This window comes from Pseudomonas sp. GQ91 (genome assembly GCF_059758795.1).
In genome coordinates this window covers 171,363-229,033 of the sequence record NZ_JCAXED010000005.1, presented here as the reverse complement: position 1 = coordinate 229,033, position 57,671 = coordinate 171,363, and the positions used below count along the sequence as shown (strand labels likewise).

At 60.9% G+C, this 57,671-nt stretch carries 46 protein-coding genes and 1 riboswitch (2 of these 47 cut by a window edge); of the genes, 31 read left to right on the top strand and 15 right to left on the bottom strand.

Annotated features, from left to right (window positions below):
- The 3 genes from AC6CIA_RS09585 to aceE all read right to left on the bottom strand — a co-directional run.
- On the bottom strand, positions 1-449 hold the start of the coding sequence (locus AC6CIA_RS09585) for a putative bifunctional diguanylate cyclase/phosphodiesterase (RefSeq protein WP_498311664.1). It extends 2,245 nt beyond the left edge of the window; 449 of the gene's 2,694 nt are visible here — the first part of the coding sequence; its start codon is at positions 447-449; its stop codon lies off the left edge, out of view.
- 345 nt (positions 450-794) lie between these two features.
- Positions 795-2,441 (bottom strand): dihydrolipoyllysine-residue acetyltransferase, encoded by a 1,647-nt coding sequence (aceF, locus tag AC6CIA_RS09580; protein WP_498311663.1) that lies wholly within the window; start codon positions 2,439-2,441, stop codon positions 795-797.
- A gap of 11 nt (positions 2,442-2,452) precedes the next feature.
- Complete coding sequence (gene aceE, locus AC6CIA_RS09575) at positions 2,453-5,098, bottom strand: pyruvate dehydrogenase (acetyl-transferring), homodimeric type (RefSeq protein ID WP_498311662.1); 2,646 nt, start codon at positions 5,096-5,098, stop codon at positions 2,453-2,455.
- A 383-nt stretch (positions 5,099-5,481) separates the two neighbouring features.
- Between aceE and glnE the strand changes: the two genes are divergently transcribed.
- The 14 genes from glnE (at position 5,482) to AC6CIA_RS09505 (ending at position 22,621) form a co-directional block, all read left to right on the top strand.
- Positions 5,482-8,421 (top strand): bifunctional [glutamate--ammonia ligase]-adenylyl-L-tyrosine phosphorylase/[glutamate--ammonia-ligase] adenylyltransferase, encoded by a 2,940-nt coding sequence (gene glnE / locus AC6CIA_RS09570; RefSeq protein ID WP_498311661.1) that lies wholly within the window; start codon positions 5,482-5,484, stop codon positions 8,419-8,421.
- Positions 8,422-8,625: 204 nt separating this feature from the next.
- Entirely contained in the window at positions 8,626-9,660 is a 1,035-nt protein-coding gene (gene waaF / locus AC6CIA_RS09565) for a lipopolysaccharide heptosyltransferase II (RefSeq protein ID WP_498311660.1), read from the top strand.
- A gap of 1 nt (position 9,661) precedes the next feature.
- Positions 9,662-10,723, top strand: a complete 1,062-nt coding sequence (waaC, locus tag AC6CIA_RS09560) for a lipopolysaccharide heptosyltransferase I (RefSeq protein ID WP_498311659.1) — start codon at positions 9,662-9,664, stop codon at positions 10,721-10,723.
- On the top strand, positions 10,723-11,847 hold the full coding sequence (locus tag AC6CIA_RS09555; protein ID WP_498311658.1) for a glycosyltransferase family 4 protein: 1,125 nt from the start codon (positions 10,723-10,725) through the stop codon (positions 11,845-11,847). The genes waaC and AC6CIA_RS09555 overlap by 1 nt, the downstream gene beginning before the upstream one ends.
- Entirely contained in the window at positions 11,844-12,650 is an 807-nt protein-coding gene (gene rfaP, locus AC6CIA_RS09550; RefSeq protein ID WP_339532231.1) for a lipopolysaccharide core heptose(I) kinase RfaP, read from the top strand. Before AC6CIA_RS09555 ends, rfaP begins: the two co-directional genes overlap by 4 nt.
- Positions 12,650-13,384 carry a lipopolysaccharide kinase InaA family protein gene (locus AC6CIA_RS09545; protein WP_339532232.1) on the top strand — a complete coding sequence of 245 codons (735 nt, stop codon included), beginning with the start codon at positions 12,650-12,652 and terminating at the stop codon, positions 13,382-13,384. The genes rfaP and AC6CIA_RS09545 overlap by 1 nt, the downstream gene beginning before the upstream one ends.
- Entirely contained in the window at positions 13,381-14,133 is a 753-nt protein-coding gene (locus AC6CIA_RS09540) for a lipopolysaccharide kinase InaA family protein (protein ID WP_339532233.1), read from the top strand. Before AC6CIA_RS09545 ends, AC6CIA_RS09540 begins: the two co-directional genes overlap by 4 nt.
- A complete protein-coding gene (locus tag AC6CIA_RS09535) occupies positions 14,133-15,587 on the top strand; it encodes a lipopolysaccharide kinase InaA family protein (protein ID WP_339532234.1) in 1,455 nt (484 codons plus the stop codon). Before AC6CIA_RS09540 ends, AC6CIA_RS09535 begins: the two co-directional genes overlap by 1 nt.
- A gap of 362 nt (positions 15,588-15,949) precedes the next feature.
- A complete protein-coding gene (locus AC6CIA_RS09530; protein ID WP_498311657.1) occupies positions 15,950-16,291 on the top strand; it encodes a YceK/YidQ family lipoprotein in 342 nt (113 codons plus the stop codon).
- A 151-nt stretch (positions 16,292-16,442) separates the two neighbouring features.
- Entirely contained in the window at positions 16,443-18,200 is a 1,758-nt protein-coding gene (locus AC6CIA_RS09525) for a carbamoyltransferase family protein (protein WP_084379691.1), read from the top strand.
- Positions 18,201-19,097, top strand: coding sequence for a GNAT family N-acetyltransferase (locus tag AC6CIA_RS09520; protein WP_498311656.1), 897 nt, complete (start codon positions 18,201-18,203; stop codon positions 19,095-19,097). It begins immediately after the preceding gene.
- Positions 19,094-20,506: a PIG-L family deacetylase gene (locus AC6CIA_RS09515; protein WP_498311655.1), complete on the top strand. Its 1,413-nt coding sequence runs from the start codon at positions 19,094-19,096 to the stop codon at positions 20,504-20,506. The genes AC6CIA_RS09520 and AC6CIA_RS09515 overlap by 4 nt, the downstream gene beginning before the upstream one ends.
- Positions 20,507-20,594: 88 nt before the next feature.
- The gene (locus AC6CIA_RS09510; RefSeq protein ID WP_498311654.1) at positions 20,595-21,743 is read left to right on the top strand and encodes a glycosyltransferase family 4 protein; all 1,149 of its coding nucleotides are present in this window, start codon (positions 20,595-20,597) and stop codon (positions 21,741-21,743) included.
- The gene (locus tag AC6CIA_RS09505; RefSeq protein WP_339532239.1) at positions 21,740-22,621 is read left to right on the top strand and encodes a glycosyltransferase; all 882 of its coding nucleotides are present in this window, start codon (positions 21,740-21,742) and stop codon (positions 22,619-22,621) included. Before AC6CIA_RS09510 ends, AC6CIA_RS09505 begins: the two co-directional genes overlap by 4 nt.
- 63 nt (positions 22,622-22,684) lie before the next feature.
- Here the strand turns inward: AC6CIA_RS09505 and AC6CIA_RS09500 are convergent, their stop codons facing one another.
- Positions 22,685-24,541 (bottom strand): O-antigen ligase family protein, encoded by a 1,857-nt coding sequence (locus AC6CIA_RS09500; RefSeq protein ID WP_498311653.1) that lies wholly within the window; start codon positions 24,539-24,541, stop codon positions 22,685-22,687.
- Positions 24,542-24,703: 162 nt separating this feature from the next.
- Between AC6CIA_RS09500 and msbA the strand changes: the two genes are divergently transcribed.
- Positions 24,704-26,509 carry a lipid A export permease/ATP-binding protein MsbA gene (gene msbA, locus AC6CIA_RS09495; protein WP_498311652.1) on the top strand — a complete coding sequence of 602 codons (1,806 nt, stop codon included), beginning with the start codon at positions 24,704-24,706 and terminating at the stop codon, positions 26,507-26,509.
- 258 nt (positions 26,510-26,767) lie between these two features.
- Entirely contained in the window at positions 26,768-28,189 is a 1,422-nt protein-coding gene (gene hldE, locus AC6CIA_RS09490; RefSeq protein WP_498311651.1) for a bifunctional D-glycero-beta-D-manno-heptose-7-phosphate kinase/D-glycero-beta-D-manno-heptose 1-phosphate adenylyltransferase HldE, read from the top strand.
- Positions 28,190-28,227: 38 nt separating this feature from the next.
- Here the strand turns inward: hldE and AC6CIA_RS09485 are convergent, their stop codons facing one another.
- The 4 genes from AC6CIA_RS09485 to AC6CIA_RS09470 all read right to left on the bottom strand — a co-directional run bounded on the left by AC6CIA_RS09485 (position 28,228) and on the right by AC6CIA_RS09470 (position 31,683).
- A complete protein-coding gene (locus AC6CIA_RS09485) occupies positions 28,228-29,196 on the bottom strand; it encodes a metal ABC transporter ATPase (RefSeq protein WP_498311650.1) in 969 nt (322 codons plus the stop codon).
- Between the two features lie 41 nt (positions 29,197-29,237).
- Complete coding sequence (locus AC6CIA_RS09480; RefSeq protein WP_498311649.1) at positions 29,238-30,050, bottom strand: aldo/keto reductase; 813 nt, start codon at positions 30,048-30,050, stop codon at positions 29,238-29,240.
- Complete coding sequence (locus tag AC6CIA_RS09475; protein ID WP_339532245.1) at positions 30,047-31,222, bottom strand: NAD(P)/FAD-dependent oxidoreductase; 1,176 nt, start codon at positions 31,220-31,222, stop codon at positions 30,047-30,049. The genes AC6CIA_RS09480 and AC6CIA_RS09475 overlap by 4 nt, the downstream gene beginning before the upstream one ends.
- Positions 31,223-31,347: 125 nt before the next feature.
- Positions 31,348-31,683: a DMT family transporter gene (locus AC6CIA_RS09470; protein ID WP_003188013.1), complete on the bottom strand. Its 336-nt coding sequence runs from the start codon at positions 31,681-31,683 to the stop codon at positions 31,348-31,350.
- Positions 31,684-31,783: 100 nt separating this feature from the next.
- On the opposite strand from AC6CIA_RS09470, the gene AC6CIA_RS09465 reads away from it, so the two are divergent.
- Both AC6CIA_RS09465 and waaA read left to right on the top strand, forming a co-directional pair.
- Positions 31,784-32,674, top strand: coding sequence for a LysR family transcriptional regulator (locus AC6CIA_RS09465; RefSeq protein ID WP_498311648.1), 891 nt, complete (start codon positions 31,784-31,786; stop codon positions 32,672-32,674).
- Between the two features lie 23 nt (positions 32,675-32,697).
- Positions 32,698-33,975 (top strand): lipid IV(A) 3-deoxy-D-manno-octulosonic acid transferase, encoded by a 1,278-nt coding sequence (waaA, locus tag AC6CIA_RS09460; RefSeq protein WP_498311647.1) that lies wholly within the window; start codon positions 32,698-32,700, stop codon positions 33,973-33,975.
- Positions 33,976-34,035: 60 nt separating this feature from the next.
- Here the strand turns inward: waaA and AC6CIA_RS09455 are convergent, their stop codons facing one another.
- Complete coding sequence (locus AC6CIA_RS09455) at positions 34,036-35,475, bottom strand: TolC family outer membrane protein (RefSeq protein ID WP_498311646.1); 1,440 nt, start codon at positions 35,473-35,475, stop codon at positions 34,036-34,038.
- Between the two features lie 196 nt (positions 35,476-35,671).
- A riboswitch (TPP riboswitch) is annotated at positions 35,672-35,777 on the top strand.
- Positions 35,778-35,927: 150 nt separating this feature from the next.
- On the opposite strand from AC6CIA_RS09455, the gene thiC reads away from it, so the two are divergent.
- Positions 35,928-37,817: a phosphomethylpyrimidine synthase ThiC gene (thiC, locus tag AC6CIA_RS09450; RefSeq protein ID WP_498311645.1), complete on the top strand. Its 1,890-nt coding sequence runs from the start codon at positions 35,928-35,930 to the stop codon at positions 37,815-37,817.
- A gap of 419 nt (positions 37,818-38,236) precedes the next feature.
- On the opposite strand, the gene AC6CIA_RS09445 is transcribed toward thiC, so the two are convergent.
- Positions 38,237-38,983: an RsiV family protein gene (locus tag AC6CIA_RS09445; RefSeq protein WP_498311644.1), complete on the bottom strand. Its 747-nt coding sequence runs from the start codon at positions 38,981-38,983 to the stop codon at positions 38,237-38,239.
- Positions 38,984-39,196: 213 nt separating this feature from the next.
- Between AC6CIA_RS09445 and AC6CIA_RS09440 the strand changes: the two genes are divergently transcribed.
- The 9 genes from AC6CIA_RS09440 to AC6CIA_RS09400 all read left to right on the top strand — a co-directional run bounded on the left by AC6CIA_RS09440 (position 39,197) and on the right by AC6CIA_RS09400 (position 48,465).
- Positions 39,197-39,814: an NUDIX domain-containing protein gene (locus AC6CIA_RS09440; RefSeq protein WP_498311643.1), complete on the top strand. Its 618-nt coding sequence runs from the start codon at positions 39,197-39,199 to the stop codon at positions 39,812-39,814.
- Entirely contained in the window at positions 39,805-40,254 is a 450-nt protein-coding gene (locus AC6CIA_RS09435; RefSeq protein WP_084379674.1) for a DUF1249 domain-containing protein, read from the top strand. Before AC6CIA_RS09440 ends, AC6CIA_RS09435 begins: the two co-directional genes overlap by 10 nt.
- Before the next feature lie 103 nt (positions 40,255-40,357).
- Complete coding sequence (gene cpdA / locus AC6CIA_RS09430; RefSeq protein WP_498311642.1) at positions 40,358-41,173, top strand: 3',5'-cyclic-AMP phosphodiesterase; 816 nt, start codon at positions 40,358-40,360, stop codon at positions 41,171-41,173.
- 48 nt (positions 41,174-41,221) lie between these two features.
- Positions 41,222-41,830 carry a YqiA/YcfP family alpha/beta fold hydrolase gene (locus tag AC6CIA_RS09425; protein ID WP_498311641.1) on the top strand — a complete coding sequence of 203 codons (609 nt, stop codon included), beginning with the start codon at positions 41,222-41,224 and terminating at the stop codon, positions 41,828-41,830.
- Between the two features lie 57 nt (positions 41,831-41,887).
- Entirely contained in the window at positions 41,888-43,792 is a 1,905-nt protein-coding gene (gene parE / locus AC6CIA_RS09420) for a DNA topoisomerase IV subunit B (RefSeq protein WP_339532255.1), read from the top strand.
- Positions 43,792-44,787, top strand: a complete 996-nt coding sequence (locus AC6CIA_RS09415) for an esterase-like activity of phytase family protein (RefSeq protein WP_498311640.1) — start codon at positions 43,792-43,794, stop codon at positions 44,785-44,787. The genes parE and AC6CIA_RS09415 overlap by 1 nt, the downstream gene beginning before the upstream one ends.
- Entirely contained in the window at positions 44,784-45,305 is a 522-nt protein-coding gene (locus AC6CIA_RS09410) for a retropepsin-like aspartic protease family protein (protein ID WP_498311639.1), read from the top strand. Before AC6CIA_RS09415 ends, AC6CIA_RS09410 begins: the two co-directional genes overlap by 4 nt.
- Positions 45,306-45,315: 10 nt before the next feature.
- Positions 45,316-47,580 (top strand): DNA topoisomerase IV subunit A, encoded by a 2,265-nt coding sequence (parC, locus tag AC6CIA_RS09405; RefSeq protein WP_498311638.1) that lies wholly within the window; start codon positions 45,316-45,318, stop codon positions 47,578-47,580.
- 177 nt (positions 47,581-47,757) lie between these two features.
- Positions 47,758-48,465, top strand: a complete 708-nt coding sequence (locus AC6CIA_RS09400) for a PqiC family protein (RefSeq protein WP_498311637.1) — start codon at positions 47,758-47,760, stop codon at positions 48,463-48,465.
- Between the two features lie 221 nt (positions 48,466-48,686).
- Here AC6CIA_RS09400 and AC6CIA_RS09395 read toward each other — a convergent pair whose 3' ends face one another.
- A complete protein-coding gene (locus tag AC6CIA_RS09395; protein WP_498311636.1) occupies positions 48,687-50,219 on the bottom strand; it encodes a histidine kinase in 1,533 nt (510 codons plus the stop codon).
- A 134-nt stretch (positions 50,220-50,353) separates the two neighbouring features.
- Between AC6CIA_RS09395 and serB the strand changes: the two genes are divergently transcribed.
- Positions 50,354-51,568, top strand: a complete 1,215-nt coding sequence (gene serB, locus AC6CIA_RS09390) for a phosphoserine phosphatase SerB (protein ID WP_498311635.1) — start codon at positions 50,354-50,356, stop codon at positions 51,566-51,568.
- A 138-nt stretch (positions 51,569-51,706) separates the two neighbouring features.
- Here serB and asd read toward each other — a convergent pair whose 3' ends face one another.
- From asd to AC6CIA_RS09375, 3 genes are read right to left on the bottom strand one after another with little or no spacing between them, the layout of a single operon-like run.
- Positions 51,707-52,567 carry an archaetidylserine decarboxylase gene (gene asd / locus AC6CIA_RS09385; RefSeq protein WP_498311634.1) on the bottom strand — a complete coding sequence of 287 codons (861 nt, stop codon included), beginning with the start codon at positions 52,565-52,567 and terminating at the stop codon, positions 51,707-51,709.
- A gap of 16 nt (positions 52,568-52,583) precedes the next feature.
- On the bottom strand, positions 52,584-53,399 hold the full coding sequence (locus AC6CIA_RS09380) for a rhodanese-like domain-containing protein (protein ID WP_498311633.1): 816 nt from the start codon (positions 53,397-53,399) through the stop codon (positions 52,584-52,586).
- A 57-nt stretch (positions 53,400-53,456) separates the two neighbouring features.
- Positions 53,457-54,992, bottom strand: coding sequence for an HDOD domain-containing protein (locus AC6CIA_RS09375; protein WP_498311632.1), 1,536 nt, complete (start codon positions 54,990-54,992; stop codon positions 53,457-53,459).
- Between the two features lie 166 nt (positions 54,993-55,158).
- Between AC6CIA_RS09375 and motA the strand changes: the two genes are divergently transcribed.
- The gene (gene motA, locus AC6CIA_RS09370) at positions 55,159-56,010 is read left to right on the top strand and encodes a flagellar motor stator protein MotA (protein ID WP_498311631.1); all 852 of its coding nucleotides are present in this window, start codon (positions 55,159-55,161) and stop codon (positions 56,008-56,010) included.
- 3 nt (positions 56,011-56,013) lie between these two features.
- Complete coding sequence (gene motB, locus AC6CIA_RS09365; protein WP_498311630.1) at positions 56,014-57,039, top strand: flagellar motor protein MotB; 1,026 nt, start codon at positions 56,014-56,016, stop codon at positions 57,037-57,039.
- A gap of 96 nt (positions 57,040-57,135) precedes the next feature.
- Here the strand turns inward: motB and rsgA are convergent, their stop codons facing one another.
- Positions 57,136-57,671 carry the 3' portion of a small ribosomal subunit biogenesis GTPase RsgA gene (gene rsgA / locus AC6CIA_RS09360; RefSeq protein ID WP_498311629.1) on the bottom strand. It continues 496 nt past the right edge of the window, so only the last 536 of its 1,032 coding nucleotides appear in the window; its start codon lies beyond the right edge, outside the window — the gene reads right to left on this strand; it ends in the stop codon at positions 57,136-57,138.

Sequence of the window (57,671 nt, the reverse complement as noted above, 5' to 3'; positions counted from 1 at the left end):
CGGCTGTTCTGGTCTTCGAGGTCGATCGCGGGCATCGGCGCCGCGCCGCCGTTGAACAGGCCTTCCACCACCATCAGGTAACCGCGCAGCAAATGGCGATTGTGCTGTTTGTAGGCTTCCCCCAGCTCCAGCACGTTCAGTGGTCCGCCCTGGGTGTGCAGGGTATAGCGCACCAGGTAATGCGGGCTGGCGCTCAGTTGCTGTTGAATGGTGTCATGCAGCTGGTAGCGGACTTGTGGCTCCATCAGGCTGGCATACGGCGAAGCGATCAGCGAACACAGTTCCACTGCGGGTAAACCGAACTGGCGTTCACAATTGGGATCAAGGTACAGCAGGGCCCAGCTTGCCTCATTCAGCCGCTCGAAACGCAGCATACCGAGGCGCGAAGGCACCGGTAATTGCGTCACGACCTCGGACGCCGTTCGGGCGACATCGGGTTGGCTTTTCATGGGGAGACTCGCTTGGAAAAATGCGCTTCGAGCTGGGCTATCGCCCTCTTTACTGCTGTCTGCGGCAAGGTTGCATCATGCAGCACAGACTGACAAGTGAGGATGAAGGCTAAGTGCTATATGGGCTGTATCGGCCGGACATCGGTTTTCTACAATTGGAGTGATGGAAGGTGTCTCTCCGAGCCCGTATGTGTGCCATCGCCCCAGTAGCGGGAGTGCACAGGTTCTGATCATTGAGCAGCAGGCAAAAAAAGCCCCGCCAAATTGACGGGGTTGAGGTACGAGCGTGGCGCTCGGAAAACCTTGAAACCGGGCCCTTCACGTGGGTGAAAGGCCCGTTGGGGCTTAAAGCAGGATGGTGCGGATGTCGTTCAGCAGGCTGCTCAGACGCTGGGTGAAGCGTGCGGCGGCCGCGCCATTGATCACGCGGTGATCGTAGGACAGCGACAGCGGCAGCATCAGCTTTGGCTGGAAGGCCTTGCCGTCCCACACCGGCTGGATAGTGGCCTTGGAAACACCGAGGATCGCCACTTCCGGCGCGTTGACGATTGGCGTGAAGCCAGTCCCGCCAATGTGCCCGAGGCTGGAAATGGTGAAGCAAGCGCCCTGCATGTCGTCTGCGGTGAGCTTCTTGTCGCGGGCCTTGGCGGCCAGCGCAGCGGCTTCCGCAGCCAGTTGCAACAGGCTCTTCTGATCAACGTTCTTGATCACTGGCACCAGCAGACCGTCCGGGGTATCGACCGCAAAGCCGATGTGCACGTATTTCTTGCGAATGATCGCCTTGCCGCTTGGCGCCAGCGAACTGTTGAAGTCCGGCAGTTCCTTGAGCAGGTGCGCGCAGGCCTTGAGCAGCAGTGGCAACACGGTCAGCTTGACGCCAGCTTTCTCGGCCACGGCTTTTTGCGCGACGCGGAAGGCTTCCAGGTCGGTGATATCGGCCTGGTCGAACTGAGTCACGTGCGGAATGTTCAGCCAGCTGCGGTGCAGGCTCGACGCGCCGATTTGCATCAGGCGGGTCATCGGCACTTCTTCGGTTTCGCCGAAACGGCTGAAGTCCACGACCGGGATCGGCGGAATGCCCGCTCCGCCGGTAGCGCCACCGGCAGCCGGGGCGTCCTTGGCTTTCTGCATCATGGATTTGACGTAAACCTGCACGTCTTCCTTGAGCACGCGACCGTGAGGGCCGGAGGCCGATACGGCGCTCAGTTCGACGCCGAATTCACGGGCCAGTTGGCGCACGGCCGGACCGGCGTGAACCTTGGCACCGCTTGGCGCAGGTGCGGCAGCAGGGGCTGGTGCGGCCTCGGCTTTTGCAGCAGGCGCAGGCGCGGGCGCGGCGGCAGTTGCGGCTTCAGCCTTGGCGGCAGGCGCCGCAGCGGCTGGAGCTTTTGCCGCGGCAGGCGCAGCGCCTTGTACCTTCAACTTGAGGATGAAATCGCCAGTGCCGACTTCGTCTTCCAGCTTGACCGCGATGCTTTCCACCACGCCGGCAGCCGGCGATGGGATTTCCATGGAGGCCTTGTCGGATTCCAGGGTGATCAGCGACTGGTCGGCCTCGACGGTATCGCCGACCTTGACCAGCAATTCGATGATCTTGGCCTTGCCCGACGAGCCGATGTCCGGAACGTGAATGTCCTGCACAGTCGCTTCAGCCGGCGCAGCGGCCGCTGGGGCCTCTGCGGCAGCCGGTGTCTCGGCGGCGGCAGGTGCAGGCTCGGCAGCGGCAGGCGCGGCCGCCGCAGGGGCCGCATCAGCGGCACCTTCGATTTCCAGTTCGAGCAGTTCGTCGCCTTCTTTCAGGCGATCGCCCAGCTTCACTTTCAGGCTCTTGACCACGCCGGCCTTGGGAGCAGGAATTTCCATGCTCGCCTTGTCCGACTCCAGGGTCAGGATGCTCTGGTCGGCTTCGACAGTGTCGCCGACCTTCACAAACAGCTCGATTACTTCACCTTCACCGCTGCCGATGTCAGGTACGCGAATGAGTTCGCTCACAAAAAATCTCCTCAGCAGTCCAGTGGGTTGCGTTTTTCCGGGTTGATCCCGAACTTGACGATAGCGTCAGCCACCACCTTGGGTTCGATCTCACCACGGTCAGCCAAGGCTTCCAAGGCTGCCAACACCACGAAGTGACGGTCGACTTCGAAGAAGTGACGCAGCTTCTTGCGGCTGTCACTGCGGCCGAAACCGTCGGTGCCCAGGACTTTGAATTCCTTGGACGGGACCCACTGGCGAATTTGTTCAGCAAACAGTTTCATGTAGTCGGTGGACGCAATCACCGGACCTTTACGGCCAGTCAGGCATTCCTCGACGTAGCTCAGTGCTGGCTTCTGACCTGGGTGCAGGCGGTTGTTGCGCTCTACCGCCAGGCCGTCGCGACGCAGTTCGTTGAAGCTGGTGACACTCCATACGTCAGCACCGACGTTGAACTCTTCACGCAGGATCTTCGCCGCTTCACGGACTTCACGCAGGATGGTGCCGGAGCCCATCAACTGCACGTGGTGCGCCGCTTCCTTGGTGTCTTCCTCGAGCAGGTACATGCCCTTGATGATGCCTTCCTCCACGCCGGCCGGCATGGCTGGCTGCTGGTAGGACTCGTTCATCACGGTGATGTAGTAGAAAACGTCCTGCTGCTCTTCGGTCATCTTCTTCATGCCGTCCTGGATGATCACCGCCAGCTCGTAGCCGTAGGTTGGATCAAAGGTGCGGCAGTTCGGAATGGTGGCAGCCAGGATGTGGCTGTGACCGTCTTCGTGTTGCAGGCCTTCGCCGTTCAGCGTGGTACGACCGGCGGTGCCGCCGATCAGGAAGCCGCGGGTACGGCTGTCGCCGGCAGCCCAGGCCAGGTCGCCAATACGCTGGAAGCCGAACATCGAGTAGAAGATGTAGAACGGCAGCATGGGCTGGTTGTGGCTGGAGTACGAAGTACCGGCAGCGATGAAGGAACTCATGGCGCCCGCTTCGTTGATGCCTTCTTCGAGGATCTGGCCCTTCTTGTCTTCCTTGTAGAACATCACCTGGTCTTTATCGACTGGCTCGTAGAGCTGGCCGACGGAGGAGTAGATGCCCAACTGACGGAACATACCTTCCATGCCGAAGGTACGGGCTTCGTCCGGGATGATCGGGACGATGCGCGAACCGATTTCCTTGTCCTTGACCAACTGCGCGAGGATCCGCACGAAGGCCATGGTGGTGGAAATTTCACGGTCGCCCGAACCGTCCAGGATGGCCTTGAGGGTATCCAGTGGCGGGGTCGGGATGTTGAAGCTCTGGGCGCGGCGCTGTGGCACGAAACCGCCCAGTGCAGTGCGACGCTCGCTGAGGTAGCGGGCTTCGGCGCTGTTTGGCTCTGGCTTGAAGAACGGCAGGTTTTCCAGCTCTTCATCCTTGACCGGGATGTCGAAGCGATCACGGAACAACTTCAGGCTGTCGACATCGACTTTCTTGGTGTTGTGCGCAGTGTTTTTCGCTTCGCCGGCACCGGTGCCATAACCCTTGATGGTCTTGGCGAGGATGACGGTCGGTTGTTCTTTGTGGTTGACCGCTTCGTGGTACGCCGCGTAGACCTTGTACGGGTCGTGGCCGCCACGGTTGAGTTTCCAGATTTCCTCGTCGGACAAATCAGCAACCATCGCCTTGAGTTCAGGCGTGTTGAAGAAGTGTTCACGCACGAATGCGCCGTCTTTGGCTTTGTAGTTCTGGTACTCGCCGTCGATGACTTCGTCCATGCGACGTTGCAGGATGCCGTCGACGTCCTTGGCCAGCAGTGGGTCCCAGAAACGGCCCCAGATGACTTTGGTCACGTTCCACTGAGCGCCGCGGAACACGCCTTCGAGTTCCTGGATGATCTTGCCGTTGCCGCGAACCGGGCCGTCGAGGCGCTGCAGGTTGCAGTTGATGACGAAGATCAGGTTGTCCAGCTTCTCGCGGCCAGCCAGGGAAATCGCGCCCAGGGATTCGGGTTCGTCGCACTCGCCGTCGCCCAGGAAGCACCAGACTTTCTGCTTGCCTTCCGGAATGAAGCCACGGGCTTCCAGGTACTTCATGAAGCGTGCCTGGTAGATCGCCTGGATCGGGCCCAGACCCATGGATACGGTCGGGAATTGCCAGAAGTCCGGCATCAGCCAAGGGTGCGGGTAGGACGACAGGCCCTGACCGTCGACTTCCTGGCGGAAGTTGTTCATTTGCTCTTCAGAGATGCGGCCTTCCATGAACGCACGGGCGTAAACGCCGGGAGATGTGTGGCCCTGGAAGTAGATCAGGTCGCCGCCATGTTCCTCGGTCGGGGCCTGGAAGAAGTAGTTGAAGCCGATGTCATACAGGGTTGCGCTGGAGGCGAAGCTGGAGATGTGACCGCCCAGGTCAGAATCTTTCAAGTTCGTGCGCATTACCATGGCCATCGCGTTCCAGCGTACCAGCGAGCGAATGCGGCGTTCCATGAACAGGTCGCCAGGCATGCGTGCTTCGTGGGTAACTGGGATGGTGTTGCGGTATGGCGTGGTGATGGCGTAAGGCAATTGCGAGCCGCTGCGGGTCGCGAGTTCACCCATACGGGTCATCAGATAGTGAGCACGGTCTTCGCCTTCTTTGTCGAGAACCGATTCCAGGGCGTCCAGCCATTCCTGGGTTTCGACGGGATCGAGGTCTTGCATGGCTTGCTCCAGGGCGGAAAGGCTACCAGAATCGGTTGCCTGAAGTTTGCGACTGGCCTTGTGGGCAGACGACATAAATTCTTGGATGACCGGAGGTTGTTCCGGCGTCCTGTAGTTTTACTACAAATCGTCGACCATTTCAGCCTTTCGAATGTATATACGAGTAGTAAAACTACACAAGACCGAGGTGATTGCTCGGTCTGGCTGGTGAGCATAATCGTTATTGTTGATCTTTTGCGAACAAGAAAAGGTAGAGAGTTAATGTTGCCTGCCAAAAAATATAAATTTTCAGCTATTTCTAACTTTTGTTCGACAGTCCTCCATCGAGCGCACTTCTTGCGTTCACCGCCGCAAGCCATTTACGCGCCGAACAAGGATAGACCATGAGCCTTCCCATGCTCGCCGAACTACCGGCCATTCTCAATCCATTTGTCAGCCGGGCCGAACAGTCGTTCCGCGCCGCCGTGGCGCAATTGGATGATGATCATGGCCTCTGCGACTGGACTGCACAACGCTGGGCTGACTTCGCCCGGGTGTGCGCCGCCAGTGACTTCGTCATTGAACAGAGTGTTCGTGACCCTTTGATGTTGCTCGAGCTGGTCGCCGGGGGCGAGCTGGACCGCGGCTTCGCGCCCGGAGAGCTGTGCGGGCAGCTCGCCACCGCCGTGCAGCAAGCCGAAACGGAAGATGAGTTGGGGCGTGTCCTGCGTCGTCAGCGCACACGCCAGCAAGTGCGCATCATCTGGCGCGACCTGACCCGGCAGGCGGACCTGATCCAGACGTGCCGCGATCTGTCGGACATGGCCGACGCCAGCATCGACCAGGCGTATCACTGGCTGTACCAGCGTCACTGTGTGCAGTTCGGCACGCCCACCGGTCGACGCAGCGGCGAGCCGCAACATATGGTCATTCTCGGCATGGGCAAGCTCGGCGCGGTGGAGCTGAACCTGTCGTCCGACATCGACCTGATCTTCGCCTACCCCGAAGGCGGCGAAACCGTGGGCGTCAAGCGCGCCCTGGATAACCAGGAGTTTTTTATCCGCCTGGGCCAGAAGCTGATCAAGGCCCTGGACCCAATGACCGTCGACGGTTTTGTGTTTCGTGTCGACATGCGTCTGCGGCCTTACGGCTCGGCCGGGGCGCTGGTGCTCAGCTTCAATGCGCTGGAGCAGTACTACCAGGATCAGGGGCGCGATTGGGAACGCTACGCCATGATCAAGGGGCGGGTAGTCGCCGGTGACCAGGTGGCCGGGGCGCAGTTGCTCGAGCTGCTGCGACCTTTTGTTTATCGGCGCTATCTGGATTTTTCCGCGATTGAAGCGCTACGCACCATGAAGCAGCTGATCCAGCAGGAAGTGCGGCGCAAGGGCATGGCCGACAACATCAAGCTGGGCTCCGGTGGGATTCGCGAGGTCGAGTTTATCGCCCAGGCGTTTCAATTGATTCACGGCGGGCGCGACCTCAGCCTGCAGCAGCGTCCCTTGTTGAAGGTGCTGAGCACGCTTGAAGGTCAGGGCTATTTGCCCCCGACGGTGATTGCCGAGTTACGCAGCGGCTATGAATTCCTGCGTTACACCGAACACGCGATCCAGGCCATCGCCGATCGCCAGACACAAATGCTTCCCGACGGCGCTGAAGATCAGGCGCGCATTGCCTTCATGATGGGCTTTGCGGACTGGAGCGCGTTCCATGAACAGTTGATGTACTGGCGCGGCCGAGTCGACTGGCACTTCCGTCAGGTGATCGCCGACCCTGATGAAGAGGAAGGTGAAGAAAGCGAACTGGTGGTGGGCGGTGAGTGGTTGCCGTTGTGGGAAGAGTCCCAGGACGAAGAGGCCGCGTGCCGACAGCTGCAGGAAGGCGGATTCAAGGATGCGCCTAAAGCCCTGAAAACCCTGGCTGGATTGCGCGGCAGCTCTCAACTGCGTTCGATGCAGCGCCTCGGGCGTGAGCGCCTGGATGCGTTTATCCCACGGTTATTGGCCCAGGCGGTCGAGCACGCCGACCCGGATCTGGTGCTGGAGCGCGTGCTGCCGCTGGTGGAAGCGGTCGCTCGACGTTCCGCTTATCTGGTGTTGTTGACGGAAAACCCTGACGCCCTGCGTCGGCTGTTGACCCTGTGTGCCGCGAGTCCGTGGATCGCTGAGCAGATCACGCGCTTTCCACTGTTGCTGGACGAATTGCTCAACGAAGGCCGCCTGTTCAAGCCGCCCCAGGCGCCGGAGCTGGCCGCCGAACTGCGCGAGCGCCTGACGCGGATTCCCGAGGACGATCTCGAGCAGCAGATGGAAGCCCTGCGCCATTTCAAGCTGGCTCACCGTTTGCGCGTGGCGGCTTCGGAAATCGCTGGCAGCCTGCCGTTGATGAAGGTCAGTGACTACCTGACCTGGCTCGCCGAAGCCATTCTCGAACAAGTGCTGGCGCTGGCGTGGCGCCAGACCGTCACCCGCCATGGCGCGCCGCAGCGGGTGGATGGGACCTTGTGCGATCCTGGATTCATCATTGTCGGTTATGGGAAAGTCGGTGGCATCGAGCTGGGGCATGGTTCGGACCTGGACTTGGTGTTTATTCACGACGGTGATCCACAGGCGGAAACCGACGGCGCCAAGCCCATTGACGGTGCACAGTTTTTCACCCGGTTGGGGCAGCGGATCATTCACTTGCTGACGACCCAGACCAACTCCGGGCAACTGTACGAAGTGGATATGCGTCTGCGACCGTCCGGCGCATCAGGGCTTCTGGTCAGTTCTTTGGGGGCGTTTGCCCGCTACCAGGAGAACGAGGCCTGGACCTGGGAACATCAGGCCCTGGTCCGGGCGCGGGTGTTGGTGGGCAGCCAGGATGTTGGCCGGGCGTTTGAACAGGTGCGGGCGCGGGTGCTGGGACGTACGCTGGACCTGGCGAAGCTGCGCCAGGAGGTCAGCGAGATGCGCGCGAAGATGCGCGGCAGCCTGGGGACCAAGTCCACGGCGGCGGGAACGGCGGCGAATGCCTTCGAGCCGACGGTGTCGTTCGACCTCAAGCAGGACGCCGGAGGTATCGTCGATATTGAATTTATGGTGCAATACGCGGCTTTGGCGTGGTCTGCGCAACATCCAACGTTGCTGCGCTACACCGACAACATTCGCATTCTGGAAGGCCTGGAGCAGGTCGGGCTGATGCCCGCCGCCGATGCCCACCTGCTGCGCGAGGTGTATAAGTCTTACCGCTCGGCGGCCCATCGCCAGGCCTTGCAAAACGAGGCTGGGGTGGTTGCCGGTGACCAGTTCGCGGACGAACGGCGCCAAGTGAAGCGAATTTGGCATGCGTTGGGTTTAAGCTGAAGTTCGATTAATTGAGCGACGCCAATCTAATGTGGAAATCGGCTTTATGTGGGAGCGGGCTTGCTCGCGATGCAGGCGTTGCGGTCTCTCTGTTAGACCGAGGTGATGCTATCGCGAGCAAGCCCGCTCCCACAAAAAGCGCGATCCACAGTAATTATCGAGGCGGGGAGGCATGAGCCTCCCCGCATCGTTTGTGGAAACTACATGAATATTCTGATCGTTGGGCCCAGTTGGGTCGGTGACATGGTGATGGCGCAGACACTGTTTCAGTGCCTGAAACAACGTCATCCCGACTGCCAGATCGACGTGCTCGCCCCCGAGTGGAGCCGTCCGATCCTGGAGCGCATGCCGCAAGTGCGTCAGGCCTTGAGCTTTCCGCTGGGCCATGGCGCCCTGGAACTGGCGACCCGTCGACGCATCGGCAAATCCCTGGGCGGCCAGTACGATCAAGCGATCCTGCTGCCCAACTCGATGAAATCAGCGTTGGTGCCGTTTTTCGCCGGCATCCCCAAGCGTACCGGCTGGCGTGGCGAGTTTCGTTATGGCCTGCTCAACGATGTGCGCAAGCTCGACAAGGCCCGTTACCCGCTGATGATCGAGCGCTTCATGGCCCTGGCCTACGCGCCGGGCGCCGAACTGCCTGCGGCGTACCCGCGCCCCAGCCTGCAAATTGATCCGGCTTGCCGCGACACGGCCTTGGCCAAGTTCGGCCTGAGCCTCGATCGGCCGGTGCTGGCGCTGTGTCCGGGGGCCGAGTTTGGTGAGTCCAAGCGCTGGCCGTCGGAGCATTACGCCAAAGTCGCCGAGATGAAAATCCGCGAGGGCTGGCAGGTCTGGTTGTTCGGTTCGAAAAACGACCATTCGGTGGGTGAAGATATCCGCCAGCGCCTGATCCCCGGTTTGCGCGAAGAGGCCGTCAACCTCAGCGGCGATACGTCGCTGGCCGAGGCCATCGACCTGATGTCCTGCGCGGATTCGGTGGTGTCCAACGATTCCGGCTTGATGCACGTGGCTGCCGCGCTGAACCGTCCGCTGGTGGCGGTCTATGGCTCCACGTCTCCCGGTTTCACGCCGCCGTTGGCCGACAAGGTCGAAGTGGTACGCCTGGGCCTGGAATGCAGTCCGTGCTTTGACCGCACCTGCCGCTTTGGTCACTACAACTGCCTGCGCCAGTTGCTGCCACAGTCTGTGGTTGATGCCTTGCAGCGGTTGCAAGGCTCCGTGGTCGAGGTTCACTGAGTTGCGGGTACTGGTAATCAAGACCTCATCCCTGGGCGATGTGATTCATGCCCTGCCGGCGCTGACTGATGCGGCGCGGGCGATTCCGGGGATTCGTTTCGACTGGGTGGTGGAAGAAGGCTTCGCCGAGATCCCGACCTGGCATCCCGCGGTGGACAAGGTGATCCCGGTGGCGATTCGCCGCTGGCGCAAGAACCTCTGGCAAACCATCAAGAGCGGCGAATGGCGGCGTTTCAAACAGCAGGTCCAATCGACTAAGTACGACCTGGTGATCGACGCCCAAGGCCTGTTGAAAAGCGCCTGGCTGACGCGCTACGTACGCGCGCCGGTGGCCGGCTTCGATAAGCTGTCGGCCCGCGAGCCGATTGCCGCGCGCTTCTATTCCCGGCGTCTGGCCGTGGCACGTGGGCAGCATGCGGTCGAACGCTTGCGCCAGTTGTTCGCGGTGGCTCTGGGCTACGACTTGCCCAAAGGCTTGGGTGACTACGGTCTGAGCGTCGAGAAATTGCTCGGCCTGCCGCCGAAAAAGCCATTCGTGTTGCTGCTGCATGGCACCACCTGGGACACCAAGCATTGGCCTGAAGCCTATTGGCGTGACTTGGCCGAGCGCATGGGTCGCCTGGGGGTGGACGTGAAGTTGCCGTGGGGCAACCCCGCCGAAAAAGCCCGCGCCGAACGCCTGGCCCAAGGCCTGGAGAATGCCGAAGTGTTGCCCCGGCTCAACCTCGCCGGTGTGGCGCGGGTCCTGGCGGGTGCCAGGGCCTGCGTTGCGGTGGACACCGGTCTCGGCCATTTGGCGGCTGCCCTGGATGTGCCGACGATTTCCCTGTTCGGCCCGACCAATCCGGGCCTGACCGGCGCCTATGGCAAGGCGCAGATCCATCTGGCCAGCGATTTTCCATGCGCGCCGTGCCTGCAAAAGAAATGTACGTATCAACCGACGGCCGAAGATCAACGTCGGTTTGATCTCAAGCGTGAATCGCCGCTGTGTTTCACGCGCCTGAATCCTGAGCGTGTGGCAAGCCGCCTGAGCACGTTGTTACTGGCTGAGGAGCAGCACTGATGCAACTGGCCTTTGTACTGTACAAATATTTTCCATTCGGTGGCCTGCAGCGCGATTTCATGCGCATTGCCCTGGAATGCCAGCAGCGCGGGCACCGGATTCGCGTCTATACCCTGATCTGGGAAGGCGAGGTGCCGCCCGGTTTTGAAGTGCTGGTAGCACCGGTCAAGGCACTGTTCAATCATCGGCGTAACGAAAAACTCTTCGCCTGGATCCAGGCCGACCTGGCCAAGCGTCCGGTCGACCGGATAGTGGGCTTCAACAAGATGCCGGGGCTGGATGTGTACTTCGCCGCCGACGGCGTGTTTGAGGACAAGGCGCAAACCCTGCGCAACCCGATGTACCGCTGGTTCGGCCGCTATAAACACTTCGCTGAATACGAACGCGCGGTGTTCGACAAAAACGCCCACACCCAGATCATGGTGTTGTCCGAGCAGCAGCAGGCGTTGTTCAGCAAGTATTACGGCACGCCCGCCGAACGTTTCCACTTTCTGCCGCCGGGCATCAGTCGTGATCGTCGCGCACCGCCCAACGCTGGCGCGATTCGCGGCGAATTCCGTGGTGAATTCGGCCTGGCCGAGGATGATCTGCTGCTGGTGCAAATTGGCTCGGGCTTCAAGACCAAGGGCGTCGACCGCAGCCTCAAGGCCGTGGCTGCATTGCCTGCATCGCTGAAGAAACGCACCCGGCTGTTTGTAATCGGGCAAGACGACCCCAAGGTATTCCAATTGCAGAGTGCCGCGCTGGGCTTGGGCGAGCAGGTGCAGTTTTTCAAGGGCCGCAGCGACATCCCGCGCTTCCTGCTGGGCGCCGACTTGCTGATCCACCCGGCCTACAACGAGGCGGCCGGCATGGTGCTGATCGAAGCGGTGGTCGCCGGCCTCCCGGTTCTGGTGAGCAAGGTCTGCGGTTACGCGTTCTACATCGACAAGGCCCAAAGCGGCCGGGTGTTGGACGAGCCGTTCGAGCAGGACCAGCTCAACCAGTATTTGGTGGACATGCTCGACGATCCACACGCGCGTGCGGCCTGGAGCCGCAATGGTCTGGCCTTCGCCGAGACGGCCGACCTCTATAGCATGCCGCAGTACGCTGCGGACCTGATTCTGGCGGAGCCAAACCGATGAAGTTGATTCTTGCCGAACCGTTCAAGACCTTATGGGCCGGACGCGATGCGTTTGCCGAGGTCGAGAAGCTGGACGGCCAGGTGTACCGTGAACTGGATGCCCGCCGTACCTTGCGTACGGAGGTGGACGGCCACGGCTTTTTCGTGAAGATCCATCGTGGGATCGGCTGGGCCGAGATCCTCAAGAACCTCATCACCGCCAAGTTGCCGGTACTCGGTGCGGGCCAGGAATGGCTGGCGATTCAACGCTTGCAAGCCGCCGGGGTGCCCACCATGACCGCCGTGGCGTATGGCGAGAAGGGCAGCAATCCGGCCGACCAGCACTCGTTTATCGTCACCGAAGAGCTGGCGCCGACTGTCAGCCTCGAAGACTTGAGCATGGACTGGGCCAAGCAACCGCCCAACCCTGTGATCAAGCGCGCGCTGATTGCCGAAGTGGCACGCATGACCGGCATGATGCACCGCGCCGGGGTCAACCATCGCGACTGCTACATCTGCCACTTCCTGCTGCACACCGACAAACCCTTGGTGGCGGACGACTTCAAGCTCTCGGTGATTGACCTGCACCGTGCCCAGGTGCGTCCGAACATTCCGTTGCGCTGGCGCAACAAGGACCTGGCGGGACTGTATTTCTCGGCGTTGGACATTGGCCTGACCCAGCGCGACAAACTGCGCTTTCTCAAAGGCTACTTCCAGCAACCGCTGCGCCAGATCCTGGCCGACGAAGCGGCGCTGCTGGCCTTGCTGGAACGCAAGGCGGCCAAGCTCTACGAGCGCAAACAACGTTACGGGGATGCACTCTGATGGCGGGTTGGATTCTGGAGCCCGCCTACGCCCAACTGGCGCATGACTTTGGTAGCCTCGACGCGGTGTTCGCCCTGCAAGGCGAGCGGCTGACCCGAGATCCGCTATCCGAGGTCATTCGCGTGGAGCGTGCTGGCGTCAACTATTACGTCAAACGCTACGTCGGCGCAGGCAAAGGGTTGCGTCGTTACCTGGGGCGGCCGCGAGTCAAATCCGAATGGCAGAACCTCAAGCGCTTCGCCAAGTGGGGGATTCCGACGGCCGAAGTGGTCGCGTGGGGCCTGGAGCGCAAGGGCCTGGCCTATGACCGCGGGGCGATGATCACGCGCGAGTTGCCGAGGACCGAGGATCTGTCGGCGTTGGCCGAGCGCAACGACCCGCAATTGGCGGACCCGGTCTGGGTCGGCAAGGTCAGCCGCCAGCTCGCCGAATACACGCGGACCATGCACGAGCACCGCTTCACCCATAACGACCTGAAGTGGCGCAACCTGCTGATCGACGACCAGCAAACCCTGTACCTGATCGATTGTCCCAACGGCGATTTCTGGCGCGGGTTCTGGCTCAAGTACCGGATTACCAAGGATCTGGCGTGCCTGGACAAGGTCGCCAAATATCACCTGTCGGCCACCCAGCGCATGCGCTTCTATAAGCAATATCGCCAGTGCAAACACCTGAGCGCATCGGATAAACGGCGAATCCGCCACGTGGTGAAGTTTTTCGAGGGACGTGAATGAGTGATTTCCTGGCCGCCGCCGATCGCGCTCTGCTTGAGCGCAACGGTTTGGCAACGTTCGACGAACTGTGGGCCAAGCAATTGGACGCAGTGGACGAGCCCAACACCAGCCGTGGCGGCTGGAGCAGTGTGTTTCGCCTGGAGCTTGAAGGCCATGGCTATTACCTCAAGCGCCAGAGCAACTACTTGACGCGCACGTTGTACCGGCCCTTTGGCGAGCCGAGTTTTGCCCGCGAGTTTCGCAACATCAGTCGCTATCGGCAGATGGCGATTCCGGCATTGCAGGCGGTGTTCTTTGGTGAGCGCAAAGTCGGCGGCGAGCATCGCGCCATGTTGCTGACGCGTGCCCTGGATGGCTGGAATGACCTGGATACGTTGCTGGAGCAATGGTCAGCCTTGAGCGATGCCCAGCACCGCGCCATTCTGTTGGCGTGTGGTCAATTGGCGCGGCAACTGCACAGCGCCGGACAGGTGCATGGCTGTTTTTACCCCAAGCACATTTTCCTGCAGGCCACCGGCGACGGTTATGCCGCGCAGTTGATCGACCTGGAGAAAACCCGACCATTGCTGTTTGGCTGGCGCGACCGGGTCAAGGATCTGGAGCCGTTGCTGCGACGTGCGCCGCAATGGTCACCCGATCAGGTGCGCTGCTTATTGGCGGCTTACCTCGATCAACCCGCGGACAGCTCGCTGGTCGATAGCTGGGCCGAGCGCCTGGCTGCCCGCCGCAACCACAAGGAGACGCGCTGATGCGTTTGTCCGAGCTCAAGAATGCCGGTCGTACCCCCAGCCTGCCGCTGAGCATTGAGCTGGCTGATGCTGCCGGTCCGGGCCAGTTGCAACTGCTGAGCCTGTTGCGGGTATTGCCGGGCCAGCGTTACGTGGGCGCGGCCATCTGGCGCGGTCGTCCGGTGTTGGCCAAGTTGCTGGTGGGCAACAAGGCGGCGCGGCATTTCCAGCGTGAGCTCAAAGGCGTGCGCCTGTTGGCGGAACAGGGGCTGACCACGCCATTGCTGCTGGTCGACGGGCTGCAAGAGGGCGAGGGCGGCTGGCTGCTGTTCGAGTTTCTGGATGGCGCCGAGAGCCTGGCGGACGCCTGGCGCGCCGTTGAAGCCTTGCCGCCCCTGGCGGACGAACAGCAAGTGGTGTTGGCCGAAGCGCTGGGCGCGATTGCGCAGATGCATGCCAAGGGCCTGTGGCAGGAAGACCTGCATCTGGACAATCTGCTGCGCCAGGACGGCAAGCTGTATTTGATTGATGGTGCCGGGATTTGCGTCGAGCAGGCGGGAAAACCGCTATCGCGCAACCGGGTGTTGGAAAACCTCGGGGTGTTTTTCGCGCAATTGCCGAAAAGTCTTGAGCCGTTTACCGAAGAGCTGCTGGTGCATTATTTGCTGAGCAACGGCGAGCATGCATTGCCGTTGGAGGCCTTGCAAAAGCAGGTGGATAAAGTCAGCGCCTGGCGTCTGAAAGACTTCCTGGACAAGGTTGGGCGCGAATGCACGCTGTTCAGCGTGGTGCGCGGAGCCTTCGCGTTGCGCGCGATCCGACGCGAGGAAGAGGCGGCGATGTTGCCGGTGCTGGCTCAGGCGGATGCGTTGCTCGATCAGGGGCTCCTGTACAAGACCGGGGGCGCGGCCAGCGTCGCCAAGGTTGAAGTTGGCGGACGGCCGCTGGTCATCAAGCGCTACAACATCAAAGGCTTCGCCCATTGGCTCAAGCGTTTCTGGCGACCGAGCCGAGCCTGGCACTCCTGGCGCGAAGGCAATCGCCTGGCCTTCCTCGGCATCGCCACGCCCAAGCCGCTGGCCTTGCTGGAGCGGCGGTTTTTCTGGCTGCGCAGCCGCGCCTATCTGATCACCGAGTACTTGCCCGGCCCGGACATCATTGAGCGTTTTGCGCCGTATGTTGAAAACGGCGAAGCGCCCGAAGCGGAACTGCGGGCGCTGGATGCGCTGTTTGGCGCGCTGATAGGTGAACGTATCAGTCATGGAGATCTCAAGGGGCACAACCTGTTCTGGGATCATGACCGTTGGGCGCTGATTGACTTGGACTCCATGTGTCAGCATGGCTCCTTGAGCAGCTTCGCACCGGCCTATGCCAAGGATCGTGCGCGGTTTATGCGCAATTGGCCGCAAGACAGCGCGTTGTATCGAGTGATCGATCAGCGCTTGCCCCGGGAGGTTTCGCCCATCGTCGTTTAACGGCGCGCCGCTCTCTAATCGCGCCGCGCTCTAACGACGCACTATTCTTTAACGCGCCGCTCTCTAACGGCGTACCGCTTCTCTGTAGGAGCGAGCTTGCTCGCGAAAAAACCGAGGACGCCGCAGGCGTGGCAGAATTCCCGCGTCATCGTTAACGATTTTCGCGAGCAAGCTCGCTCCTACAGGAGGGCGGCGTTTAACCACTGTCAGCGCTACAACTATGAACGTGCCTCAGGTCAAGCAAAACCGGCCTTCTAACGATTCAGCCGGTGTTTGCCGATCTACTTCCTACATATAGACGGGATACCCGTCCTACGCAGTCTCAGGCTAGGGTGCCTGTTTCAGGCGCAAGGGTATTTCCGATGAATCTCACAAACGTTGTGCTGCTCACCGCCATTGTTCTATCGACCACAGCCTGCGGCACAATCGATACGCTGGCGCGTGAAGACGCGGTCACCCGCCAGAAGCTCAAGGCGCTGGGTAGCTACTGTGAAAGCGTGCCGCGTATCTACAGTGGCGTGGCCTACGATTTTTGTTCACTGAATGGCGAGCCCAACCGCGACAAGAGCCTGGAAACCCAACCGGCCGGTGCGGTGCCATGGATTGCGCTTGATTTCGCACTGTCCGGCATTCTCGATACTTTAGTGCTGCCCTACACGATCTATCGGCAAAGTCGCGATGGTAGTATCGAAATCTCCCGCTAACCCCCCGCGTCAACCTTGCCGCTTGCAGCTAGAGGCTTGCCGCTGCTTTTAAGCTATAATCCCGCCCTTTAGCTGTTTCTCGCCCAGGCGGGAGGCACACTTTTTTCAGGCGCCACGCGCCTGCATGCAGACTAAAAGAGGCTAGACCCCAGTGGCATTGACGATTCTTGGCCTGTCCGGCGCCCTTAGCCATGATCCTTCCGCAGCCCTGTATATCGACGGCAAGCTGATTGCGGCCGCCGAAGAAGAGCGCTTCGTACGCGACAAACATGCAAAGAACCGCATGCCCTATGAGTCGGCGAAGTTCTGCCTGGAACAAGCCGGTATCAAGCCTTCCGACGTTGATGTGGTAGCGATTCCGTTCGCGCCGATCAGCCTGTTCGGTGAAGCGCGCTGGCACTACGCCAAGCGTTACTGGTACGCCCCGGATCGCGCCCTCGACGCAATCCTGATGGGCAACCGTCGCTACAAGCGCTATCGCAACAAGATTGTCTGGTGCCTGGAGCAATTGGGCTTTGATCCGAAGAAGATCAAGATCGAACCGGTCGAGCACCATTTGGCCCACGCCTCCAGCGCTTATCACTGCTCCGGCTTCCAGGAGAAGACCGCGATCCTCGGGATCGATGGCAAGGGTGAATACGCCACGACTTTCTTCGGCTACGGCGAAAACGGCAAGATCCACAAGATCAAGGAATTCTACGATCCGGACTCCCTCGGCGGCCTGTACGGCGCGATCACCGAGTTCCTCGGTTTCGAGATGCTCGACGGTGAGTTCAAGGTCATGGGCATGGCGCCGTACGGCGATGCCAGCAAGTACGATTTTTCGCGCCTGGCGTCCTTTGAAAACGGCGAGCTGGTGATCAATACCGATTACGCCAACGTCATTGGCCTGCGTCGCTACAAAGAGAAGGGCAAGGGCTTCTACTTCTCGCCCAAGCTGATCGAATGGTTGGGTCCCAAGCGCGAAGGCGACATCGCCGACGAACCGTACATCCACTACGCGGCCAGCATGCAGGCGCTGTTCGAGAAGCTGGCATTGCAGATGATCGACCATTACCTGGGCGACATTCTCAAGGACACCGGCAAGTTGGCCTTCGCCGGTGGCTGCGCGCTGAACGTCAAGCTGAACCAGAAAATCATTGCGCGTGACGACGTCAAGGAGCTGTTCGTGCAGCCGGCTTCCGGCGACGCCGGTACCGCTGTCGGTGCCGCGGCCTATGTGTCCCACGCCCGTGGCGTACCGGTAGAGAAGATGGAACACGTCTATCTCGGCCCGTCCTACAGCAACGAAGACGTCATCGCGGCGTGCGCCAAGCACCCGAGCAAGCCGGCCTGGCGCCAGATCGAAAACATGCCCAAGCGTATCGCCAAGATCATGGTCGACGGCAACCCGGTGGCCTGGTTCCAGGGCCGCATGGAGTTTGGCCCGCGTGCCTTGGGCGGTCGTTCGATCATCGGTTGCCCGAGCGCGACTGGCGTGGCTGACCGTATCAACCACCAGATCAAGTTCCGCGAGCGCTGGAGGCCTTTCTGCCCGTCGATGCTCGACACCGTGGCACCGCAGATGATCAAGGTCGATCACCCCGCGCCCTTCATGACCTTCACCTTTGAAGTGTCGGAAGAATGGAAGACCCGCGTGCCGGAAGTGGTGCATGAAGATGGCACCTCCCGCGCCCAGGTGCTCAAGCGCGAATACAACCCGCGCTACTACGACATGATGAAAGAGCTGGAAGTGCTGACCGGTAACGGTGTGTCGCTGAACACCTCGCTCAACCGTCGTGGCGAAGCGATGATCTGCTCGCCGACCGATGCGCTGAACATGTTCTTCGGTTCCGACCTGCAGTACCTGATCATGGAAGACATCCTCGTGGTCAAGGACGGCGTGGACCCTTATGACGCCGTGGTCTAAATGCTGAACCACTTCCAGGGCTGGCGTGAACGGGGCTGGACGCCTGTCGAACCCGAGGTTTACGCCCAGGCCTGGCAGCGTTTTGGTGGCAGCGTGGCGACGCATCCGCAGATCGTCGAGCGGCTGGCGCACCTGGCGCAGATTCCGGTGCGTTATCTGGGCTGGGAGCAGGACGGCGAACTCAAGGGTGCGATTGCCACGTGGGGGCGCGACCTGGCCTTGTCCAAGGAGGTGCTCAAGCGCAAGGGCAAGAAAGGTCTGTTTGACCTCGGTAATGCCGAGATCATCCTGCCGATTGCCGCCGATGCGCGGTTGCCGTTGCGCCATCGCGCGCGGTACCTGTCGGTCCTGAATGAAGGCCGTGTCAGTACCCTCAAGCCCCAGGCCGAGCAATTGGCCATGGCGCGTACGCCTGAAGAACTGTCGAAAAAGTTTCGCTACAACCAGCGCCGTGAATTGCGCTTGCTGGAAGAGGCGGGCGGCGTGGTGCGAGCGGTGAGCGAGTTTTCCAGTGTCGAGCTGGCGGCGATCTACTGCGACCTGTTTCAGCGCCGCTGGGGCTTTGCGGCAGCGGGCGCCGAGCGTCTGGCTGAAGTATTGGAGCTGCTCAAGGAGTTTCTTTTCGGTTCAGTGCTGTTTCTCAATGACGCTCCGATCGCCGTGCAACTGGTGTATCAGGTGCAGGCGCCGGAATGGGTCAGCGCCGAATACGTCAACGGTGGCGTTGATCCCGAGACCCGAGCGTTCAGCCCCGGCAGCGTACTGAGCTTTCTCAATACCCAAAGTGCCTGGGAACAGGCGCGGGCCAGCGACAAGCCATTGCGTTTCTCCTTCGGTCGCGCCGATCGCGAATATAAAGAACGTTGGTGCAACCCGGTGCCGGTGTTCAGCGTATGAGTCGCAAGCAGCAATTGCTCAAGCGCCATCGGCGCAACAAACGCGTTGCGTTGCTGGTCGGCCTGTTGGTGCTGATGGCTGCAGGCGTACTGGTGGCCTGGTGGCTGCCGCTGATTCTGGCGGTGCTGTTGTGGGTCGCCCATGAAGCCTGGTTTGCCGATCACCTGTTCTACTCCCCCAGTGATGACTATCAATACGCCTTTCCTGCCGATAGCGAGCAGCCGGGCGTGCGTCTGGAGGCGGGTCGAGTGTTGCTGGATGCACCCTTGACGCTGGCGGGCGATGAAACACTGATCCTCGGTATCGAACTCAAAAGCTCGTGGCTCGGGCGCTTGCTCGACCCAGCAGTGGAAGTGCTCGGTGTGGAAGCGCCGGATCAACAAGTCTTCGAGCGGGGTGTTGCAGGGCGCCGCTATCTCAACCTGACGGGCGCCGCTCAGGTGCTGGCCGCTGGCGAGCTGCGCTTGCGTGGTCGTTTTTGTCGAATCAAAGGCCAGCCGAGGTTGTGGCTGTTTCGCCAGCCGGATTACCGTCAGCAGCGGGTCATGGTGATTGCGCCCCATGCCGACGATGCTGAGCTGGCTGCCTTCAGCCTGTACAGCCAGGCCGTGGAAAGCTGGGTGGTTACCCTGACCGCTGGCGAAATCGAAGCCGAGCACTATCAGCGGATGGGCCTGCCCAAGGCGGATGCCGCGCGTCTCAAGGGTCGCCTGCGTTCCTGGGACAGCGTGGTCGTGCCGCGTTGGGCTGGTGTGCCCGAGGCGCAGTGCGTGCAACTGGGCTACTTCTGCATGCAGCTGCCAGCGATGCAGAACGCGCCGCAGCAGCCTCAGGTCTCCCGCGAAGCGCAACTGGACGACACGCGACTGTTCCGTCAATTCAACACGCTGGTGCTGCCGGGCGATGCCGATGGCGCACCGACCTGGAGCAACCTGATTGCCGACCTGCGGGCCTTGCTGCTCAAGGCACGCCCGCAGGTCGTGGTGTTGCCGACGCCGCTGCTCGATCCGCACCCGGATCACATCTGCGCCCACGCGGCGCTCCTTGAAGCCTTGCAGGGTTTGGCGTGGCAGCCGGACACGTTGCTCGGCTACGCCAATCACCTGCATGATAACGACCGCTGGCCCATGGGCGATTCAGGCAACGGGGTCGCGCTGCCGCCACGCTTTGATGCGACGCTTGAGCTCGTGCCCTGCAGTCTTCAGCTGTCGCGGAGCCAGCAGCAGGACAAGGCCATGGCCCTCGGTATGATGCATGATCTGCAGCCGCGCGCGCCGTTCAAGCGCCGAATGCGCCGCCGGTTGCAGCAATGGCTGGCGGGCCGTGGTCCATCGCCTTACGGAGAGAATGAGTTCTTCCGCAAGGCTGTGCGTCGTCATGAATTGCTGTGGGTCCTGAAGCAGGACTGAGACCTTTTCGAGGGCGAGTGCCGCGGTGCTTGCCGAACCCTTTTTCGCCGGGCCGCGTGCCCGCAGCCCGATTGCAGCATGGAGAGTTATGAAGCCGCGTTTCAAGGTTTTGCAGTTACAGCCGGACTACAACGTCAAGAAACACGACTTCGCCGACTTGGGCGAGCAGATCGTCAAGTCGTTGCCGGTGGAGCGTTTCGAGGTGACATCGGGCTTCCTCAGTGGCCGTCCGCTGCCTGGCCAGCCGTTGAGCGTGGCTGAACACTCGCACTATTTCGAGCTGCCAGAGAAGTCGCTCAAGGGCATCCGCTTCGGCGCGATGTGGCAGATCTACAAGTATTGCCGCGAGCAGAAATTCGATGTGGTCATCTGTAACCGCTTCAAGTCGGTGAATATGCTGCTGTCCCTTAACCGCTGGCTGAAGATCCCGCTGTGCGTGGGCATCTCCCATGGTTTTGGCGAGTATGCCCGTGGCTATCGCCGGCGTCAGACCCAGCGTTGGGTCAGCCCGGCGTGGCGGTTTGTCGGGGTCTCGGAGGCGGTCAAGGACTACCTGGTGGACCTCAATTGCGGATTCACCCGTGACAACACCACCTACGTCACCAACGCGATCGACATCCCGCAGGCCGAAGCGTTGCAGTTGCCGCGCGATGAAGCACGCCAGGCGCTGGGCCTGCCGCTGGATGCGCGGATGATCGGGGCGCTGGGGCGCCTGGTACCGATCAAGGGGCATACGCATTTGCTGCAAGCCTTTGCCACCCTCAAGGACAAATACCCCGAAGCCCAGGTGGGCATCATCGGGTCCGGCCGTGCCGAGGCTGACCTGCGTGCCGACATCGAGCGCCTCGGCCTGACCGGCCGCGCGCACCTGCTGGGGTTTCGTGAAGACGGCATGCAGTATGTGCGCGGCTTCGATATCTGGACCATGCCTTCGCTGTTCGAAGGCCTGGGCCTGGCGCTACTGGAAGGCATGAGCGGGCATTTGCCGGTGATCGCGTCCAACGGCCCGGCCATGTTGCCGTTGGTGGAGGGGGCTGGCGGCCTGTCCCATGATCCGGGCAATGTCGAGCAACTGGCGGCGGCCTTGGACACTTATCTGGCCATGAGCGACGAGCAGTTGCGAACCAAGGGCGAGCAAGTGTTCCGCTATCTGGAAGAAAACCACACCCTGGACGAGTTTCGGAAAAAGTACCTGGACCTGATTGAAACCGGTCTGCGTGAAGTAGGTAGAGCATGAGTCAGCCACAACCCCTGGTCACGGTGATCATCGCGTCCTATAACCACGGCCCGTATATCGAGCAAAGCATCCTCAGTGTGCTGGAGCAGACGTATCCGAACATCGAGCTACTGGTGATCGACGATGGCTCCAAGGACGACAGTGTCGAGCGCATCCAGCGTTTGCAGGCCGAGCACGGTTTTGATTTCCAGGTGCAGCAGAATCAGGGCCTGACCAACACCCTTAACGGGGCGATTGCCCGGGCCAAGGGCCGTTTGATCGCGCCCTTCGGCTCCGACGACATCATGCTGCCCGAGCGCATTGCGACTCAGGTTGCCTATCTGGAAGACAAGCCGAAGGTCGGTATCTGCGCCGGCAACATCGAGCTGATCGATGGTGACGGCCAGCCTTATCCAGAAAAGAAACAGCGTCGCGACCTGCCGTTCCGCAGTCTGGATTTTGATGACCTGTTCCTGGACCGCAAGCCGTTTCCGCCGGCACCGACCCTGATGATCCGCCGTGAGGCGCTGGAGGAAGTCGGTGGCTTCGACCCGCAGATCCCGCTGGAAGACCTGCTGATCGAACTGAAGATCACCCACGCCGGCTACACCATCGACGTGTTGAATGTGGTGATGGCGCGCTATCGCCAGCACGCGACCAACACGTACAAGAACCATCGCTACATGATCCAGAACATTCTCAAGACGTATGCGCTGTTCAGCGATCATCCGTCCTATGACGCGGTGCGCTACAACTTCCTCAACTCGATGTTCCTCAAGACCGCCGACCGCGACCGGGCGCTGGCGCGGGAGATCCTCAAGCAGATCCCGTTGAAGTTCTGGGGGCGCAAGACCTTGCGCGGGTTGCAGCGCTTATACCTGGCGCCGCTCAGAAGCTGAGTCCGCAGGCTGGGGAAAGTGATGAAAAAGGCGACTGTCACGCGGTGATAGTCGCCTTTTTTATCAGGTGGCCGGCCGTGCGAAGGTCAGCACCTGCTCACGGATCTTCGCCGTGGCACGTGGGCTGGCGACCGACGCGTAGCCCTTGGCCAGTTGCTCGAAATGCGCTTCGAACAACCAATTGCGGTCTTGCGGGTAGCGTTGCATGTGCCGCAGGTTGCGTTGGCGCAGGCTATTGCTCAGGGCGGACGGCAGAATACGCATGTCGGCCAGGTCAATCAGGCCGAACTCGCCGTCGTCCATCAACAGCACGTTGCCCAGGTGCAGGGAGCGGAAGTACACGCCGCGTTCGTGCAGCTGCGCCATGAACCGTCCGAAACGCTCGATCAGCGATTCGCGCAGGCTGCTGTCCAGGCTTTGCAAGGCCTGGCGCAAAGTCAGGCCCGGCAGCGGCTGATAAGTGACCACGCTGCTGCCGTCTTTCAGGCGATACAGGTTGAGGATCTCCGGGCTGGGAATTCCCAACGTCCGCAGTCGCTCGCTATTGCTGGCAAAACGTTCGGAGTACGGGTTGAAGCTACCGGAGGTGTACCAGCGCCGTGGGCGGAAAATCTTCAGAAAACTGCCGTCTTCCAGGCGCAGGACTTTTGGGCCCAGGCCATCGGCTTCAATCACATGCGCGTTGCTGCACAGCTGTTCGAAGGACTCGGGCTTGAGGGTGTGCACCGGCATGCGCAACAGGCTGCGACGGCGCTGGGCGATGTTCAGGCCGGCGATCAGCGCCAAGGGGATCCACAGCAGGAACCAGTGCTCCTTGGGCCGCGAAAGAATGCCGCCGCCTTCGGTCAGGCCCGCGCCGATGCCATAAGCCAGCAGGCTCGAGGCCAGGATGAACAGGGGTTGGGCGCGCTGCTTGAAGCTTGTATAGAGGCCCCAGCCGAGCATGAAAATCCACGGAATGAAGCCGATGATGCCGACGTAATAAAGTGCACCCAGGGCGAAACTGTGGGGTTCGCGCAGCTGTTTGCCATTAGCGAGCTTCAGGTACAGCTCGGAATCATAGCTGTGACCAATCCAGGGGTGCTCCGCAATCCGCTGCAGGGTCATGCTCCACAATTCAAAACGGAAAGAAGAGCCGCGCTGGGTGATTTGTTCAGGCGCGATCAACACAATGCTCAGTGTGCCCAGAACCAATCCGCCAATCATCAGGGCCGATCGCCGATTACGAGCGACAAAGCTGAGCCAGAGCACGGCCAGCACCAGGGCCACCAACGGTGTTCTGGAACCGGTGGCCAACACCGCGGCAACCATGATTGCCAGCGCCGGGCCGGCGAGCCACAGCACTTGCAGGCGTTTGCTGGTGGCGCAGATATACAGCCAGTAGACACTGAAAAAACCAAACAGGTGCGAGCTGAGCAACGGGTTGTCCAGCGCGCCATGGCCGCCGATCATGCGCATGCCGGGCCTGAAACCCTTCATGAACGCTATCAGATTGAATGCACTGACAATCAACGCGATCAACGCCGCGCTGAAGAAGATCGGTTTGAACAGCTCATTGCGGTAATGCAGCAACAAGCCACAGCCGGCGAACAACATAAAGGTGTGCAGCGGCCGCTTGAACAGGTCGGTGTCCGGATGTTGCTCCGGGCTCCAGAACAGGCTGAACAGCGCCCATACCGAAAACAGCGCGAAGGCTATCGCCAGGGGTTCACGGAAAACCTGCTTGAGCTCGGGCGGGCGCAGGCACAGCAAGAGCAGCGTGGGGATGCTGAACAAACCGTAGTAGAACTTGTGCAGGATGTTTCGATTGCTGACAAAGAACAGGGCACTCAAGAGGAGGATCAAGCCAATAGGCAAAATCCACAGGCACAAGAAGTCAAATACGCGATTCGAGCCATAGGTGAGGCGCTTGGAGTGCATACAGAAAAGCCATTCCAGAATAGAAAGAAAGCCGACCCTCTTCAGGTGGTGGCTAAATAGTATCTCATGTCGAAGCCATACCGCCCACAGCGGATGTCGGGTGCAAGTACAACAGAGAAGCTGTGCTAAAGTCAGCCTCCTTTTTCAAAACCGCCGCGTGATATGACCGACTCCAGTCCGAGCGCAAGCCCTTCGAGCTTGAAAATATACTTCCGTCTGCTCAGCTACGTTAAGCCTTATGCCGGCTTGTTCGCACTGAGTATCCTCGGCTTTCTGATTTTCGCCTCGACCCAGCCGATGCTGGGGTACATCCTCAAGTACTTTGTCGACGGCCTGTCCAATCCCGAAGCGGTGCTGTTCCCCACCGTGCCGTACCTGCGCGACCTGCAACTGCTCCAGGCCGTGCCGCTGCTGATCATCCTGATCGCCGCCTGGCAAGGCCTGGGTTCATTCCTGGGTAACTACCTGCTGGCCAAGGTCTCCCTGGGCCTGGTCCACGACTTGCGGGTGCAGTTGTTCAACAATCTGTTGACCCTGCCCAATCGCTATTTCGACAATCACAACTCCGGGCATCTGATCTCGCGCATTACCTTCAACGTGACCATGGTCACGGGGGCGGCGACCGATGCGATCAAGGTGGTGATTCGCGAAGGCATGACGGTGATCTTCCTGTTTGCCTCGTTGTTGTACATGAACTGGCGCCTGACGTTGGTGATGATCGCCATCCTGCCGCTGATTGCGGTGATGGTCAGTACGGCGAGCAAGAAATTCCGCAAGCAGAGCAAGAAAATCCAGGTCGCCATGGGCGATGTCACCCACGTGGCCTCGGAGACTATCCAGGGCTATCGCGTGGTGCGCAGCTTTGGTGGCGAGGTCTACGAGCAGAAGCGTTTCCTCAAGGCCAGCCTGAGCAATACCAACAAGCAACTGCGCATGACCCGCACCGGGGCGATCTATACGCCGGCGCTGCAATTGGTGATCTACACCGCCATGGCCGTGCTGATGTTCCTGGTGCTGTATCTGCGTGGCGATGCGTCCGCCGGTGACATGGTGGCCTACATCACCCTGGCTGGCCTGTTGCCGAAGCCGATCCGGCAGTTGTCGGAAGTCAGCTCGACCATCCAGAAAGGCGTGGCCGGTGCCGAGAGCATTTTCGAGCAGTTGGACGAAGCCGTGGAAGTCGACCGTGGCACTGTCGAGCGCGATGCGGTGAATGGCCGCCTGGAAGTGCGCAACCTGAACTTCACGTATCCGGGTACCGATCGCCATGTCCTCAAGGACATCAGTTTTGTCGCCGAGCCGGGGCAGATGGTTGCCCTGGTCGGGCGCTCGGGCAGCGGCAAGTCGACCCTGGCGGGGTTGATTCCGCGCTTCTACCACCATGAAAGTGGCGAGATCCTGCTCGATGGCGTGGAAATCGAAGAGTATCGTCTGCTGAACCTGCGCAAGCACATCGCCCAGGTGACCCAGCATGTGACGTTGTTCAGCGACACCGTGACCAACAACATTGCCTACGGTGATCTGGCCGGCGCGCCTCGGGAAGCTGTTGAAGCGGCTGCCGCGGATGCTTATGCCAAGGACTTTATCGACCAGTTGCCCAAGGGGTTTGATACCCAGGTCGGTGAAAACGGTGTGTTGCTGTCGGGTGGCCAACGCCAGCGCCTGGCAATCGCCCGGGCCTTGCTCAAGAATGCGCCGGTGTTGATCCTTGACGAAGCGACCTCGGCCCTCGACACCGAGTCCGAGCGCCATATCCAGGCGGCCTTGGACAAGGTCATGCAGGGCCGAACCACGTTGGTGATCGCTCATCGCCTGTCGACCATTGAAAAGGCCGACCTGATTCTGGTGATGGACGATGGTCAGATTGTCGAGCGGGGCACCCACGGCGAACTGTTGGCGCTGAATGGCTACTATGCCCGTTTGCATGCCATGGGCCTGGACGCGCCGGTGACGGCTAACATCACCTGACGGTTCGAGCGCAGGGCGTGGACTCCGTCGTGGCGCATGCCGAGCAAGCGCAGATTGCGTGTCCCGTAGATACCGTCTTGAATCTTGCCCGGCCAAGTTCAAGACGGTATCTACGGGCGATCACGCTCAAGATCTCGATTGGGTATGCACGGTTTCCACGCATGTGCCCGCTGAAACATCTTCTCCTACACCCCGACAAGCCTTTGACAACCCTGTGCTAATATCGCGCCCCTGTTCATTTTGTATGTGGGTTGCTCCATGAAGTTGTCCATGCCGCGATTCGATCAAGCCCCTGTCTTGGTGGTCGGCGATGTCATGCTCGACCGTTACTGGCATGGCGGTACCTCACGGATTTCCCCTGAGGCACCGGTACCGGTAGTCAAGGTCGAGCAAATCGAAGACCGTCCAGGCGGCGCTGCCAACGTCGCCCTCAATATTGCCGCCCTCGGCGCCCCGGCCTCCCTGGTGGGGGTGACCGGTGACGATGAAGCCGCCGACAGCCTGGCCAACAGCCTGCAAGGTGCCGGCGTGCGTGCGTTGTTCCAGCGCATTGCCCATCAACCGACCACCGTCAAGCTACGCGTCATGAGTCGTCACCAGCAATTGCTGCGTATCGATTTTGAAGAACCCTCCGCCACTGACGCCCTGGCCCTCGGCCAACAGGTCGATGAGTTGCTGGAAGGCGTCAAGGTGCTGGTCCTGTCCGACTACGGCAAAGGCGCGCTGAAAAATCACCAGATGCTGATCCAGGCCGCCAAGGCCCGCGGCATTCCGGTGCTGGCCGATCCCAAGGGCAAGGACTTCTCGATTTATCGAGGGGCCAGCCTGATTACGCCTAATCTCAGTGAGTTTGAAGCCATTGTCGGTGGCTGCGCCGATGAGCACGATCTGGTGACCAGGGGCGCGAGTCTCATGGCAGACCTCGACCTCGGCGCCTTGCTGGTGACCCGCGGCGAGCACGGCATGACCTTGTTGCGTCCTGGTCATCCGGCCATGCACCTGCCGGCGCGGGCACGTGAAGTGTTCGACGTCACCGGTGCTGGCGACACGGTGATTTCCACCCTGGCCGCCGCTATCGCGGCGGGCGAGGAATTGCCTCACGCCGTGGCCCTGGCCAATCTGGCGGCGGGCATCGTGGTCGGCAAGCTGGGTACGGCCGCCATCAGCGCTCCTGAACTGCGTCGGGCGATCCAGCGTGAAGAAGGTTCGGAACGCGGTGTATTGAGCCTTGAGCAACTGCTGCTGGCGATTGATGATGCCCGCGCGCACAACGAGAGCATTGTCTTCACCAATGGTTGTTTCGACATCCTGCACGCGGGCCACGTGACCTACCTTGAGCAGGCGCGCGCCCAGGGTGATCGCTTGATCGTTGCGGTCAATGACGATGCGTCGGTCAGTCGCCTGAAAGGGCCGGGTCGCCCGATCAACAGTGTCGACCGGCGGATGGCGGTCCTGGCCGGTCTGGGGGCGGTGGACTGGGTGATCAGTTTTGCCGAGGCGACTCCGGAAAACCTGCTGGCGCACGTCAAGCCGGACGTGTTGGTCAAGGGCGGGGATTACTCGGTCGACCAGGTCGTCGGCGGTGATATCGTCAGCGCCTACGGTGGCAAGGTCAAAGTGCTGGGGTTGGTGGAAAACAGCTCGACCACGGCGATTGTGGAAAAAATCCGCAATCGTTGAGGGGCATGCGGGAACGAGCTGGCTCGCTCCCGCAGGTCTTAGCGACTCGCTTTTTTCTTCGGCACTATCTTGCGCAAAATCTGTTGTGCCTTGCCGGTCAGTCGTTTCAATTTCGATTCCTTCTCCGGCGCGCTCAAGCCCTGCTGTCTGAGCCAGTCCTTCCATCTGATCCGTTCATCGCGCACCAGCCAGCCTTCCTGCAGGGCGAAGCTCTCCGCCAGGAACAAGCCTCGGGTGCTGGCCGGAATCAGTTGATCCTTCTTCAGCGTGTACAGTTCGGCGCATGGCTGGCCGTCTTTGAGGGGCATCAGGTACAGGTCCGGACGCTGGCGGTCCAGGCGTGCCACCAGTTGGTCGCCTTCCAGGCGTTCATCCACATGAAACAGGCTCAACGACTTGGCTTCTTTCGGTACTTCCAGGCGCAAGTCGTAAATCAACTGCAACGATGCTGTCGGCAGGTGCACATAGGCCTGCGGACGTTCGATCAACTGCATGTTGGCGCAGCGCACCGGGCGGGCCGCGCCGGACAAGGGCGACAGGCGAAACGGCAGGGCCTCGCGGTAATGCAGGGCGGCAGAATAGGGCGCCGGTAGCCAGGTGTCGTTGAAGCGGCCGCCCAGCCAGCCTTCCGGGGTTTCCAGCAGGCACTCTTCGGCAATTTCCTGGATCGCGGTGTGCAGTGGCAGGTTCAATTCATGGGCGGGCACGTACCCGGAAATCAGCTTGAGTACCACATCACCGCGGTCCTGTCGGCGCTGGCGTACCAGCACCCAGTAATCACGATTCTGCCAATGCAGGGTCAGTCGCACCGAGACCCCGAGGTTGGCCAGTTCCATCGAGAAACGTTCGGCATCTGCCACCTCCACCGGCTTGCGGCGTTGCAAGGTCTGGGCGAAGTTGAGCGGCATGCCCACGCTCTGGTAGCTCAGGCCTTCGGGGGTGGCTTCGACGTACAGCGGCAGTGTCTTGAAGTTGCTGGGATTTTTTCTTATGAGCGTTCGCGGCATGTCGGCTCCTTCTTGCGTCGGGGTCGGCCGCGTCGGCGGCATCAGAGTTGACGAATGACCTTGGCAGCGGTCGCCACGTTATGGGCCAGGTGCAGCGGGTTGATGGTCCCGACAATAGCACTGGCTACGCCGGTTTGCGCAAACAACATCATGAAACTGGCGTGAACTGGATCCACTCCAGGTTCCAGGCAAACATGGCCGCTGGCCAAGGCTTTTTTTACCAGAATGCCTTTGCCATGGGTCGCCGCATAGTCAATGACGGCTTTCTCGGTCTGTTCGTTCAGATTGTAGGTGATCATCGCGCAATCGCCCTGTTCCAGAGCCTTCACACCGCCCTCGACGGTCTTGCCGGAAAAGCCGAAGCCGCGAATCTTGCCCTCGCGCTTGAGGTCCGCAAGGGTCTGGTAGACCTCGCAATCGTTCAGGATATGCAAGTCATTGCCGTCGGAATGCACCAGCACCAGATCAATGAAGTCCGTTTCCAGTCGCTGCAGGCTACGTTCGACCGAAAGCCGCGTATGAGCGGCGCTGAAATCATGCAGGGACACGCCGTCGGCGAACTCTTCGCCGACTTTGCTCACGATCACCCAATCCTTGCGTTGACCGCGCAGCAGCGGCCCGAGACGTTCTTCACTGCGGCCGTAGGCGGGTGCGGTGTCGATCAGGTTGATCCCCAGCTCGCGGGCCTGACGCAGCAACATGCGTGCCTCTTCATCGCCGGGGATCTGGAAGCCGTTGGGGTATTTCACGCCCTGGTCGCGTCCCAGCTTGACGGTTCCCAGGCCGAGTGGCGATACCAGCAGACCGGTGCTGCCCAACGGGCGATGAAGTTCATGCAGGGTCGGCAGGCTCATGGCAACAATTGCTCCCACGCAGGTTGTGCGAGGGTCGGGCGCGGCAGCTCCGGCAGTGGATCGTTGCTCAGCGGCTTGATGCCGTCGCGTTCCAGGGCGTTGATCACCCGATCAGCGAAGTCCGGTGCCAGCGCCAGTTTGGTCGGCCAGCCCGCCAGCAGGCGGCCCTGTTCGGCGAGAAAGGCGTTGTCCGGGCGCGTCATGCCCGATTGCAGGGGCTCGGCGCGTTCCACGCGCAAAGTGGCCCAATGGGTCTGGCTCATGTCGATCCAGGGCAACAACTGGGCAAGCTCTTTTTGCGCGGTGGCAATCTGTGCGTCCGGGGTACGGGCCACGCCTTCGGCCTCGGCGATATCTCCACCGATATACCAGACCCAATTACCATCGGCCGCCGGATGCGTGGTGACGGTGAGCCGTGGCTTGGTGCCGCCACCCAGGCAATGGGCGTACAAAGGCTTGAGACCGGGGCCCTTGGCAATGATCATGTGCAGCGGGCGCTTTTGCATGGCCGGCTGGCTCAGGCCCAGCGCTGTCAGCACATCAGCCGTACCGCCGCCGGCACTCAACACGATGCGTTGGGCGCGGATCTCGCGGTCGTCGACCTTCAAGCCGACCAGTTCGCCGCCTTCCAGCAAGGGGGCAATCTGTTGCCCGGCCAGCAGCCCGTCGCCGGCCAGTTGTGCCAGGCGCGCTATCAGGCTCGGCACATCGACCACCAGTTCAGCCAGGCGATAAACCTTGCCCTTGAAGCGGCGATCTTGCAAGGCGATGGGTAAATCGTCGCCCTTGACCTGATCGACCCGGCCGCGCACCGCCTTGCTGGCGAAAAAGCTGGTGAGGTTGCCGGCCAGGGTGCCTGGCGACCATAGATAGTGGGCTTGGGACAGCAGGCGTACGCCCGACAGATCGAGTTCGCCGTCGCCGGCCAAGGCTTCACGCCAGCGGCGGGGCATGTCGGCAATCGCTTCGGACGCGCCGGTCAGGGCACCGTGCAACGCGTATTTCGCACCGCCGTGAATGATCCCTTGGGATTTCACGCTTTGTCCGCCGCCGAGGGTGGCGTTTTCCACCACAATCGTGGAAAACCCCTGGCTGCGCAGGCGCGCATTGAGCCAGAGGCCGGCAACCCCGGCGCCGACGATCAGCACGTCGGTGGAAATAACGGATGGCATGGGCGTCGGACCTCGGCGGCTAAAAACAGGCAGTATACCGCGCAGCTACAAGTTTCAAGCTTCAAGCGTCAAGTTAGAGGCGGTCTGCATGGTTTTTTCTGGTCGCTTGCAGTTTGCAGCTGCTTTTAATGGCCTGCGGTTTTCGAAAACAGCTGAATCACCACCACGCCGAGCACAATCAAGCCCATCCCCAGCATCGCCGGCACGTCGAGTTTCTGCCCGTAGATAAACAGCGCGGCGATGCTGACCATGACGATTCCCATCCCGGCCCATACCGCATAAGCCACGCCCACCGGTACGGTGCGCACTACCAGCGTGAGCATCCAGAAGGCCACGCCATAGCCGACAATGACCAGCAGCAGCGGAATCGGCGTGCTCCAGCCCTTGATCGCTTTCATGGAAACGGTAGCGATCACTTCCGAGCAGATGGCAATGGCCAGGTAGTAGTAGGCGGCGTTCATGGGTGAATCCTCGGTGTGTCGTACAGATGAGGTCGGTATTCTAGTGGCTTCTCAGATGCGGTAAAGTCATTACCTATCCGAATTTAAGATGGGTTTGGCCATGAGCGTGCAATGGAACCTCGATCAGATGCGCCTGTTTGTCAGCGTCGCCGAGCAACGGTCGTTTTCGGCGGTGGCCCGGCACCAGCGCAAGGCGCAATCGGCGGTCAGCAATGGCATTGCGTTGCTGGAGGCGGATTTGGGGGTCAGTCTTTTCGAGCGCAGCAGCGGGCGTCAGCCGCGTCTGACCGAAGCCGGCGCGGTGCTGCTGGAGGAGGCCCGGGAAGTATTGCGCCAGTGCGAGCGCCTGAATGGCCGCGCCCTGTCGTTGCTGCGCGGCGAAGAAGCGAGTCTGCGCCTGGCCCAGGACGAGGCGATGTTGTATCAGCCGGTGCTCGACAGCCTTGAAGCGTTGGCGGGGAAATTCCCCAGTCTCGAAGTGCAGTTGTCCAGTACGGCCCAGGGCGATGTCGCACGCAAACTGGTGGAGCGCAAGGCCGACCTGGGGCTGTTGTTCTACCATGACCAGATCCCCGAGGCGCTTGAGCGGCGTGTGGTCGGCAGCGTGGAAATGGTCACGGTCTGCGGTGTCGGGCACCCGATGGCCAGCGACACGTTCGTCGATTGCCAGCGCCTGGCGCAATTTCGTCAGTTATTGATGTCGACCCAGACCAGCGTCTATCCCGGCAGCGAAGCGGCCAGTCCGCAGGTGTGGCGCGCCGACAGCTTCTACGTGCTGGCCGAGTGGCTGGTCCGTGGCCTCGGTTGGGCGTGGTTGCCACGGCATGTGGTGCAATACCCGACCTATGTGGAGCAGATGGTCGAACTGGACAGTGAATGGACCCCGCCGGCCTTGGTGGTGGAGCTGGTTTGGCGCCGTGACGAACCGCTGGGTCCGGCTGCGAGCTTTCTTGCTGAGCGTTTTACCGAGTGCTTGCAGGCGATCGATTGAAAAAGCCGATAAACTCCGCCGCCATGAATAGAACTCTCTACAGCTGTCTGTTTTACCTCGCGCTGCCATGGGTGGCCTTACGTCTGTGGCTGCGCGCGCGCAAGGCGCCGGCCTATGCCAAGCGCGTCGGCGAACGCTTTTCCTATGGCTTGCCGGTCATGCAGCCGGGCGGGATTTGGGTGCACGCGGTATCGGTGGGCGAAAGCATCGCCGCCGCGCCGATGATTCGTGGCTTGCTTGAACGTTATCCACAGCTGCCGATCACCGTGACCTGTATGACGCCCACCGGTTCCGAGCGAATCCAGGCGTTGTTTGCCAACCAACCGCGCATCCAGCACTGCTATCTGCCCTACGATTTGCCCTGTGCCGCCAAGCGTTTTCTGGATCGGGTCCAGCCGAAGCTGGCGGTGATCATGGAAACCGAACTGTGGCCCAATCATATCCACCACTGCGCCAAGCGCGGGATTCCGGTGGCATTGGCTAACGCACGGCTGTCGGCCCGATCCGCCAAGGGCTACGCACGTTTCGCCAGACTCACCGCGCCGATGCTCGCGCAAATGAGCCTGTTGGCGGTGCAGACCGAAACCGAAGCCGAGCGTTTTCGCAACCTTGGCGCTCGTCCGGAAACGGTCGAGGTCACGGGCTCGATCAAGTTTGACCTGAGCGTCGACCCACAACTGCTCGAACGTGCCGGCGCCTTGCGGCAACAGTGGCAGGCCGGCGAGCGCCCGGTGTGGATCGCCGCAAGCACTCACGAAGGCGAAGATGCAGTGGTGCTCGCCGCTCACCGTCAGTTGCTGGGCAGCTATCCCAATGCGCTGTTGATTCTGGTGCCGCGTCATTCGGAGCGTTTCAACAGCGTGTTCGAGCTGTGCCGACAACAAGGCTTTGCCACGGTGCGCCGCTCCAGCGGTGAGCCGGTCACGGCCGACACCTCGGTATTGCTGGGCGACACCATGGGCGAATTACTGTTTCTGTATGCCCTGGCGGATAGCGCCTTTGTCGGTGGCAGCCTGGTGCCCACGGGCGGGCATAACCTGCTGGAGCCGGCGGCGTTGGGCAAACCGGTGATCAGTGGCGCGCATTTGTTCAACTTCCTCGAAATCGCCGCGATGATGCGTGACGCCGGGGCATTGCGCGAAGTGGATGATGCCGACGGGCTGGCCGAGGCCGTGCGGCAATTGTTCGAGTTGCCGCAGGATGCACAGAAAATGGCGCAGGCGGCGCTCAAGGTGATGCAAGCCAACCAGGGCGCGCTGAAGCGCTTGCTGGATGGCTTGGACAAACTACTTAACCGCTGAGCAACACCAACCAAATGTGGGAGCGGGCAAGCCCGCTTCCACATGGGTTATGCGGTGAGCTTAATAGCTCGAGCGAGCCTTCAGTTGCTCGGCCGCGGCCTGCGCCAAATCCGGTGGCAAGAAGTCTTTGTCCGGGTTGTAGTCGGCCTTCAGGTAGCGTGAGAGATCCTGCAGATCCCCCGGATTCAGGGTGCCCGCCGCCTGTTTCAAGCGCAGGTTGTCGAGGATGTAGTCATAGCGGCTGTTGTTGTAATTGCGCACCGACGTATACAACTGGCGCTGGGCATCGAGCACATCGACGATATTGCGCGTGCCGACCTGATAGCCGATCTCCGTGGCTTCCACCGCGCTCTGGTTGGAGATGATCGACTGGCGGCGTGCCTGCACCTGTTCCACATCGGTATTCACCGCGCGGTGCAGGTTGCGCGTGTTTTCCACCACCTGGCGGCGCAGGCCTTCGCGCTGTTGTTCGGTCTGGCCCAGGCGCGAATAGGATTCGCGCACTTGCGAGCTGGTGAGGCCGCCGCTGTACAGCGGGATATTCAGGCGCAGGCCGATAGTGCGTTGCTCGACATCGCCGCGATAAGGCTGGCCGAAGGCATTCGGATTACTGAAACCCAGGGCGTCGTTGTCGCCTCTTTCGTACTGTGCCACGGCATCCAGCGTCGGGGCGTGACCGGCCTTGCGTTGCTTGAGGGTTTCCTCGGCCGCGGTGACCGCGTAGTTGCTGGCCAGCAGATTCAGATTCTGGCGGCCGGCCGTATCGACCCAGGCCTTGGCGTCATTCGGGACCGGAGGCAGCACCGGCAGCGTGTGGACGATGCCCTGGATCGAGTTGTACTGGCGGTTGGTCAGGGTGATCAGCGCTTCAAAAGCGTCGTCGACCTGGCGCTGGGCCAGGATCCGATTGGCGCGAGCGGTGTCGTAACTGGCCTGGGATTGCAGCACGTCTGTCTTGTCCGACAGGCCCACATCGAAACGTTCGTTGGACTGGTCCAGCTGGCGCTTGAAGGCGGCTTCTTCGGCCTTGGTCGAGGCGAGATTGTCCTGGGCGCGCAGTACCGCGAAATAACTTTCGGCGCTCTGCAGAATCAGCTCTTGCTCGGTGGCCGAGAGTTGCAGCGCGGCTTGCTCGTTGACGGCTTCGGCGGCTTGCAACTGGAACCAGCGGTCGGCGCGAAACAGCGGCTGGCTCAGGGTTGCTCGCCAGGAATGCGCGTCACGATTGGCGGTGGCCGCCGGCTGATCGATCTGCGTGCGCACATTGTTGATGTCGGCACCCGCCGAGAGGTTGGGCAGCAAACCGGCGCGGGCCTGGGGCACCACTTCTTTTTGCGCGCCATATTGAGCGCGGGCGGCCGCCAGGTCGGCGTTGTTGTCCACCGCTTCCTGATAGACGCTGACCAGGTCGGTTTTGGTCGACAAGGGCGCTTCAGCTGCCCAGACCATTCCATTGGTCGCACAAGACACGGCAAGGGCCAGTGAGAGTTTGCGCAGCATGAGGCGATCCCTAGATGAATATTACGACTATAATTTAGCGCTCAAGGCTACGGCGAGCATTGTGTAGCGTCAAGGCGTTGAAGCAGTAGCCGAGTGTAGTGGCCGCGTCGCGACGCAACAATCCTGTAATTGCGCCATTCATCACGCTGAATACACCGGCGTTGGCAATTTGCCCGTTGCATGGTCTAGACTGGCGGCGTTCTTGTCGGGGTGCCTTGCTATGAGGCTGAGATCGGTAAATACCGGATCCCGTTGAACCTGATCAGGTTAGCGCCTGCGTAGGGAACAAGATTTCTCGTCACCCGGCGAGTCCTCTTGTGCTTCGTCCGGGATGTTGTTCGACAATCGAACAGCCTCGTGCGCCAAGCACAGCACTTATTCTCAGTGCGTCCAGCCGTCCCAGGTTCGCTCCGACAAAAATCCACTGCCTGGATGTGTCTGGAGAGCCCGTGATGACTACAAAACCAAAAAACACCGTGCATTTGAGTGAGTCGGCCAAGGTCGATCAGCAGTCAGTGCAGCCGTTTACCCGCTCGCAAAAAATCTATGTCCAAGGCACTCGCCCCGACATCCGCGTGCCGATGCGTGAAATCAGCCTCGACGTCACGCCCACCGATTTCGGCGGCGAAATCAATGCACCGGTTGTGGTGTATGACACGTCCGGCCCCTACACCGACCCGAACGTCATCATTGATGTGCGCCAAGGCCTGGCCGATGTGCGTTCGCCCTGGATCGAGTCGCGTGGCGACACCGAGCGCCTGGCCGGCCTCAGCTCGCATTTTGGCCAGCAGCGCCTGAGTGATGCCGAGCTGACCGCCCTGCGTTTCGCCCATGTGAAGAACCCGCGCCGCGCCAAGGCCGGGGCCAACGTCACGCAAATGCACTACGCGCGTAAAGGCATCATCACCGCCGAGATGGAGTACGTCGCCATCCGCGAAAACATGAAGTTGGAAGAAGCCCGCGCCAGCGGCTTGCTGGACCAGCAGCACGCCGGCCACAGTTTTGGCGCCAGCGTGCCGAAAATCATCACCCCGGAGTTCGTGCGCGAGGAAATCGCCCGGGGCCGCGCCATCATCCCGGCCAACATCAACCACACCGAACTGGAGCCGATGATCATCGGCCGTAACTTCCTGGTGAAGATCAACGGCAATATCGGCAACAGCGCCCTGGGTTCGTCCATCGAAGAAGAAGTGGCGAAATTGACCTGGGGCATTCGCTGGGGCTCGGACACGGTGATGGACTTGTCCACCGGCAAGCACATCCATGAAACCCGCGAATGGATCATCCGTAACTCGCCGGTGCCGATCGGTACCGTGCCGATCTACCAGGCCCTGGAAAAAGTCGGCGGCGCAGCCGAAGACCTGACCTGGGAGTTGTTCCGCGACACCCTGATCGAACAGGCCGAGCAGGGCGTTGACTACTTCACCATCCACGCCGGCGTCCTGCTGCGCTACGTGCCACTGACGGCCAAGCGCGTCACGGGCATCGTGTCCCGTGGCGGCTCGATCATGGCCAAGTGGTGCCTGGCGCATCACAAGGAGAACTTCACCTATACGCATTTCGACGAAATCTGCGAAATCATGAAGGCCTACGACGTCAGCTTCTCCCTCGGGGACGGCTTGCGTCCGGGCTCGATTGCCGACGCCAATGACGCAGCGCAGTTCGGTGAGCTGGAAACCCTCGGTGAGTTGACCAAGACCGCCTGGAAACATGACGTGCAAACCATGATCGAAGGCCCGGGCCATGTGCCGATGCAGTTGATCAAGGAGAACATGGACAAGCAACTGGAGTGCTGCGACGAGGCGCCGTTCTACACCCTCGGCCCGTTGACTACCGACATCGCACCGGGCTACGACCACATCACTTCAGGGATCGGCGCGGCGATGATCGGCTGGTTCGGCTGCGCCATGCTCTGCTACGTCACACCCAAGGAGCACTTGGGGTTGCCGAACAAGGATGATGTGAAGACCGGGATCATCACTTACAAGATCGCGGCTCACGCGGCTGACTTGGCCAAGGGGCATCCCGGCGCGCAGATCCGCGATAACGCGTTGAGCAAGGCGCGCTTCGAGTTCCGTTGGGAAGACCAGTTCAACCTGGGCCTGGACCCGGATACGGCGCGTTCCTATCACGATGAAACCTTGCCGAAGGATTCGGCCAAGGTCGCGCATTTCTGCTCGATGTGCGGGCCGAAGTTCTGCTCGATGAAGATTACCCAGGAAGTCCGTGAATATGCGGCCAACCAGCGGATCGAGGCGGTGGATGTGGATGTCGCCAAGGGGCTGGCGGAACAGGCGGAGCGGTTCAGGCAGGAAGGGAGCCAGCTTTACAAGAAGGTCTGATGGGTGGGGCGGGGTACATATCCGTTGCTGCGGTTATGGCTGATATGGATTCCGCCCTTACGGCCAGCCCTTTCGAGGTCTTTGGGGGCATGCGGCAAGCTGAAGAGCTGTTTTGATCTGCGGTGGATGGTTTTTTGTGTTTGGCTTGAGATCCACCCCTCACCCCAACCCTCTCCCCAGAGGGGCGAGGGGGCTGATTGGGGGATATTGGCGATCTACGTCGACCTGAAAGATCGGCTTTGAATCCGTAATCAAAAACGATTTTTCAGGTCGCCGATTTTCTCAGCACACTTCGCTCAGTTCCCTCGCCCCTCTGGGGAGAGGGTTAGGGTGAGGGGCGACTCTCAAGCCTTTTCAAAGACCTTGAAAGGGCTAATAGCCGCCATTGCCGCAGCAACGGCTATGTTCACGCCCCACTATCACCGCCCCAAAGGCACCAGCTCCGGCTTGATGATGCCTTCAAGGCGCGAATAAGGAATCTGCAGCTCGACATGGCCCAGGGCATACGGGGCGATGGTCGTGGTCGGGTACTTGAGAATCACGCCACTGGACGTCAGCGCCACGTTCGGGGTTTTCTGAAACGGCCAGGCTTTCACGTAATCCGGCTCCAGGCTCAGGCGGGTGCTGATCAGCCAGCTGTTATGGGCGACCAGGCCGGCTTTCCAGAACGCCTCTTCCTTGCCGGGCAACAGCATGTCAGTCAGGCTCAGGGCCTTTTGTTGCTGGCGCGAGTAGTTGATGAAGCCGCGACCGGGTTCGCCGTGGGCGCCGCCTTGGTCCAGATAACTGGACAGTTCGATGATCACCAAGCCGTCATGCTGCTCGCGTACCTTGGCCTGCAAATACATGCTGTTGCGCGGGCCGGACTCGCGCAGGAATTTTTCCCGATAGGCATTGAGCGTCGCTGGCAGCGGGGCGCTCGGTGTGGTGCGGGTCATTTCCAGCAGCCGTTGTTCGATCAAGGCATCGAGTTTCGGTTCTTGGGCAAAATGCACGGTGTCGATGTTCACCAGCGGGCAATCGGCGGTGGCGCAGCCCGCCTGGGTTTGCTCCGATGCATCGCGAGTGACGTCCAGCGGCGCGCGGTAACTGGGTTGGAACAGGCTCTGACACGCGCCGAGCGTCAAGGCGATACAGGCCACGGAGGCAATTTTTAAAAGCGACATGTGCGTCCTTCATAAAACGGAGAAGAGCGAAAGATATGCGGCTTCGACTACCGGCATCGCAGTCAGTTCGCCACTAAGCTGATTACAGAGAGTTTGACGCCAGCCGTCTATCCCGGCAACCGGAAAGGGGCTGCACCGAGGGCCAATGGCGCTGTAGGATGGCGCGATGTCGAGGGACACCTCGAAATCAATGTGCAGGAAACGAGGGTTGATATGACCAACATTGCGAAATCGACGCCGAGCCAGATCGAGGTCGTGCAGCGCGACACCGCCTATCAGGGCTTCTACAAGCTTGATCGCGTGCAACTGCGCCACGGGAAATTCGACGGTGGCCTGAGCCGGGTGATCAACCGTGAAGTCTTCGTGCGTCACGATGCCGTGTGTGTCTTGCCTTACGACCCGCAGCGCGATGAAGTGGTGCTGATCGAGCAGTTTCGTGTCGGTGCCATGGGCCGTACCGATAACCCGTGGCTGGTGGAAATGGTCGCCGGGTTGATCGACAAGGACGAGCAGCCGGAGGAGGTTGCACACCGTGAAGCCGAGGAGGAAGCTGGACTGACCTTCTCTGCGCTCTGGCCGATCACCCAGTATTTTCCGTCACCAGGGGGCAGTACCGAATTCGTCCACTTGTTCCTGGGGCGCTGTGACAGTAGCGGTGCGGGCGGCATTCATGGACTGGAAGAAGAAGCAGAAGATATTCGCGTCACCGTCTGGGCCTTTGAAGACGCCCTGCAAGCGGTGCGTGACGGAAAAATTTGCAATGCAGCCAGCATTATCGCCCTGCAGTGGCTTGCGCTTAATCGCGCGGAAGTGAGGGGGTTATGGCAGTAAAGGCGCGTGAACGCTACCGGGTTGACCTGATCGGGCTGCAAGCTGCCTGCGAGGCCAACTATGCGCGGCTGATGCGGCTGCTGCCGGACATGCGCCACGCGCCCGAGGCACGGCGCATTGCCGTGACCCACGGTGACCAGATGCTCGGGGTGCTGACCCTGGAAGTCATCCTGACCTGTCCTTATACCAGCACGTTGAGGGTACGCCAGGAACACAGCCTGCCATGGCTGCCAGTGCCGCAGCTGGAGGTCCAGGTTTATCACGATGCGCGGATGGCGGAGGTGATCAGTGCCGAACATGCGCGGCGCTTTCGCAGTATCTATCCTTATCCCAATGTGTTCATGCACCAGCCCGATGAGAAAGCCCAACTCAATGTGTTCCTCGGCGAATGGCTGAGCCATTGCCTGGCCTTGGGCCATGAGTTTGAAGTGGTTCGGTAGCGGTAATCTGCGCGCGCCCGTCTCGCGGGTTTTCTCTTTTCTGTGTACCCCAGCATAATTACGCCCATTGCCCATTCCTGTGATCACGTCCTGGGAGAACGTCTTGCCGAGTGTATCCACCTCGAACCCCGATGCTGCGGTGCTGCTGGTGCAACTGTCTGACAGCCACCTGTTTGCCGAACCCGGCGCCCGGCTGCTGGGCATGAATACCCGCGACAGTCTGCAACGGGTGATTGATCTTGTGCGGGCGCGACAGCCGCGGATTGACCTGCTGTTGGCCACCGGGGATTTGTCCCAGGATGGCACGCTGCAGTCATACCAGCTGTTTCGCGATATGACCCGTCAAATACCGGCACCGGCCCGCTGGATTCCGGGGAATCACGATGAGCCGCGGATCATGGTCGAGGCCACCACGGGCAGTGCGCTGCTGCAACCCGTGGTGGATGTGGGCAACTGGCGCGTTACCTTGCTGGATTCCGCCGTGCCGGGCTCGGTGCCGGGCTATCTGGCAGACTCGCAATTACAGTTGCTGGCGCAATCCCTGAGCGAGGCGCCGACCCGCCATCATCTGGTGTGCTTCCACCATCACCCGGTGTCCATCGACTGTGCCTGGATGGAGCCCATCGGCTTGCGCAATCCCGAGGCGCTGTTTGCCGTGCTTGAGCGTTTTCCACAGGCCAAGGCGCTGCTCTGGGGGCATGTCCATCAAGAGATCGACCGTGAGCGCAATGGCATACGGTTGCTGGCGTCTCCCTCGACCTGCATCCAATTTGCCCCCGGCAGTGAGGATTTCAAGGTGAGCGAAGAGGCGCCCGGCTATCGCTGGTTGCGACTGCATGCGGATGGGCGACTGGATACGGGCGTGGAGCGGGTTGCAGGCTTCGCGTTTCAGGTGGACTACGGCAGCAACGGCTACTGATTTTCCCTGTAAACTGCGCCTTTTTGGCTGAAGCACGGAGAGCCCGGCATGTCCGCCTCGATTTTGTATATCCACGGCTTCAACAGTGCGCCGGCCTCCAACAAGGCCAGTCTGTTGATGGGCGTGATGGGCAGCCTTGGTCTGGCTGGTCAATTGCAGGTGCCGGCGCTGCATCACCATCCACGCCAGGCAATTGCCCAGCTGGAACAGGCGATCAGTGAGCTGGGCCGGCCTTTGCTGGTCGGCAGCTCACTCGGCGGCTACTATGCAACCCATCTTGCCGAACGCCATGGCCTCAAGGCCTTGCTCGTCAACCCGGCCGTCCGCCCGCATCGAATGTTCGACGGTTACCTGGGGACCCAGAAGAACCTCTACACCGATGAAACCTGGGAACTGACCCACGACCACGTCACGGCCCTGGCCGCGCTGGAGGTTGCGGCGCCCGAGGATGCCCAGCGGTATCAGGTATGGTTGCAGACCGGGGATGAAACACTGGATTATCGCCTCGCTGAAGAATATTACCGGGCCTGTGCCTTGCGCATCCAGGCCGGCGGCGACCATGGCTTTCAAGGCTTTGGTCGACAGTTGCCGGCGCTGTTGAGTTTTGCCGGCATTGGCGCAGATCAGTATCAATCCTTCGATTTCACAGCACTGTAGAAGACAGGCTGGAAACCGCAGGTTATTTTTTAATCGAACGACTCACGACGAGACCCCATGGCCACTCCCAGCGCTAGCTCTTATAACGCCGACGCCATCGAAGTCCTCTCGGGCCTCGACCCGGTGCGCAAACGCCCCGGCATGTACACCGACACCAGTCGGCCGAACCACCTTGCCCAGGAAGTCATCGACAACAGCGTCGACGAAGCCTTGGCCGGGCACGCCAAGTCGGTACAAGTCATCCTTCACGCCGACCATTCGCTGGAAGTGTCCGACGATGGCCGCGGCATGCCGGTGGACATTCACCCGGAAGAAGGCGTGCCGGGCGTCGAGCTGATCCTCACCAAACTGCACGCGGGCGGCAAGTTTTCCAACAAGAACTACCAGTTCTCCGGCGGCTTGCACGGTGTCGGTATTTCGGTGGTCAATGCCTTGTCGACGCTGGTGCGGGTCAAGGTCAAGCGTGACGGCAACGAGTACCAGATGACCTTCGCCGATGGCTACAAAGCCACCGACCTGGAGGTGATCGGCACCGTCGGCAAACGCAATACCGGCACCAGCGTGTACTTCGCGCCGGACCCGAAATACTTTGACTCGGCAAAATTCTCCATCAGCCGCCTCAAGCACGTACTCAAGGCCAAGGCCGTATTGTGCCCCGGGCTGCTGGTCAGCTTCGAAGACAAAGGCACCGGCGAAAAGGTCGAGTGGCACTACGAAGACGGCCTGCGTTCCTACCTGGAAGACTCGGTCAGCGACTTCGAGCGCCTGCCCAACGAGCCGTTCTGCGGCAGTCTGGCGGGGAACAAGGAAGCGGTGGACTGGGCCTTGCTGTGGTTGCCCGAAGGCGGCGACAGTGTTCAGGAAAGCTACGTCAACCTGATCCCGACCGCTCAGGGCGGTACCCACGTCAACGGTTTGCGCCAGGGCTTGCTGGATGCCATGCGCGAGTTCTGCGAATACCGCAACCTGTTGCCGCGTGGCGTGAAGCTGGCCCCGGAAGACGTCTGGGAACGGATCGCCTTCGTCCTGTCGATGAAGATGCAAGAACCGCAATTCTCCGGGCAGACCAAGGAGCGCCTGTCGTCCCGCGAAGCCGCCGCATTTGTTTCCGGGGTGGTCAAGGACGCTTTCAGCCTGTGGCTCAACGAACATCCAGAGCTGGGCCTGGCGTTGGCGGAACTGGCGATCAACAACGCCGGACGTCGTCTGAAAGCCAGTAAAAAGGTCGAGCGCAAGCGCATTACCCAAGGCCCGGCGCTGCCGGGCAAGTTGGCCGATTGCGCCGGGCAGGACCCGATGCGCTCCGAACTGTTCCTGGTGGAAGGTGATTCCGCCGGTGGCTCCGCCAAGCAGGCGCGGGACAAGGAGTTCCAGGCGATCCTGCCGTTGCGGGGCAAAATCCTCAATACCTGGGAAGTCGATGGCAGCGAAGTACTGGCCAGCCAGGAAGTGCACAACATCGCCGTGGCCATCGGCGTCGACCCGGGCGCGGCGGACATGAGTCAGTTGCGCTACGGCAAGATCTGCATCCTGGCCGACGCCGACTCCGACGGCCTGCACATCGCCACGTTGCTCTGCGCGCTGTTCGTCCAGCATTTCCGCCCGCTGGTGGATGCCGGCCACGTCTATGTGGCCATGCCGCCGCTGTACCGTATCGACCTGGGCAAGGAGATTTACTACGCCCTGGATGAAGCCGAGCGCGATGGCATTCTTGATCGCCTGGTGGCCGAGAAGAAGCGCGGCAAGCCTCAAGTCACCCGATTCAAAGGGCTGGGTGAGATGAATCCGCCGCAACTGCGGGAAACCACCATGGACCCGAACACTCGGCGCCTGGTGCAATTGACCCTGGAAGACTTCGCCGCCACTTCGGAAATGATGGACATGCTGCTGGCGAAGAAGCGCGCCGGTGATCGCAAGTCCTGGCTGGAATCCAAAGGCAACCTGGCCGAGGTGTTGGGCTGATGCGCAGCGGTTTCGCCCTGGCGATACTGTTGTCGAGCGCGGGGATGACCACTCAAGTGAGTGCCGCCCCCGTGGTCGAACTCAAGCTGCTAGCTGAACACCCGGTCGAAGGCATGCGTGGCGGCAATCTGTCGGGGCTGGCCGTGTGCGGCGGTGAGCTGTGGACGGTGTCTGACCGTGATGACGAGCAGATTTACCGGCTCGATACGCGCGCAGAGACTTGGCTGGCCGAAACGGTGAAAATCAAGGTACCACCAGTGCCTGACCCCGGACTGCCCTGGGGATTGCGCGCACGCACGGCCGCGGCGTCGGTGATTCGCGGTGGCGACCTCGACTTTGAAGGCATCAGCTGTGATGCCGCGGGCAATCGCTACATTGTCAGCGAAGCCCATGCGGCGGTATTGCAGGTGCCAGTGAACGGCGAGCCGGCGTGGCTGAAAATCGCCCCCGGCGTGGTGCGTGAGGCGCGGGCCAGCGGCCTGCTGCTGCATTTCAATGCCTTGTTCGAAGGGCTGGCGGTGAACCCCGAGGGCAATCAGATCTGGCTGGCGGCCGAGCGTCAACGGCGTGGTCTGATGTCCATCAAGCGCCCGCAGAGTCTGTGGGATTGTGACGGTCCCTGCGTGTTGCTGAGCGAAGCGGGCCTGCAAATGCAGCCGGCGCAGTTTCCGGGCGCCAAGGCGGTGCCCAAGGACTTCGCTGACCTGGCGTTGTTCAACGGCAAGCTGTTTACCCTTGAACGCAGCGCGTACCAGATCTGCCGGCGCGACAGCGTGACGGCCAAGGTCGAGTTGTGTTGGTCGTTTGCCGAGGACGCCCTGACGCCGAACCGGCGTTACGCCCAGCGCTACGGCCTGGCGGAAGCCTTGGTGGTTGATGATGACGGCGCCTGGATCGGCCTCGACAATAACTTCGGCGCCCGCACCGATGGTGACAAGCGGCCGGTGGTCTATCGTTTCGCCGCTCCAGCCGGTGGTTGGAGCGCCAAGCCATGAGCAAGCCGCCCCCCGGCAAGCGCGCCGGTCGTATATTGATGTTTGTGGCCTGGGGCGCCGGACTGTTTTTGGCCACGCGTTTTTTTGGACAGTGGGAAGCGCGTCAGGAAAACCCCAACGCGGTGGTCACCTCGCAGCAACACGCGGGTTACATCGAAGTGAAACTGGTCGGCAACGGCCAGGGACATTTCGTTGCCAGCGGCCAGATCAACGGCCAGTCGGTGGTGTTCATGCTCGATACCGGCGCCACCGATGTGGCGGTGCCGGCCGAGCTTGCCGAGCGCCTGGGGCTCAAGCGTGGCTTGCCAGTGACCTTGAGCACGGCCAACGGGCGTAGCCAGGGTTATCGCACGCACCTCGACCGCCTGCAATTGGGCGATATTGTCCTGCAGGACGTGCGCGCCCTGGTGGCGCCGGGGTTGGGTGGCGAGCAAGTGCTATTGGGCATGAGCGCTTTGAAACAACTTGAATTTACCCAGCGTGGTGGCATCTTGCTGCTGCGCCAGACCAGACAATGATGAGGCCCGCATGAGTGACATCCTTGCAGACAGCTTAGATGGCGTTGAACGCCGATCGCTGGCTGACTTCACCGAAAGTGCTTACCTCAACTACTCCATGTACGTGATCATGGACCGGGCCTTGCCGCATATCGGCGACGGCCTGAAACCGGTACAGCGGCGCATTATCTACGCCATGAGTGAGTTGGGCCTGGACGCGGATTCCAAGCACAAGAAGTCGGCGCGGACCGTTGGTGACGTGCTCGGCAAGTTCCATCCCCATGGCGACTCGGCGTGCTATGAAGCCATGGTGCTGATGGCTCAGCCGTTCAGCTACCGCTACACCTTGGTTGATGGCCAGGGCAACTGGGGCGCGCCGGATGATCCCAAGTCTTTCGCCGCCATGCGTTACACCGAAGCACGGCTGTCGCGCTATTCAGAAGTGCTGCTCAGCGAATTGGGCCAGGGCACCGCGAACTGGGGGCCGAACTTCGACGGCACTCTCGAGGAACCGCTGGTATTGCCGGCTCGTTTGCCGAATATCCTGCTCAATGGCACCACCGGCATTGCGGTCGGCATGGCCACTGACGTGCCGCCGCACAACCTGCGGGAAGTCGCCACCGCCTGCGTGCGCCTGCTGGACGAGCCCAAAGCCACCGTTGAACAGCTGTGCGAGCATATCCAGGGCCCGGACTACCCGACCGAAGCGGAAATCATCACGCCGCGCGCCGACCTGTTGAAAATGTACGAGACCGGCAAGGGCTCGGTGCGCATGCGCGCCGTGTACCATATCGAAGACGGCGATATCATCGTCACCGCCTTGCCGCACCAGGTCTCCGGGGCCAAGGTGCTGGAACAGATTGCCTCGCTGATGCAGGCCAAGCCGTCGAAACTGCCGCAAGTGGCTGACCTGCGTGACGAATCCGACCATGAAAACCCCTGCCGCATCGTGATCATCCCGACCAATAGCCGGGTCGACCACGCAGTGCTGATGCAACATCTTTTTGCCAGCACCGATCTGGAGTCCAGCTATCGGGTCAACGTCAACATCATCGGCCTGGACGGCAAGCCGCAGCTCAAGAACCTGCGGGCGCTGTTGGTGGAATGGCTGGAGTTCCGGGTGCAGACGGTGCGTCGTCGCCTTCAGTTCCGCCTGGACAAGGTCGAGCGTCGCCTGCACCTGTTGGATGGCTTGCTGATCGCCTACCTCAACCTGGATGAAGTGATTCATATCATCCGTACCGCCGAGCATCCGAAAGCCGAATTGATTGCGCGTTTCGAGCTGAGCGAGATCCAGGCCGACTACATCCTCGACACTCGCTTGCGTCAATTGGCGCGCCTGGAAGAGATGAAACTGCGCGACGAGCAGGATGCGTTGCTCAAGGAGCAGGCCAAGTTGCAAGCGCTGCTGGGCAGCGAAGCCAAGCTCAAGAAACTGGTACGCAGCGAACTGATCAAGGACGCCGAAACCTATGGCGACGACCGCCGTTCGCCGATTGTCGAGCGTGCTGAAGCCAAGGCCCTGACAGAAACCGAGTTGCTGCCGAACGAGAAAATTACCGTCGTTTTGTCGGAAAAGGGTTGGGTTCGCTCCGCCAAAGGGCATGATATTGACGCCACCGGGTTGTCTTACAAGGCTGGCGACGGATTCAAGACCGCGGCGCCCGGGCGTTCCAACCAGTTCGCGGTGTTTATTGACTCCACGGGGCGCAGTTATTCGGTGCCGGCTCATACCTTGCCATCGGCGCGTGGCCAGGGTGAACCGCTGACGGGGCGCCTGACGCCGCCGCCTGGAGCGAATTTTGAGTGCGTGCTGTTGCCCGATGATGATTCGCTGTACATCATCGCGTCCGACGCCGGTTACGGATTTGTGGTCAAGGGCGAAGACTTGCAGGCCAAGAACAAGGCGGGTAAGGCGCTCTTGAGCTTGCCGAACAACGCCAAAGTGATCCCGCCGCGTGCGGTAGAGGATCGCGAGGGCAACTGGCTGGCATCGGTGACCACTGAGGGACGTCTGCTGGTCTTCAAGATCAGTGACCTGCCGCAACTGGGCAAAGGCAAGGGCAACAAGATTATTGGTATTCCAGGGGAGCGGGTGGCCAGTCGCGAAGAGTATGTGACTGACATTGCGGTGATCCCGGAAGGCTCGACCCTGGTGCTGCAGGCCGGCAAACGCACGCTGTCGCTGCGTCCTGACGACCTTGAGCATTACAAGGGCGAACGTGGTCGACGCGGGAATAAATTGCCCCGTGGCTTCCAGCGAGTGGACGCATTATTGGTCGAAACGCCCGCTTAACGCGATATAGAGCGCCCGATCTACGATTTAACCCGTAGATCGACGCTTTCGCGCTGGAGTCATGACGCATATTCACGGATGATATGGCCTCTCCAGCGCCGGCGTGGCTGAGCGCGTACAGGCTGTTTTTAAGTATTACATTGTGGTTTGCCTTGTGGCCGCCACTTGGATGGGATGATGACTGCTCCACGCCTTCCTTTATTCTTGATGCTCGCTGGCCTTTTGGGGTTGGCGGGTTGCAGCACCCACCAGCCGGTGTCGCTGTATCAGTTGGACAGCGGAAGTCCGGCTCAGCCGTCACAAAGTGCCGGCATGGCGGTATTGCTCGGCCCGGTTGTGGTGGCTGACTACCTGCAGCGCGAAACCCTGCTGCAACGTCAGAACGACGGCAGCCTGCAGGGCGCTACTGACGGTCGCTGGGCCGGTAGCCTGTCTTCGGACATCAATCAGTTGATGTTGCGTCAGGTGGCCGGTCACCTGGACAGCCAGCGTGTGGTGTTAGCGCCGGGCCCGAGCAGCTTTGCCCCGGATGTACAGGTGTTGTTGACCATCACTCGCCTGGATTCCGGTTCTACGCAGCCGGCCATCCTTGATGCGCAGTGGCGCCTGATTGATCGTCGTGGCCAGGTGCGGGACAACCGCATCGTGCATTTGCAGGAAGAGCACGGCGGCAGCACGGCTTCTCAGGTTCAGGCCCAGGGCGTGTTGTTGCAGCGTCTGGCGGAACAGTTGTCGGTGGCGCTCAAACCGTTGGCCAACCAGCCTGCGATCGTCGAAGCCCCCCGCAAGCAGCCTAAGGCGCCAGCCAAGCCCGCGGCCCCGGAAAAGCCAAAAATCCCGATGGCTTCGCCCATCCGTACGGATCTGGAAGTGTTCAGGTTCTGATCTGAAGCCGGGCACTCCGAGACGTCTCAGGCTTTCGCGAGCAAGATGGCAAAAAGACTTCTGTAGGAGCGAGCTTGCTCGCGAAGATTGTCAACGATGACCCGGGAAGCCTGGCTCCCCGAGGCGTTCTCAGGTTTTTCGCGAGCAAGCTCGCTCCTACACGGTTCATAAAAAAGCCCGCTGATGAGCGATCATCGGCGGGCTTTTTATTGGGTAAAGGTTTAATCCTCGGCCCGGGTCTCATGCATCCGCGCCAGTTGCCGCTCCAGCATCGATGGATAAGGCTCCATCAACCGCTCTACGCAGCAAGCACCCTCAGGACTGGCAATCGGGCGGATTCGCGCACGCTGGCGAATCAAGGCATCGTCACTGATCTTGCGTTCCACCAGCAGTAGGTTGCGACTGTGTTGCGACAAGGCCAGCGCATCCTGGGCGGTTTCGGTGAGCAATAGATCGATCTGGCTGATGCCATGCAGATCGTCACCCAGGGTCAGCCCCAGCTGCAGTTGCAGGGTGATACCGCTGTCGGCCACTTCGATTTGCAGGGCATGACCCAATGCCCGCAGCAATTCGCCGCAGCAGATGGCGTTGGTCAGGTAGTCGTCGCCACTGTCTTCGCTGTGGAACAGCATCAGGGTGCTGCCGTCATTCAGGGTATGCAGTTCGCTGTCATACAGCGACGCTGCCTGATCGAGGCAATCACGATAGCGTTCCAGCAACTCGGTCAGGCGCGCGCGGGGCAAGCGACGCAGTTGATCCTGTGCACCCAGTTGCACGGCCAATACTGCGCTGTGCTGAGGCTGGGTGTTTTGCGTGGCCGCCGGTTTGGGGCTGATGACCGGGGCGGTGGCCGCGGTATCACGCAGGTCGGCGAACGGATCTTCGTCGTCCAGATCGTCTTTGTCGGCGGTGATCACCTGGCGCGACAGCGGCTTGAGACCGGCTACGGGCGCACTTTCATCGAAGCTCGGGTCGCGCAGGTTGCGCACTTCAAACTCGGGCTCGTCATCGTAATCGCTGGCGTCGAACTCAGGCTCGGGTTCGACTTCGGGGATTTCCGGCTCCGGCGCGAAGCTTGTGTGCAACTGGCGGGCAAGGTCGCCGATCTCATCCTGGCGGTCTGTGGCCGGCGTGTTTGCATCAATATCCCGCAGCCAGATGCGCAATTGCATCAAGGGCGTGGAGATATGTCGCCCCAGGCGCAAGCTCAGCGCCAGCGACAATGCCAGCAGGATTGCGCTCAAGATGCCCATGCTTTGCAGGCTGATGGTCATCGGTTGCTGGAACTGTTGCATGTCCAGGCTGATGCGCAGTTGACCGGCTTTCACGTCCTGGAACGTGATATTGCTCTGGAACAGACCTTCGGCATCACCCAGCAGACCGTTTTTCGGGCGCTGCCCGGCTTCGGCCATGATCCGGTTGTCCACGCTGTAGATGGCAGCGTGGGCCACCAGCGGGTTCTTGGTCAGGTTGTTGAGCAGCACGTTGAGGCTCAGGATGTCGTTGGACACCAACAGCTCGGTCGCCGAGGTCGCGGTCTGGGTGGTCAAGCTCTCGCCCAGGGCGTCGGCTTGCTCGTGCATGGCCTGTTTGAACTGCAAACCCATCACGCAGGCGTAGATCACCAGGGCCAGAGCGACCAGGATCACGTTATGGCTGGCGATGCGTAATGCGATCGGTACACGGCGATGGCGCAGTGCCCGGAAGATCAGCAGGAAGAAGTTATCGGTTTTTACTGGCGTGGGCCGGTTCACTTGAGCTCGGCTCTTTAGTCCGTGAAGTTGACGCGCAGTATAGCGACAGGCCCAAGACCGGCAAAGCGCTGGCTGTGCCCGATGGTCACTGAAAGTGGGTAGAATGCGGTTTTTTTCCAGCCTGGGGGTGCGCTTTGCGCGAAATTGTCCTGATTAACATCACAGGTGAAGACCGACCAGGTCTTACCGCAGCCATTACCGGTGTTCTGGCCCAGGGTGGTGTGAACATTCTCGACATCGGTCAGGCGGTGATCCACGACACCTTGTCGTTCGGCATCCTGGTGGAAATTCCGAGCACCGAGCAGGCCTCGTCGGTACTCAAAGACATCCTGTTTACGGCGTATAAGCTGGATCAGCAGGTGCGTTTCACCCCGGTGTCCGAAGAGGACTACCAGTACTGGGTCGCGGGCCAAGGCAAAAAACGTCACATCGTGACGCTGCTGACGCGCAAGGTAACGGCCGAACAATTGCAGCGTGTCAGCTCGATCACCGCTGAATATGGATTGAACATCGACCATATTGACCGTCTGTCGGGTCGTATGCCGCTGGACACGCCAGCCGACCAGGGCAAGGGCTGTATCGAGTTCTCCGTGCGCGGTGAACCGGCCGATCCCCAGGCGTTGCGTGCCGAGTTCCTTAGCGTCGCCCAGGAGCTGAATGTCGATATCGCCTTTCAGGAAGACTCGCTGTTTCGTCGCAACCGTCGCCTGGCGGTATTTGATATGGACTCGACACTGATCGAAGCCGAGGTTATTGACGAGTTGGCCAAGGCCGCGGGCGTTGGTGAGCAGGTCTCAGCAATCACCGAGCGGGCCATGGCTGGCGAGTTGGACTTTCGCGCCAGCTTCAAGGAGCGCCTGGCGCTGCTCAAGGGCCTGGATGTCAGTGTGCTCGACTCCATCGGCGCCTCCCTGCGCTTGACCGAAGGCGCTGAAACCCTGTTCGCCGAGCTCAAGCGTCTGGGTTACAAGACCGCGATTCTGTCGGGCGGCTTCACCTACTTTGCCAAGCAACTGCAGGCCAAGCTGGGCATCGATTATGTCTTCGCCAACGAGCTGGAAGTGGTGGATGGCAAGGTGACAGGTGTGGCGCTTGAGCCGATTGTCGACGCTCAGCGCAAAGCCGATCTGCTCAAGGAGCTGGCTCACAAGGAAGGTTTGCGTCTGGAGCAGACCATTGCGGTCGGTGACGGCGCCAACGACTTGCCGATGCTGGCGATTGCCGGTCTCGGTGTGGCGTTCCGTGCCAAGCCGCTGGTCAAGCAATCGGCCAAGCAGGCGATTTCGACGCTGGGGCTGGATGGCGTGCTGTATCTGCTGGGCTTTCGCGACCGCGATGGGCAGCTATAACCCCCCGATCCCACTGTAGGAAATGGGATCAAAAATGTGGGAGCTGGCTTGCCTGCGATGACGATGGTGAATCCGACACCGCTATCGCAGGCAAGCCAGCTCCCACATTGATCGGGTTCCAGCTTCAAATGTTGGGAATCAGGCTTTGGGCAGTGCGATGCCCTGGCCCATCTGCACCGGTGAGCCCGCCACCAGCTCTTCGGCCCATTTCACCTGATCCGGCCCAAACAGCACGATGGCGGTCGAGCCCAGTTTGAAACGCCCCAGTTCCGCACCTTTTTCCAGGTGAATCGGCGCACGCGCGGCTTCGTCGTAACGGAAGGTTTTCAGCTCGCGCTTGGGTGGCGTCACCAGCCCGGCCCACACGGTTTCAATCGACGCAACGATCATCGCGCCCACCAGCACCACCGCCATCGGCCCGCGTTCGGTGTCGAACAGGCAGACCACACGCTCGTTACGGGCAAACAGTTCCGGCACGTTTTCCGCCGTGGTCTGGTTGACCGAAAAAATCCGTCCCGGCACGTAGACCATTTCGCGCAAGGTGCCGGCCAGTGGCATATGCACGCGGTGATAGTCCTTCGGCGACAGATAAATAGTCGCAAAATCCCCGCCCATGAATGGCGCTGCACTCGCGGCATCGCCGCCGAGCAGTTCGAGCACGCTGAAACTGTGGCCCTTGGCCTGGAACACCCGACCATGCTCGATCGGGCCGAGCTGGCTGACTGCGCCGTCGGCCGGACTCAGTACTGCGCCTGGGGTCTGGTCCAGGGGGCGGGCGCCGTCTTTCAAGGCGCGGGTGAAGAAGGCATTGAAGTGCTCGTATGCCGTCACGTCCTCGACCAGGGCCTGGGACATGTCCACTTGGTAGCGCTTGGCGAACCAACTGGTGAAGGCATTCTTGAACCAGCGCACGCGGCATTCGGCAATGCAGCCGGCCAGGCGTGACAGCAGGTGGTGGGGCAGCAGGTACTGGCTGAGGATAAACAAGCGCTTTTTCATTAACTGTCCTTAAACCTTAAATCTCGACGGGGGTGTCGGGGTGGTTGCCCCATTCACCCCAGGAACCGGCATAACCTTTGACTCGCGGATAACCGAGCGCCTTGGCCACCAGATAGGTAAAACCAGAACGGTGGTGAGTCTGGCAGTGGGTGATGATTTCTTTGTCTTTGGTCAGCCCCAGGCCTTCGAGGATCTGCGGCATGTCGCGACGGATGCGCAGGTTGCGCGCCTTGTCCATGCCCTCGGTCCATTCGAAGTTCACGGCGCCGGGAATGTGTCCGCCCTTGGCGGCGAGCACCTTCTGCCCGGAATACTCCAGCGGGCCACGCGCATCCCAGATTCCCAGGTCGGCGGCGCCGAGGCGGCTTTGCAGGTATTCGCGGTTGGCGCTGGGTTCGTCGTGCAGCGTCAGGCTGACCGGGCCGCCGATGCTGGCCGGTACTTCGGTCGAGAGTGGATGTTGTTCATCCAGCCACGCCAGCAGGCCGCCGTCGAGGTAGTGATATTTCTGGTGGCCGATCACGTCGAGCATCCAGATAAAACGCCCGGCCCAGCCACCCCCTTCGTCGTCATACACCACATAGGTAGCGTCCGGGGTATGACCCAGTTCGCCGAACAGCTGTTCAAGGTCTGCCTTGGCCGGCAGCAGCCCCGGCGCGGGCGCCTGGCCCAGTTGGGTGCGCTTGGGGTCGACAAAGTGCGCGCCGGGGATATGCCCTTCGGCATAACGCGCAGCGCTGGTCAGGTCCACCAGAATCAGCTGTTCAGCGTCAAGGCGACCCAGCAGGTCGCTGGGCTCGATTACCAGCGGCAAGCCAGAGAAGTCAGGCATGTGAGGTCTCCTGGGCACAAAATGGGGCAATAAAGGAGGGCGATTGTAGCGCAAGCTTCAAGCGCTGCGGTTGGTAAAGCTGTGCAGGGCTTTCTCTATGCATTGGGCGGTTTTGCCGAAGGCTTGTACGGTGGTTTCCGAGAACGGCCCGCCGCCCTGATCGGCAATCATCACCATTACCACTCGGTCATTGCAGCTCAGCGAGCGTAGCAGCAGGTGTTCGCCGGCAAACAGGCGGCGTAGCGAGGCAGGCAGCAGCGCTGCGAACTGAGCGTAATTGTCGGGAGTCAGGCGTACCTGGGCGGATTTTTCCAGCAGGCGTTGCAGCAGTGTGCTGTGCGCCACATCCAGGCTCAGGTGGGCCGCCTCTTCGGGCAGGCCGCCAACCTGATGCACGCGCAAGATGCTCAGAGCACGGTCGGCCATTAACAGCATGACCCGTTGCATGCCGCTGGCAGCCAAGGCTTCCTTGGCGCAGACGGTCAGGTGCATCGCATTGGCGAAGCGGCTGGGCTCCATCAGCAGTTCGCCGCAGCGCTTGCGCCAAACGGCCAGCGCTTCAGCAGTGGGGGGCGGGGCCGGTAGCAAGCCACGATGCACCCGTTGCTCGTCCCACGGCCAGATCAGCGCGAGTGCCGGGTGCCAGAGATCGGCCGCCAGTGTATGGCGGGCGCTGATCGCTGCCTGCTGGTGAACCTGTTGCTGGATTTCGGCCAGCGGTTGCTGCAAGTACAGCGCGGTCAGGTATTGCCAGCGCAGGGTGTGCAGGCATGACCAGGATTCCTGCGCCGCCAGGGCCATGCCGTTGGCCAGCAGCACGGTGTTGGCCGGCTGGTTCAGCCAGCGCCGCAGCGCCGGGTCATCATCCAGTTGTTGCTGCTGGTGCAGCGGCGTTTCCTCTCGGGCAATGCGCAGCGCCTTGACTAGCAGGCGTTGTTCGCCGAGCAACAATTGATAACCCTGAGAGACCCAGATCGGCAGGCGCCAGGCTTCGGTCAACCCCAGGCACAGTTCGAGCAAGCGCACGCCAAACAACTCTTGTTCGACCTGGTGTGCCGATTGGCCCTTGTGGACCACCCGCAATTCCCATTCTTCGAGCAGTTTCGGGTAGATCACCGCCATTGGCCACAGCGGCGAGAGAAACAGCAGGCTGCCCCAGTGGATGTCTTGCCACAGGCGCGCCAGGCGACTGGCAAACAGGCCGCTGGCTTGTTGCGAGGCATGCTGGCTGATCAGTTGAAGTTGGCGCAGCGCCACCGGAATCTCATTGAGCGGGACCGCTGGCAAGCGGGCCAGCAGTTCCTCGGTGCGTTTCAAGCCGAGGCGATTGATCGCCACTTCAAGGTTTTCTGCAGGTTCTGCCAGGCTGCCGTGTGTGTGGTTGTTGGCTTCACGCATGACGCTGAGCACCAGCGCCGGGCTGTCCTGCATCAGTTCTGCAATATCTCGCAACGAACGACGGCTGTCGGCGATGGCCTTGCACACCGCGTTATGGCTCGATTGCGGGACGGGCAGGTGAACCTCGTCCAGACGCTTTATCCAGCCGGCCAGGGTAGTGGGTTTTGAAGTTTGGACTGCCGTTTCGTTTGCCATGATTGGGGTGCGATCATCACTTGCGGTCAACACGCCCGGAGTGGGCCGAACTGGCTTTTCGCCTTAACGGGCTATAGTCTGGCGCAGTTTTGCCGATAAGTAGAAGAAGAGTTTTCAGATCTTCCGAATATGTCCATGAACCCGACGGCGCAAGTACTCATCCCCTATGGTTAAAATTATCGGCATCATCGTCGTTATCGCTAGCGTGCTCGGCGGGTACGTTCTGTCTCACGGCAAAATTGCCGCGCTGATCCAGCCTTTCGAAGTACTGATCATCGGCGGTGCTGCGCTGGGCGCATTCCTGCAAGCCAACCCCGGCTACACGACCCTGCATGTGTTCAAGAAGTCCTTGGCCATGTTTGGCTCGCGCTTTTCCCACACGTTCTACCTGGAAGTGCTGAGCCTGATCTACGAGATTCTCAACAAAAGCCGTCGTGAAGGCATGATGGCCATTGAAGGCGACATCGAAGACGCCGCGGCAAGCCCGATCTTCGCCAAGTACCCGGCCGTGCTCAAGGATGAGCGCATGACCGCCTATATCTGCGACTACTTGCGCATCATGTCCTCCGGCAACATGGCACCCCATGAGCTGGAAGGACTGTTCGACATGGAGTTGTTCAGTTTGAAGGAAGAGCTTGAGCACCCGTCCCACGCGGTAAACGGTATCGCAGACGGCATGCCCGGGTTTGGTATCGTCGCGGCGGTGCTCGGGATCGTGGTGACCATGGCGTCTCTGGGCGAGGGTGACCAGGCGGCCATCGGTATGCACGTGGGCGCGGCGCTGGTGGGGACCTTCTTCGGTATCCTGGCCGCCTACGGCTTTTTCGGTCCGCTGGCGACGTCCCTGGCCCACGACGCCAAGGAAGAACTGAACATTTATGAGTCCATCAAGGCTTCCCTGGTGGCCTCGGCTTCCGGCATGCCGCCGTCCCTGGCCGTGGAGTTCGGGCGCAAGGTTTTGTATCCGAGACACCGTCCGAGCTTTGTCGAGCTGGAACAAGCGGTTCGCGGTCGCTAAATCATGGAAAACAATCAGCCGATCATCATCAAGCGCGTCAAGCGCTTCGCGGGCGGGCATCACGGCGGCGCCTGGAAAATCGCCTTCGCTGACTTTGCGACGGCGATGATGGCGTTCTTTCTGGTGCTGTGGCTGATGTCCACGGCGACCCCGGAGCAAAAGATCGCGATTGCCGGTTACTTCAAGGATCCCATCGGCTTTTCCGAAAGTGGCACGCCCTTTGTGATCGATCTGGGCGGCTCGCCGGAGCTGGCGCCCGAGCGCACCATCAATCCCGAGGTCCAGACCGAGTCGCCGCAGGAAAAAATTCCAATCGAGCGCGACACCGTCGATAGCATGGCCGAACAGGTCGAGCATGAGCGGTTGGAATTGCTGCTGCAAGAGTTGCAGAACAAGGTCGACGAGAACCCGCAACTGCAGCCCTTCAAAGATCAGATCCAGTTCCAGATCACCCCGGATGGCTTGCGCATCCAGATCATGGATGCTGCGAACCGACCGATGTTCGATTCCGGCAGTGCGCGCTTGAAGCCGTACTTCGAGGACATCCTGTTGGCCATGGCCGACACCATCAAGGCGGTGCCGAACAAGATCAGTGTCAGCGGCCATACCGATGCCAAGCCGTATTCAGGGTTGGGCGATTTCGGTAACTGGGAGCTGTCCGCCAGCCGCGCCAACGCTGCCCGCCGCGCACTGGTTGCCGGCAGTTATCCGGAAGCGCAAGTGGCGCGGGTGGTGGGTTTCGCGTCTTCGCAGTTGTTTGACGCCGAGGATCCGTTCAACCCGGTCAATCGGCGCATTGATATCGTCGTGCTGACCAAAAAGGCCCAACGCGCGATTGAAGGCGAGCAGGGTGCAGTGCCGCCGCCGGTCCCCATCCAGGGCGACGGCGCACCGGGCGAAGTGCCGGTGGATCCAAATGCCCTGCCACCGGAGCAGCAGCCGTTGCCGGCGCATGAGTTGCGCGAGAAACTCAATCTGTTCGATGACGGTGGCCTGAAGGCTCCCGGAGAAGCTCCGTCCGGTAGCTGATGCAGTGGGAGCCGGGCTTGCTCGCGATACAGGCAACTCGATGCAACTGATGCACCGAGGTGATGCTATCGCGAGCAAGCCCGCTCCCCACACAACTTAATAGCTGCTTTCCGGCAGGCTGGCGATGATCGAGCGATAGCTGTTCATGCGCTGTTGTTGCACGCGGCCGTCTTCCAGCGCCATGAGCAGGGCGCAGCCAGGCTCGCGGTCGTGTTTGCAGTCGCGGAAACGGCAGGTCCCGATCAAGTCGTTGAACTCGATGAAGCCCGCTTCGACATCACTACGGCTGACGTGGCCGAGGCCAAACTCACGGATGCCCGGTGAGTCGATCAACTCGCCGCCGCCTGGGAAGTGAAACAACCGCGCGGTGGTGGTGGTGTGGGTGCCCTGGCCGGACAGTTCCGACAGCGGGCCGACGCGGGTCTCGACTTCCGGCAGCAGGCTATTGACCAGCGACGACTTGCCCACGCCCGACTGGCCGACGAACACGCTGATGTGCCCATCGAGTTGGCGCTGCAGTTGCTCCATGCCGTTGCCGTGATGCGCGGAGACTTCCAGTACCGGGTAGCCCAACTGCCGATAAACCGCCAGGAGAGCGTTGAGCGCCGGGGCGTTCTGTTCGTCAATCAGGT

Excerpts from the sequence above, each read along its gene's own strand:
- AC6CIA_RS09470 (WP_003188013.1), bottom strand. The coding sequence starts at position 31,683 with ATGAACGCCGCCTACTACTACCTGGCCATTGCCATCTGCTCGGAAGTG.
- waaA (WP_498311647.1), top strand. The coding sequence starts at position 32,698 with ATGAATAGAACTCTCTACAGCTGTCTGTTTTACCTCGCGCTGCCATGG.
- aceE (WP_498311662.1), bottom strand. The coding sequence starts at position 5,098 with ATGCAAGACCTCGATCCCGTCGAAACCCAGGAATGGCTGGACGCCCTG.
- AC6CIA_RS09555 (WP_498311658.1), top strand. The coding sequence starts at position 10,723 with ATGCAACTGGCCTTTGTACTGTACAAATATTTTCCATTCGGTGGCCTG.
- rfaP (WP_339532231.1), top strand. The coding sequence starts at position 11,844 with ATGAAGTTGATTCTTGCCGAACCGTTCAAGACCTTATGGGCCGGACGC.
- AC6CIA_RS09520 (WP_498311656.1), top strand. The coding sequence starts at position 18,201 with ATGCTGAACCACTTCCAGGGCTGGCGTGAACGGGGCTGGACGCCTGTC.
- AC6CIA_RS09415 (WP_498311640.1), top strand. The coding sequence starts at position 43,792 with ATGCGCAGCGGTTTCGCCCTGGCGATACTGTTGTCGAGCGCGGGGATG.
- parC (WP_498311638.1), top strand. The coding sequence starts at position 45,316 with ATGAGTGACATCCTTGCAGACAGCTTAGATGGCGTTGAACGCCGATCG.
- motA (WP_498311631.1), top strand. The coding sequence starts at position 55,159 with ATGGTTAAAATTATCGGCATCATCGTCGTTATCGCTAGCGTGCTCGGC.
- hldE (WP_498311651.1), top strand. The coding sequence starts at position 26,768 with ATGAAGTTGTCCATGCCGCGATTCGATCAAGCCCCTGTCTTGGTGGTC.
- asd (WP_498311634.1), bottom strand. The coding sequence starts at position 52,567 with ATGAAAAAGCGCTTGTTTATCCTCAGCCAGTACCTGCTGCCCCACCAC.
- AC6CIA_RS09400 (WP_498311637.1), top strand. The coding sequence starts at position 47,758 with ATGACTGCTCCACGCCTTCCTTTATTCTTGATGCTCGCTGGCCTTTTG.
- AC6CIA_RS09475 (WP_339532245.1), bottom strand. The coding sequence starts at position 31,222 with ATGCCATCCGTTATTTCCACCGACGTGCTGATCGTCGGCGCCGGGGTT.
- msbA (WP_498311652.1), top strand. The coding sequence starts at position 24,704 with ATGACCGACTCCAGTCCGAGCGCAAGCCCTTCGAGCTTGAAAATATAC.
- AC6CIA_RS09425 (WP_498311641.1), top strand. The coding sequence starts at position 41,222 with ATGTCCGCCTCGATTTTGTATATCCACGGCTTCAACAGTGCGCCGGCC.
- AC6CIA_RS09375 (WP_498311632.1), bottom strand. The coding sequence starts at position 54,992 with ATGGCAAACGAAACGGCAGTCCAAACTTCAAAACCCACTACCCTGGCC.
- glnE (WP_498311661.1), top strand. The coding sequence starts at position 5,482 with ATGAGCCTTCCCATGCTCGCCGAACTACCGGCCATTCTCAATCCATTT.
- AC6CIA_RS09540 (WP_339532233.1), top strand. The coding sequence starts at position 13,381 with ATGAGTGATTTCCTGGCCGCCGCCGATCGCGCTCTGCTTGAGCGCAAC.
- motB (WP_498311630.1), top strand. The coding sequence starts at position 56,014 with ATGGAAAACAATCAGCCGATCATCATCAAGCGCGTCAAGCGCTTCGCG.
- AC6CIA_RS09515 (WP_498311655.1), top strand. The coding sequence starts at position 19,094 with ATGAGTCGCAAGCAGCAATTGCTCAAGCGCCATCGGCGCAACAAACGC.
- AC6CIA_RS09380 (WP_498311633.1), bottom strand. The coding sequence starts at position 53,399 with ATGCCTGACTTCTCTGGCTTGCCGCTGGTAATCGAGCCCAGCGACCTG.
- AC6CIA_RS09530 (WP_498311657.1), top strand. The coding sequence starts at position 15,950 with ATGAATCTCACAAACGTTGTGCTGCTCACCGCCATTGTTCTATCGACC.
- AC6CIA_RS09485 (WP_498311650.1), bottom strand. The coding sequence starts at position 29,196 with ATGCCGCGAACGCTCATAAGAAAAAATCCCAGCAACTTCAAGACACTG.
- AC6CIA_RS09410 (WP_498311639.1), top strand. The coding sequence starts at position 44,784 with ATGAGCAAGCCGCCCCCCGGCAAGCGCGCCGGTCGTATATTGATGTTT.
- AC6CIA_RS09505 (WP_339532239.1), top strand. The coding sequence starts at position 21,740 with ATGAGTCAGCCACAACCCCTGGTCACGGTGATCATCGCGTCCTATAAC.
- waaF (WP_498311660.1), top strand. The coding sequence starts at position 8,626 with ATGAATATTCTGATCGTTGGGCCCAGTTGGGTCGGTGACATGGTGATG.
- AC6CIA_RS09500 (WP_498311653.1), bottom strand. The coding sequence starts at position 24,541 with ATGCACTCCAAGCGCCTCACCTATGGCTCGAATCGCGTATTTGACTTC.
- parE (WP_339532255.1), top strand. The coding sequence starts at position 41,888 with ATGGCCACTCCCAGCGCTAGCTCTTATAACGCCGACGCCATCGAAGTC.
- thiC (WP_498311645.1), top strand. The coding sequence starts at position 35,928 with ATGACTACAAAACCAAAAAACACCGTGCATTTGAGTGAGTCGGCCAAG.
- AC6CIA_RS09440 (WP_498311643.1), top strand. The coding sequence starts at position 39,197 with ATGACCAACATTGCGAAATCGACGCCGAGCCAGATCGAGGTCGTGCAG.
- AC6CIA_RS09455 (WP_498311646.1), bottom strand. The coding sequence starts at position 35,475 with ATGCTGCGCAAACTCTCACTGGCCCTTGCCGTGTCTTGTGCGACCAAT.
- AC6CIA_RS09535 (WP_339532234.1), top strand. The coding sequence starts at position 14,133 with ATGCGTTTGTCCGAGCTCAAGAATGCCGGTCGTACCCCCAGCCTGCCG.
- AC6CIA_RS09510 (WP_498311654.1), top strand. The coding sequence starts at position 20,595 with ATGAAGCCGCGTTTCAAGGTTTTGCAGTTACAGCCGGACTACAACGTC.
- AC6CIA_RS09435 (WP_084379674.1), top strand. The coding sequence starts at position 39,805 with ATGGCAGTAAAGGCGCGTGAACGCTACCGGGTTGACCTGATCGGGCTG.
- AC6CIA_RS09480 (WP_498311649.1), bottom strand. The coding sequence starts at position 30,050 with ATGAGCCTGCCGACCCTGCATGAACTTCATCGCCCGTTGGGCAGCACC.
- AC6CIA_RS09545 (WP_339532232.1), top strand. The coding sequence starts at position 12,650 with ATGGCGGGTTGGATTCTGGAGCCCGCCTACGCCCAACTGGCGCATGAC.
- AC6CIA_RS09445 (WP_498311644.1), bottom strand. The coding sequence starts at position 38,983 with ATGTCGCTTTTAAAAATTGCCTCCGTGGCCTGTATCGCCTTGACGCTC.
- AC6CIA_RS09465 (WP_498311648.1), top strand. The coding sequence starts at position 31,784 with ATGAGCGTGCAATGGAACCTCGATCAGATGCGCCTGTTTGTCAGCGTC.